Annotated in this window: 50 protein-coding genes, 1 other RNA gene and 2 pseudogenes; 8 read left to right on the forward strand and 45 right to left on the reverse strand. The window is 42.1% G+C overall.

Features of this window, described 5'->3' with window-relative positions:
• Nucleotides 1-219 (forward strand): annotated as a pseudogene (locus G7Y42_RS12830) (integrase core domain-containing protein); the annotation flags it as partial.
• A 222-nt stretch (nucleotides 220-441) separates the two neighbouring features.
• Here G7Y42_RS12830 and G7Y42_RS12835 read toward each other — a convergent pair.
• From G7Y42_RS12835 to G7Y42_RS12855, 5 genes are all read right to left on the reverse strand, one after another.
• Nucleotides 442-921, reverse strand: coding sequence for a hypothetical protein (locus tag G7Y42_RS12835; protein ID WP_165006553.1), 480 nt, complete (start codon nucleotides 919-921; stop codon nucleotides 442-444).
• Nucleotides 922-975: 54 nt separating this feature from the next.
• The gene (locus G7Y42_RS12840) at nucleotides 976-1281 is read right to left on the reverse strand and encodes a hypothetical protein (RefSeq protein ID WP_165006557.1); all 306 of its coding nucleotides are present in this window, start codon (nucleotides 1279-1281) and stop codon (nucleotides 976-978) included.
• Nucleotides 1282-1826: 545 nt separating this feature from the next.
• On the reverse strand, nucleotides 1827-2120 hold the full coding sequence (locus G7Y42_RS12845) for a type III secretion system protein PrgR (protein ID WP_165006560.1): 294 nt from the start codon (nucleotides 2118-2120) through the stop codon (nucleotides 1827-1829).
• Nucleotides 2121-2174: 54 nt separating this feature from the next.
• A complete protein-coding gene (locus G7Y42_RS12850) occupies nucleotides 2175-3656 on the reverse strand; it encodes a primase C-terminal domain-containing protein (protein ID WP_165006563.1) in 1482 nt (493 codons plus the stop codon).
• Between the two features lie 218 nt (nucleotides 3657-3874).
• A complete protein-coding gene (locus G7Y42_RS12855) occupies nucleotides 3875-4522 on the reverse strand; it encodes a hypothetical protein (RefSeq protein WP_165006694.1) in 648 nt (215 codons plus the stop codon).
• Between the two features lie 206 nt (nucleotides 4523-4728).
• On the opposite strand from G7Y42_RS12855, the gene efbA reads away from it, so the two are divergent.
• Nucleotides 4729-6432 carry a fibronectin-binding protein EfbA gene (efbA, locus tag G7Y42_RS12860; RefSeq protein WP_165006566.1) on the forward strand — a complete coding sequence of 568 codons (1704 nt, stop codon included), beginning with the start codon at nucleotides 4729-4731 and terminating at the stop codon, nucleotides 6430-6432.
• 117 nt (nucleotides 6433-6549) lie between these two features.
• Here efbA and G7Y42_RS12865 read toward each other — a convergent pair whose 3' ends face one another.
• The 18 genes and pseudogenes from G7Y42_RS12865 to G7Y42_RS12945 form a co-directional block, all read right to left on the reverse strand.
• The gene (locus G7Y42_RS12865) at nucleotides 6550-7452 is read right to left on the reverse strand and encodes a LysR family transcriptional regulator (RefSeq protein ID WP_165006569.1); all 903 of its coding nucleotides are present in this window, start codon (nucleotides 7450-7452) and stop codon (nucleotides 6550-6552) included.
• Nucleotides 7449-8153: a carbonic anhydrase family protein gene (locus G7Y42_RS12870; protein WP_165006572.1), complete on the reverse strand. Its 705-nt coding sequence runs from the start codon at nucleotides 8151-8153 to the stop codon at nucleotides 7449-7451. Before G7Y42_RS12870 ends, G7Y42_RS12865 begins: the two co-directional genes overlap by 4 nt.
• Nucleotides 8154-8182: 29 nt before the next feature.
• Nucleotides 8183-8824 (reverse strand): YfbR-like 5'-deoxynucleotidase, encoded by a 642-nt coding sequence (locus G7Y42_RS12875; RefSeq protein ID WP_165006575.1) that lies wholly within the window; start codon nucleotides 8822-8824, stop codon nucleotides 8183-8185.
• Between the two features lie 220 nt (nucleotides 8825-9044).
• Nucleotides 9045-9680 (reverse strand): orotate phosphoribosyltransferase, encoded by a 636-nt coding sequence (gene pyrE / locus G7Y42_RS15050; RefSeq protein WP_241161963.1) that lies wholly within the window; start codon nucleotides 9678-9680, stop codon nucleotides 9045-9047.
• A 6-nt stretch (nucleotides 9681-9686) separates the two neighbouring features.
• Nucleotides 9687-10391: pseudogene (pyrF, locus tag G7Y42_RS15055) on the reverse strand (orotidine-5'-phosphate decarboxylase); the annotation flags it as partial.
• Entirely contained in the window at nucleotides 10388-11314 is a 927-nt protein-coding gene (locus G7Y42_RS12885) for a dihydroorotate dehydrogenase (protein ID WP_165006581.1), read from the reverse strand. The pseudogene pyrF and the gene G7Y42_RS12885, both read right to left, overlap by 4 nt.
• Nucleotides 11314-12090, reverse strand: a complete 777-nt coding sequence (locus G7Y42_RS12890; RefSeq protein WP_165006584.1) for a dihydroorotate dehydrogenase electron transfer subunit — start codon at nucleotides 12088-12090, stop codon at nucleotides 11314-11316. Before G7Y42_RS12890 ends, G7Y42_RS12885 begins: the two co-directional genes overlap by 1 nt.
• Nucleotides 12091-12199: 109 nt before the next feature.
• Nucleotides 12200-15385 carry a carbamoyl-phosphate synthase large subunit gene (carB, locus tag G7Y42_RS12895; protein ID WP_165038295.1) on the reverse strand — a complete coding sequence of 1062 codons (3186 nt, stop codon included), beginning with the start codon at nucleotides 15383-15385 and terminating at the stop codon, nucleotides 12200-12202.
• Nucleotide 15386: 1 nt separating this feature from the next.
• A complete protein-coding gene (locus G7Y42_RS12900) occupies nucleotides 15387-16463 on the reverse strand; it encodes a carbamoyl phosphate synthase small subunit (RefSeq protein ID WP_165006590.1) in 1077 nt (358 codons plus the stop codon).
• A 4-nt stretch (nucleotides 16464-16467) separates the two neighbouring features.
• Nucleotides 16468-17748: a dihydroorotase gene (locus G7Y42_RS12905; protein WP_165006593.1), complete on the reverse strand. Its 1281-nt coding sequence runs from the start codon at nucleotides 17746-17748 to the stop codon at nucleotides 16468-16470.
• An 18-nt stretch (nucleotides 17749-17766) separates the two neighbouring features.
• The gene (locus tag G7Y42_RS12910) at nucleotides 17767-18693 is read right to left on the reverse strand and encodes an aspartate carbamoyltransferase catalytic subunit (protein ID WP_165006596.1); all 927 of its coding nucleotides are present in this window, start codon (nucleotides 18691-18693) and stop codon (nucleotides 17767-17769) included.
• 12 nt (nucleotides 18694-18705) lie between these two features.
• Complete coding sequence (locus G7Y42_RS12915; RefSeq protein WP_165006599.1) at nucleotides 18706-19989, reverse strand: solute carrier family 23 protein; 1284 nt, start codon at nucleotides 19987-19989, stop codon at nucleotides 18706-18708.
• Nucleotides 19990-20002: 13 nt separating this feature from the next.
• Nucleotides 20003-20542: a bifunctional pyr operon transcriptional regulator/uracil phosphoribosyltransferase PyrR gene (pyrR, locus tag G7Y42_RS12920; protein WP_165006602.1), complete on the reverse strand. Its 540-nt coding sequence runs from the start codon at nucleotides 20540-20542 to the stop codon at nucleotides 20003-20005.
• Between the two features lie 249 nt (nucleotides 20543-20791).
• Complete coding sequence (locus G7Y42_RS12925; protein WP_165006605.1) at nucleotides 20792-21703, reverse strand: RluA family pseudouridine synthase; 912 nt, start codon at nucleotides 21701-21703, stop codon at nucleotides 20792-20794.
• The gene (gene lspA / locus G7Y42_RS12930) at nucleotides 21700-22164 is read right to left on the reverse strand and encodes a signal peptidase II (protein WP_165006608.1); all 465 of its coding nucleotides are present in this window, start codon (nucleotides 22162-22164) and stop codon (nucleotides 21700-21702) included. The genes G7Y42_RS12925 and lspA overlap by 4 nt, the downstream gene beginning before the upstream one ends.
• A gap of 4 nt (nucleotides 22165-22168) precedes the next feature.
• The gene (locus tag G7Y42_RS12935; protein WP_165006611.1) at nucleotides 22169-22867 is read right to left on the reverse strand and encodes a CBS domain-containing protein; all 699 of its coding nucleotides are present in this window, start codon (nucleotides 22865-22867) and stop codon (nucleotides 22169-22171) included.
• Nucleotides 22854-23240 (reverse strand): hypothetical protein, encoded by a 387-nt coding sequence (locus G7Y42_RS12940; protein WP_165006614.1) that lies wholly within the window; start codon nucleotides 23238-23240, stop codon nucleotides 22854-22856. The genes G7Y42_RS12935 and G7Y42_RS12940 overlap by 14 nt, the downstream gene beginning before the upstream one ends.
• 257 nt (nucleotides 23241-23497) lie before the next feature.
• Entirely contained in the window at nucleotides 23498-25168 is a 1671-nt protein-coding gene (locus G7Y42_RS12945; protein WP_165006617.1) for a formate--tetrahydrofolate ligase, read from the reverse strand.
• Between the two features lie 173 nt (nucleotides 25169-25341).
• Between G7Y42_RS12945 and G7Y42_RS12950 the strand changes: the two genes are divergently transcribed.
• The gene (locus tag G7Y42_RS12950; RefSeq protein WP_165006620.1) at nucleotides 25342-25560 is read left to right on the forward strand and encodes a cold-shock protein; all 219 of its coding nucleotides are present in this window, start codon (nucleotides 25342-25344) and stop codon (nucleotides 25558-25560) included.
• 153 nt (nucleotides 25561-25713) lie between these two features.
• Here the strand turns inward: G7Y42_RS12950 and G7Y42_RS12955 are convergent, their stop codons facing one another.
• Nucleotides 25714-26124, reverse strand: coding sequence for an EbsA family protein (locus G7Y42_RS12955; RefSeq protein WP_165006623.1), 411 nt, complete (start codon nucleotides 26122-26124; stop codon nucleotides 25714-25716).
• 78 nt (nucleotides 26125-26202) lie between these two features.
• On the opposite strand from G7Y42_RS12955, the gene G7Y42_RS12960 reads away from it, so the two are divergent.
• Nucleotides 26203-26625, forward strand: coding sequence for a ribonuclease HI family protein (locus G7Y42_RS12960; RefSeq protein ID WP_165006626.1), 423 nt, complete (start codon nucleotides 26203-26205; stop codon nucleotides 26623-26625).
• A gap of 33 nt (nucleotides 26626-26658) precedes the next feature.
• On the opposite strand, the gene G7Y42_RS12965 is transcribed toward G7Y42_RS12960, so the two are convergent.
• From G7Y42_RS12965 to alaS, 3 genes are all read right to left on the reverse strand, one after another.
• Entirely contained in the window at nucleotides 26659-27831 is a 1173-nt protein-coding gene (locus tag G7Y42_RS12965; RefSeq protein WP_165006697.1) for a cation diffusion facilitator family transporter, read from the reverse strand.
• Nucleotides 27832-27918: 87 nt separating this feature from the next.
• Nucleotides 27919-28515, reverse strand: coding sequence for an ECF transporter S component (locus tag G7Y42_RS12970; protein ID WP_165006629.1), 597 nt, complete (start codon nucleotides 28513-28515; stop codon nucleotides 27919-27921).
• Nucleotides 28516-28692: 177 nt separating this feature from the next.
• Nucleotides 28693-31335 carry an alanine--tRNA ligase gene (gene alaS, locus G7Y42_RS12975; RefSeq protein WP_165006632.1) on the reverse strand — a complete coding sequence of 881 codons (2643 nt, stop codon included), beginning with the start codon at nucleotides 31333-31335 and terminating at the stop codon, nucleotides 28693-28695.
• A 385-nt stretch (nucleotides 31336-31720) separates the two neighbouring features.
• On the opposite strand from alaS, the gene G7Y42_RS12980 reads away from it, so the two are divergent.
• A complete protein-coding gene (locus G7Y42_RS12980; RefSeq protein ID WP_165006634.1) occupies nucleotides 31721-32152 on the forward strand; it encodes a GNAT family N-acetyltransferase in 432 nt (143 codons plus the stop codon).
• Between the two features lie 108 nt (nucleotides 32153-32260).
• Here the strand turns inward: G7Y42_RS12980 and G7Y42_RS12985 are convergent, their stop codons facing one another.
• Both G7Y42_RS12985 and G7Y42_RS12990 read right to left on the reverse strand, forming a co-directional pair.
• Complete coding sequence (locus tag G7Y42_RS12985) at nucleotides 32261-33616, reverse strand: DEAD/DEAH box helicase (protein WP_165006637.1); 1356 nt, start codon at nucleotides 33614-33616, stop codon at nucleotides 32261-32263.
• A gap of 110 nt (nucleotides 33617-33726) precedes the next feature.
• Nucleotides 33727-34866 carry a VanZ family protein gene (locus G7Y42_RS12990; protein WP_165006639.1) on the reverse strand — a complete coding sequence of 380 codons (1140 nt, stop codon included), beginning with the start codon at nucleotides 34864-34866 and terminating at the stop codon, nucleotides 33727-33729.
• A gap of 139 nt (nucleotides 34867-35005) precedes the next feature.
• On the opposite strand from G7Y42_RS12990, the gene G7Y42_RS12995 reads away from it, so the two are divergent.
• Entirely contained in the window at nucleotides 35006-35338 is a 333-nt protein-coding gene (locus G7Y42_RS12995) for a hypothetical protein (RefSeq protein WP_165006642.1), read from the forward strand.
• A 74-nt stretch (nucleotides 35339-35412) separates the two neighbouring features.
• Here G7Y42_RS12995 and G7Y42_RS13000 read toward each other — a convergent pair whose 3' ends face one another.
• The 11 genes from G7Y42_RS13000 to G7Y42_RS13050 form a co-directional block, all read right to left on the reverse strand.
• Nucleotides 35413-36768 (reverse strand): amino acid permease, encoded by a 1356-nt coding sequence (locus G7Y42_RS13000; RefSeq protein WP_165006645.1) that lies wholly within the window; start codon nucleotides 36766-36768, stop codon nucleotides 35413-35415.
• 99 nt (nucleotides 36769-36867) lie between these two features.
• The gene (locus tag G7Y42_RS13005; protein WP_165006648.1) at nucleotides 36868-37821 is read right to left on the reverse strand and encodes an L-threonine 3-dehydrogenase; all 954 of its coding nucleotides are present in this window, start codon (nucleotides 37819-37821) and stop codon (nucleotides 36868-36870) included.
• Between the two features lie 123 nt (nucleotides 37822-37944).
• The gene (locus G7Y42_RS13010) at nucleotides 37945-39135 is read right to left on the reverse strand and encodes a glycine C-acetyltransferase (protein WP_165006651.1); all 1191 of its coding nucleotides are present in this window, start codon (nucleotides 39133-39135) and stop codon (nucleotides 37945-37947) included.
• A gap of 125 nt (nucleotides 39136-39260) precedes the next feature.
• Nucleotides 39261-39413: a hypothetical protein gene (locus tag G7Y42_RS13015; protein ID WP_165006654.1), complete on the reverse strand. Its 153-nt coding sequence runs from the start codon at nucleotides 39411-39413 to the stop codon at nucleotides 39261-39263.
• A gap of 79 nt (nucleotides 39414-39492) precedes the next feature.
• Nucleotides 39493-39654 carry a hypothetical protein gene (locus G7Y42_RS13020; RefSeq protein WP_165006656.1) on the reverse strand — a complete coding sequence of 54 codons (162 nt, stop codon included), beginning with the start codon at nucleotides 39652-39654 and terminating at the stop codon, nucleotides 39493-39495.
• Entirely contained in the window at nucleotides 39655-40344 is a 690-nt protein-coding gene (locus G7Y42_RS13025; protein ID WP_165006659.1) for an HD domain-containing protein, read from the reverse strand. It lies immediately after the preceding gene.
• A gap of 87 nt (nucleotides 40345-40431) precedes the next feature.
• Nucleotides 40432-41928, reverse strand: coding sequence for a carboxypeptidase M32 (locus tag G7Y42_RS13030; protein WP_165006661.1), 1497 nt, complete (start codon nucleotides 41926-41928; stop codon nucleotides 40432-40434).
• Nucleotides 41929-41955: 27 nt separating this feature from the next.
• Nucleotides 41956-43122, reverse strand: a complete 1167-nt coding sequence (locus tag G7Y42_RS13035; protein ID WP_165006664.1) for a class I SAM-dependent RNA methyltransferase — start codon at nucleotides 43120-43122, stop codon at nucleotides 41956-41958.
• A gap of 70 nt (nucleotides 43123-43192) precedes the next feature.
• An RNA gene (gene rnpB / locus G7Y42_RS13040) (RNase P RNA component class B) lies at nucleotides 43193-43560 on the reverse strand.
• A 19-nt stretch (nucleotides 43561-43579) separates the two neighbouring features.
• Nucleotides 43580-43999 (reverse strand): cell division regulator GpsB, encoded by a 420-nt coding sequence (gene gpsB, locus G7Y42_RS13045; protein ID WP_165006667.1) that lies wholly within the window; start codon nucleotides 43997-43999, stop codon nucleotides 43580-43582.
• A gap of 89 nt (nucleotides 44000-44088) precedes the next feature.
• The gene (locus G7Y42_RS13050) at nucleotides 44089-44628 is read right to left on the reverse strand and encodes a DUF1273 domain-containing protein (RefSeq protein ID WP_165006670.1); all 540 of its coding nucleotides are present in this window, start codon (nucleotides 44626-44628) and stop codon (nucleotides 44089-44091) included.
• Between the two features lie 63 nt (nucleotides 44629-44691).
• On the opposite strand from G7Y42_RS13050, the gene recU reads away from it, so the two are divergent.
• Nucleotides 44692-45339 carry a Holliday junction resolvase RecU gene (gene recU, locus G7Y42_RS13055; protein ID WP_165006673.1) on the forward strand — a complete coding sequence of 216 codons (648 nt, stop codon included), beginning with the start codon at nucleotides 44692-44694 and terminating at the stop codon, nucleotides 45337-45339.
• A complete protein-coding gene (locus tag G7Y42_RS13060; RefSeq protein WP_165006676.1) occupies nucleotides 45329-47716 on the forward strand; it encodes a PBP1A family penicillin-binding protein in 2388 nt (795 codons plus the stop codon). The genes recU and G7Y42_RS13060 overlap by 11 nt, the downstream gene beginning before the upstream one ends.
• A 107-nt stretch (nucleotides 47717-47823) precedes the next feature.
• Here the strand turns inward: G7Y42_RS13060 and G7Y42_RS13065 are convergent, their stop codons facing one another.
• The 5 genes from G7Y42_RS13065 to G7Y42_RS13085 all read right to left on the reverse strand — a co-directional run bounded on the left by G7Y42_RS13065 (nucleotide 47824) and on the right by G7Y42_RS13085 (nucleotide 53318).
• A complete protein-coding gene (locus G7Y42_RS13065; protein WP_165006679.1) occupies nucleotides 47824-49554 on the reverse strand; it encodes a MucBP domain-containing protein in 1731 nt (576 codons plus the stop codon).
• Between the two features lie 251 nt (nucleotides 49555-49805).
• Complete coding sequence (gene nth, locus G7Y42_RS13070; RefSeq protein WP_165006682.1) at nucleotides 49806-50462, reverse strand: endonuclease III; 657 nt, start codon at nucleotides 50460-50462, stop codon at nucleotides 49806-49808.
• A 7-nt stretch (nucleotides 50463-50469) separates the two neighbouring features.
• Nucleotides 50470-51168 (reverse strand): DnaD domain protein, encoded by a 699-nt coding sequence (locus G7Y42_RS13075; RefSeq protein ID WP_165006685.1) that lies wholly within the window; start codon nucleotides 51166-51168, stop codon nucleotides 50470-50472.
• A 252-nt stretch (nucleotides 51169-51420) separates the two neighbouring features.
• Nucleotides 51421-51708, reverse strand: coding sequence for a DUF5960 family protein (locus G7Y42_RS13080; protein ID WP_165006688.1), 288 nt, complete (start codon nucleotides 51706-51708; stop codon nucleotides 51421-51423).
• A gap of 257 nt (nucleotides 51709-51965) precedes the next feature.
• Complete coding sequence (locus tag G7Y42_RS13085; RefSeq protein WP_165006691.1) at nucleotides 51966-53318, reverse strand: NADH oxidase; 1353 nt, start codon at nucleotides 53316-53318, stop codon at nucleotides 51966-51968.
• Between the last annotated feature and the right edge of the window lie 372 nt (nucleotides 53319-53690).

Here is a 53690-nt window from a genome sequence, read left to right on the forward strand (position 1 = left end):
TTCTAAACCAGGTTATCCGTGGGATAACGCTGTTACCGAAGCTTTTTTTAATATATGAAAAAAGAAGAATTAAACCGCCGTTCATTTCATTCAATCGAAGAAGTACAGTTAGCTTGTTTCACTTACATTGAAGGATTCTATAACACCAAACGTCCTCATGGAACATTAGATATGCTTACACCAAATGAAAAGGAGGCTTTTTACTTTGAAAGTCTTTAAGTATCTTCTCTTTTTGTGTCTACTTTATTGACATCTATCCACTACCTAGGAACACTTGTTCTAAAATTTTCAAATTTGCTTTCATATGTTCACCACCATATTTTTCAAGTGAATGAGATAATTTCTTCCTCAAGCTTATCAGCATCTACGTAGATTTTAATTTCGCCACCTCTGCTATCTCCCAAAATGGTTTCAATTTATAGAATTTCCGTACTTCACGACTCATGGAACGAACCATACTTTCCCACCTTCTAAAACTTTGAATGTACTTTTTCGTTCCTCTCTTAATGCTTCATTGACTTCTTCTTGACTCCAAGGAACAATCAATCGAACAGAATAGTCAACAATTAAATCAACAAATTCATAACGAAATCTGTTAATAGACACTACTTCATATGCTATCCCTTCCTTAAAAATGATAATTTCTCCTGTTTTGATTATTCGCTTATCATCTTTTGATTGGGTATAACGATCAGTTAAAACAGCTTCTTTTTTGTAATTACGATAATTACTTGGTTCTCCAACATTTTGAACTAAAACTTTTACCGTTAAACTTATAGACTTACTACCCCAAAGTTTCTTAACTTCAAGAATGCGAATAACAATATACTTAGCACCCATATATTCAATGGATTCACCAATACTTACTTTTTCATTGAATCCCTCTTTATAAAGTTCCATAATCGCTAATAAACGATCCATTTTTCCCACTCCTTTTTTACACAAAATCAAGAATTTCAATGCAAAAAAACATACTTACTCAGAATCAAGATCTTCACAACGGACATATTTCAATGCATGTTTAAAAAATGTCATATAATTCCCTGTTCGTTGATTACTTTTGTCTATTTGCTTTATCATGATATCGTACGTAGAAATAAAAGCTAAAATACCTTCTATTCGCTTGTTATCCATAGTCACAATTATTACTTTTTTATTTAAGAAAAAGTTTAATCCTGAAGGAGTTCGCTTCAGTCGTCGCTCATCCGTTTGCGTGTTTAATGGACCTTTGCTTTTCATTTTTAGTCGTTGCTCCTTGTTCGTTAACTTTTTATTTGTCATTTAGTCAATTCCTTTCTTTCCATCACGTTCCCGCTTGTAACTTCCTAGCCTTTTTTCGTTTGCTAGTTTGTCTTTTTTACTTGTGTTAACAGAAAAACAAAATGTCTGGCTTCGCAAGGTTTCTAGCGTTCGCAACCTCAAACTCGTAGAAAGAAAGAATCGCTCCCTTGAAAACGAGCGGACGATTGCTCGTCATCTTTTGTTTTCGTGCTAGCTGAGTCTTCGCAACTCTCCTTCCTAGTGTGTGCCTCACCCATCCAAACGCACCGCTTCTTCTAGCCGTACTATTTTAGGCGTTTTATCCTTCCTAAGCCCCGAATAGGCACGCTGATCAGCTTAGAAAGTTCTGTTTGTATTCAATTGTCAAGGATCTGGAAAAATTATCAAAACCAGTTTACGTGTATTGCTTCAGTTCAACTCTAGTTCAAGAGATCCCTTCCACCCACAAATAATTACTATCTGCTTCGTGTCCGTGTGCTGCTTTCAATAGCTTTTCCTTTGCTAGTTTCACTAAACTAACAAACGAAAAAAGGCTAGTTTTCGGGTCAATGAGTTTCTTTTATTCTTGCGTAATGCTCTCGTAAAATCATCAAGGGTTGTTGCGGACAACCACGATAAGCCACAATCTTTCCATTCAGAAAAATCGACTTAATTTGTGTGAAAAATAATTCTGCATCTTCATTAATTCCTAGCTCTCTTGTAACAATTACTTGCTTCTTTCCTGAATTATCCACAATAATCCGCTGAAGCTTCCGTTGAGAGACCCTCCATCGCTGGCGATTGAATAAAGTCACTTCACAACAAATTCTTTCTAAATATAAAGGCGTTAATTCCATCAAGCCCCCCCTCCTTATCATAGATATACTGTAAAAGGCAATTGGCGCATTTTACTTTTAACCTGTATCAGCTTCAAATAAGTTCAATTGTTTGCTTCTACGATACGTTGCTAAAAAAGGTACTATCGTCGCTTCTAGTTCTTCATTTGTTAACAAGAACAATTGCTTCAAACGAGAAAGATAAACCTGTTGTTTCTCACGTGTACGTTGCAAACACTGCTTCACAAATGATCGTACAGACATCAATAGAATTCCTCCTCCTTTACCACGCTTACTTCGATAAAATACCTTATTTTCTTTTTTTAAGTCTTTCAAGAGTCGATCAAGGCTACGAGTAGGGATTCCAATTTTCTCCTGTAGTTCTTTTCTTGTACTCTCTATGTATCCTTGTCCTTGAGCTTCTACTTGATTTAAGTAGTTCATGAGATCCGTTTTCCATTCTTGTTGGTGATTATATTTCCGTTGATCTCTTGACTTTTTGAATTTCCACCATCCACGACGTTGAATGAATAACTCTTTCTCTTGGATATCTGGAGCAATCCATTCCTGGCACAATTCCAAGATAAAATCTCGTCGAGCTGCTCGATAATCACCGGAATAAGCACTCTTTATAATCGTTTCAACTTCTTTTTCAGCTAATGGCTCTTTCAAGCGTTCGTTAAATTCAAACATGTTGTACTCGCAAGTTTCTTGCCCATAACCAGAAGAAAAATAGGCAAGAGAAAGGGTGAAAATCACATTGTTTCTTCCTAAGCGACCTTCTCCTCCGATAATGTCGGCTTTTCGTAGTAACAAATCAAACCATGGTTCATCCACTTGGCGATATACTTTCTTCTCAGGAAAAACAATTAATTTCGCGTTTCTTTCTGCTTCACATCTGTGGTTAGAGGCTATTTTCATCGACCAATTGATCCACTCCGAAAATGAATACTGATTCTCTGATTCGTAAAATACAATATTTCTTTTATTCGGAAATCGAGCAATACCAAAATGATTACACCCAATATCTACACCTACTAACTGTTTTGCCAGCTGTGATCGAATAGTCATAGAAATTCGCTTGGCTACTTCGATCACTTTAAAATTGCTTTTGCGTGTGACATAAGCAGGTATACTTAATACAAAATAGACCTGATATCCAAAATCTGATTCTAAAATTAACGTTGGCATATAGCCTAGTTGATCGATACACGCAAGAATGATTTCTCCTTGGTGATTTTCTTTTGAATCGATATCAACGACAAACGTATTGATTTGGCGTAAATTTTTTTCAAAATGTCCTTTAACAACTAAACGTTTCTCATCTGTGTATTCTCCATATCGATAGACATTTGGTGTCCAATGTGTAATTGTATCTGCTTGTTCTTCAATGGCTTCTATAGAAGTAATCACGACTCCTCTTGAAACAGATAAGGCTTCTTTAGAATAATAAATAAAAATCGAGCCTTTCTTTTCTTCTTCAACAAAGCCTACCGGCTTTAGTCGACTATTTTTAAACTTGTAAGTACGTAATCCATTCTTCAAAAAAAGATTAAGCATTTTTTCTCTCCTTTCTGTTTTGAAAATTTAGCAAACAAAAAAACTCTGTATAAAGTTGCTTACACAGAGTTTTTAATCATTGTTATTTAATTTTTTCGAGAGAACTACATCCATTAGAAAATTCTAATTTTAAAATTGACGCTCGGGCAAAAACTAGACACTTACTTTATTTTTTTATTCAACTGTTATCTGTAAGTCCATATATTCCTTTGTTCAGCTTAAGGCTGATTGTTATTTGCAGATTCAGTTTCCGTGTTTTGAGGCAAGCTGCTGGCTGTTTCACCCGACAACTCCGATTCGAGTTTCTTGATATTGGCTAAAGGCAGACGGTTCAGTTCTGGGATCAATTCATCCGAAAGATTTTTCACCGTTCCTTTTCCGGCGACGATCCGGTTTGCTTCTTTTCCTTTATCAAAGAAAACAAACGTTACCTGGTCTTTGGCAATCTGATATTTCTTTTCTAACCGAGAAACATCTGATACGATCGGATAATAATAGATCGGACGATTCAACTCACTCATTTTCTTCGGATCATCGAAAATCGAAAGTACTTCTTGATACGTTTCCCCTTTTGGCACACTGAACATCACGGAGATCGCTTTGCTTTCGGTAATCGTCTGATCTGCTTTGCTGTAATCGAACGGGCGGAGCCGATCGGAAGTGATCGTAGAATACACGAGACTCTCGACTTGTTCTTCTTTGATTTTTTCTGGCAGGAAAAACATCGCAGCTGCTAAGATCCCTGATAAAAAAAGAAAGAAGAATACCCGCCTGAAATATTTTTTTGGATCCGCATCAAACGCCGACAAAAACCGGTCATACGCTCCTTGAATTTTGAATTTGAATTCTTCCCAGATAGCCAACAGCCTCTTTCCTTTCTCTCTTATTTTCTCTATTATACCAAAAAACACACGCACGACGAAAAAAACTGTCATTTTATTCATTTTGATCCATTTTCTTTTCCATAAGGGTATTATAGGGTGGATACATGGACTAGATTGGCGGAGATTGGTCTTTCTGCTGTTTTTTCGTTATAATGAATATAATTATGAAAAGAAATGAGGAATGAATCATGTCCTTTGATGGTGTATTTACTCATGCAATGGTCAATGAATTGCGTGATACTCTATTATCCGGCCGAATCTCAAAAATCCACCAGCCTTATGAAAATGAAGTTGTTCTGGTGATCCGTTCTCGGGGAACGAATCATCGTTTATTACTATCCGCACATCCTAGCTATGCTCGTGTGCAAATCACACAGATCGAGTATCAAAATCCGGATAACCCGCCAAATTTCGTCATGATGCTGCGCAAGTATCTTGATGGCGCGATCTTAGAAGAAATCGAACAGATGAATAATGACCGAGTGATCCATTTTCACTTCGCCAAACGAGATGAACTAGGAGACTTGCAAAATATCATTTTGATTGTTGAGCTGATGGGACGCCATAGTACGATCGTATTAGTCAATCGCAAGACCGGAAAGATCCTAGATGCGATCAAGCATATCGGCAGTTCCCAAAATACGTATCGTTCACTGCTTCCCGGCGTCGAATATATCGAGCCGCCTAAGCAAGAACAACTCAACCCATTCAGTACAGACAAAGAAAAAGTCTTCCAGCGTTTATCACAAACAGAGCTGACACCAAAAACACTTCAGCAGCAATTCCAAGGACTTGGTTTTGATACCGCTCAAGAACTCGTTGACCGTTTAACAAAACAGCCGAATGAAAAAATGTTGGTTTGGCAAGAATTCTTCTCTGCGGTAGCGACTTCGCCAACTCCTTCATATTATGAGCTGGAAAAGAAAGAATACTTTACACCGATTCCCTATCCGTTTTTTGCACAAGAAGCTGTAGACACACAAACCTATCCAACGCTTAGCGCATTGCTCGATGCTTATTATCATGAAAAAGCAGAAAAAGACCGAGCAAAACAACAAGGCGGCGAACTGATCCGAAAAATCGAGAACGAGCTGAAGCGTAACCGAACCAAACTCGAAAAACGCGAACAAACCTTGAAAGAATCTGAAAATGCCGAGGATTACCGAAGAGACGGAGAATTACTGACTACTTTCATGACACAAGTCCCTCGTGGTGCATCAGAAGTGACATTACCGAATTATTATGAAGAAGACCGTCCGCTGACCATCAAGCTTGATCCTGCATTATCACCTAATCAAAATGCCCAGAAATATTTCCATCGCTATCAGAAACTGAAAAATGCGGTGAAACTGGTCGGAAAACAGATCCAAGAAGCAAAGGATGAGATCCAGTATCTCGAATCTGTTCTTTCTCAGCTGGAGATCGCCGGACCAATGGATATCGAAGTGATCAAGGAAGAACTGACTGCTGAGGGCTATCTGAAAAAGAAGACACAGAAAAAACAAAAGAAAAAGAAACCTTCGCAGCCCGATCAATACCTTTCTTCTGATGGTACAGTGATCTTGGTCGGAAAAAACAATCTGCAAAATGATCAGTTAACGATGAAAACAGCCAAAAAAACAGATTATTGGCTTCATGCAAAGAATATCCCTGGTTCGCATGTCATCATCAAAAGTGAACAGCCTTCAGATGAAACGATCACTGAAGCTGCAGAACTAGCGGCTTACTTTTCAAAATACCGATACTCTGCACAGGTACCAGTCGATTTGGTCCAAGTCAGACATATCCGCAAGCCAAATGGTGCAAAACCTGGTTACGTTATCTACGAAAATCAGAAAACAATCATCGTGACACCCGTAGAAGAAAAGATCCAATCAATGAAAAAAGAATGATTTTTCTTTAGTAAACAGAAAAACGGTCGTCAAGAAGTAAAAGAAACATTACTTCTGGCGATCGTTTTTTGTATTCATACAGATAAGCTGCTGGATATTTCAGTCAAACGCACATATTTACTTCATTTGTTTCATCACATGTTGCAAACTCAGGATGAATTGCTTTGCGATCTCACTCAATGGCTGTTTGGCAGAATAAATGACGTAAAGTTCATTCATCGGACCATCAGCCAAAGGAATCAATCGCAAGTATTCCTTGATTTCTCCGATAACGATCCCTGAACCAGAGGCGTAAGCATTGGTTTCCAAGACAATATTCATCAGCGTACCGCGATCACTTGTATAGATCACGGATTCTTGCTCTGGGATCTCAATCAGATCTTCATAAAAATAAGGAAAATTGCTGCCGTCTTGCGTAAAACGAACCTGCGGGAAAGCGGCGAGTTCTTCTTTTTTTATTTCTTGCCGCTGTGCGAGCGGATGGCCTTGTCTGAGAAAAATATGTGTTTTGAACGTCCCTAGAGACTGGGCAACTAATTCGCCTTGTTCTAAGTATCGCTTGATGCCTGCACGGTTATGGTCGTTCATATAGAGAATCCCCAATTCACTCTGCTGCTGCTTCACTTCTTCGATGACCGTCGCAGTTGTCGTTTCCATGATGCGGAACTGTTTGACTTCTGCTTTAAACGTTTCGATCAGCTTAGCCGTCAGCGGGCCTAAAAAATCATAGTGCTGAGAAGCGATCGAAAAGCTTTCTCGTTTCTCACTTGTGAGGTAATAGCTTTCTAAGGCATCCAGCTGCACTAAAATCCGCTCGGCACGTTTCAAAAAGGCTTGTCCTTCTTCTGTTAGATAAGCGCCCCGATTCGTGCGAGTGAATATCGTGATACCCAATTCCGTCTCCAGTTCTCTGATTCCGGCTGACAGGCTTGGCTGAGAAACATATAATTTTTTTGCGGCTTCTCTGAAACTCCCATTGTTCGCTACAGCGATCACATACTTCATTTGCTGGATATTCACTGGCTGATCCCCTCGAAATAATCGATTTTTCTTCCATTCAATGGCTGCAACGGCCGGTTGTTCGGCTGTGCATATTGTCCCTTGAACGGAAGGAGAAACTCTTTATTCAATTTCCCGACCTGATCCATCACGAACCACTGGATCGGGCCGCTTGTCGGTGGTGTCGTCAATGAACCAACATAATGGAAGTGACTCCTTTTTTTCGGAAAGAAAATCTCAGGATTCGTCCAGTGTTCGTGCTGTTCCAGGTTCCAGCTATCGCCATTGTCACGATCATACAGCCAGCCTTCATTTTCTGCCAGCTGATACATCGCCCCGACAACGAGGTTCTCTTTCTGGGCATTCATATGGACAAAATGGAACTCGATATCTTCTTGCCGGCCGTTGATAAGATGCTCAGACGGAAGATGGAAATGGATGTCCGTCAAATAGTATCGTTGATTCTTGAATTCAACATAACTTAATTGGTCAAACGGAACCAAATGGATCGTATTTTTGAATTCTTTATCTGTAAATCGCTGTTTCTGATAATGAAAAGACAATGTTTCTTTTGGATCACTAGATGGACTGCTTGATACTAAATGAATCGGCGACTGTAATGGAAACTCCGCACCTTTTGCAAACCAGTCACAAAGCTCGGCCCAGTGTTCGGGTCCTCTCTCACCAGAATAGCTCCATTCGACATCCATGTTCTTTTTCAACTATATTCCCCCTGCATCTCATGCTGAATTTATTCTTCTGTTTTTTTCACAATCGTTGAGACCGTTTCGAGAAACGCCTCTTTTCCATAAAATTCCTGATTCAATAGTTCTGGAAATATTTCCTTAAAGAAGTACTGAACAGAAGGACGATGTTCAAAACTTTTGATGGTTGTTACTGCTTCGATGAACATCTCCTTATATACTTTTTCCGGGTTATTTTTGACGATTTCGTCGAAGGATTCATAAAGAAGATCGACTTTATCAGAAATAGCTAACAGCTCCCCTTCAACCGTATCATCTTTCCCTTCAAAAAGGCGTCGGCGATAGACTTCCTGGAATTCTTCCGGGATCTCCTGATTGATAAATTCATCCGTCATTTTTTCTTCAACTGTCTGAAGCATTCCCCGCAATTCTTTGCTAGCGTATTTTACTGGCGTTTTGATATCACCGATAAAACGTTCGGTATAATCATGATTCAATGATTTTTCATAAAGGAGCTTCCAATCGATCGGCTGTCCATTCACTTCTTCGATATCACCAAGCACTTGCGCAATGGATGCAACACGATAGGAATGTGCTGCGACTGTATGCTCCGTATACTTGAAAAAGCCGGGTGCTCTCGTGATTGTCTCCAAATTATTCAGACCTAAAATAAATTCGTTCAATCCCATAAAGGTTCCCTCCCAGTGAGATTTCTTTTTCCGAATATCATATCATTAAATAAATAACTTTGACAATCGTTGTGCTTTGCTTGTTCGATGTTTCTGTTCTTTCTTCTAGATTGTTTTTCTAGGGAATGCACCAAATTTATTAAACAAAAAAGCGGGAAATCTCTACCCGCCTTCTTGTTGATATTTAAAAGGATCGCTAACGAACAGTTGACACGATTTTTTATCTTGTTAACCAGTTTTCTGGATCTTGTTTCCAACTTTTCAGCAATGACAATTCCTGCTCATCGATATAGTTATCCTGCAAGGCTGCTTCGATAAGTGTCGTATAGTTTGTCAAAGTCACTAGTGGAAGGCCCGATTTGTCAAAGTTTTCTTTTCCTTTCGGCAATTCATAAGTGAAAATGGCTGCTACACCTAATACGTCCGCACCTTCTCGTTTTGCCGCTTCAGATGCTTCCAGCACGCTTCCACCTGTCGAAATCAGGTCCTCGATGACAACCATTTTCTGTCCTTCGAAGATCCGGCCTTCGATCTGGTTTCCTTTCCCATGATCTTTTGCTTTACTGCGAATGTACACCATCGGCAAATCAAGTATTTCTGCTACCCATGCTGCATGCGGGATCCCCGCTGTTGCCGTTCCAGCGATCACCTGCACGTCTGGAAATGCCTGTCTGATTTTATTTGCCAATCCTTGTGCGATATCTTTTCGGACTTTCGGATAACTCATAGTGATCCGATTATCACAATAGATCGGGCTTTTGATTCCGCTTGCCCATGTAAAAGGCTGTGTAGGATTTAAAAATACGGCTTCTATTTCAAGTAGATCTTTTGCAATCGTCTCTTCGATCTTGTTCATTTCCTGACTCCATTCTGCTTGTATTTGCTGATACGCTTTGTAAGGTTCCACTGCTTGAGTGATCGGTCTTCCGACAACGATAAAGGTAGAGCCGATTTCCTTTGCTCGTGCTGGGGTCACTACTCGTGTCTGGTCTCCTGCTGATGTCCCTTCTGGTCGGATTCCTGGTGTCAGACAGATAAAATCATTATCTGCAGCTTTTTTGATTGCTTCGACTTCCCATGCAGAAGATACCACGCCGTCCAGCCCAGCTTTCTTCGCACATTCGGCATAATGGATCACGCTGTTTTCTAGCGGAACATCGATCAACTGATCTCGATGCATTTCTTCTTCACTGGTTGAAGTTAGCTGTGTGATTGCTAATAATAACGGACGCTTCTTACCTTCTGGCGTTCCTTCCTCTAGACCTTTCATTGCAGCTTCCATCATACGGACACCGCCTGCTGCATGAACGCAAGTGATGTCTACACCGAGTTTAGCTAGCCCACGCATGGCTTTTTCTACCGTATTCGGGATATCATGGAGTTTTAGATCCAAAAATACATCGTGCCCTGCATCCTTCAGCCAGCGAACGATCTCTGGACCTTCCTGATAAAACAATTCCATGCCGATTTTGACGAATAACTTCTCATCACTTGGAAACTTCTCTAAAAATGCTTCAACCTCCTGCCAAGCTGAAAAATCTAATGCAATAATTGGTCGTCGATTCATTGTTCACGTTCCTCTCTTACTTCTTTGATTAATTGTTCCAAAGACTCGATCCCTAATTCGCTCATGCGCTCCGGTAAAGCTTCGATCAGTTTCGGACAGATGTAAGGATCAGTGAAATTCGCTGTCCCTACTGCTACTGCACTGGCACCAGCCATAAACATCTCTAGCACGTCATCGACGGTCTGCACACCGCCCATTCCTATGATTGGCAATTTCGTGACTCCTGCAACCTGATGGATCAAACGGATAGCAACTGGCTTGATCGCAGGTCCGGATAGTCCTCCTGTTTGATTGGCTAAGATCGGTTTTTTCGTCTTCAAGTCGATTCTCATGCCAAGTAAGGTATTGATCATCGTAAATCCGTCTGCGCCGCCAGATTCGATTGCTTGAGCGATTGGAACGATGTCCGTAACGTTTGGCGATAGCTTGACATAGACTGGTACCTTTGCCACTTTCTTGACCGCTTGCGTCAACTGAAAAGCGACTTCTGGGTCAGTTCCGAATGCGATACCGCCATGCCGGACATTCGGACAGGAAATATTCAACTCGATGGCTTTGACGTTTGGTGCATCACCGATCTTTGCACAAACTTCCACATAATCCTCTTCGCAGGCACCTGCTACATTTGCAATAATCGGCAAATCCTTGTACTGTTCTAATTCCGGAAGAAGGTCTGACATCACTGTATCCAGGCCTGGATTTTGTAAACCGATAGCATTCAGCATGCCAGAGGGAGTTTCAGCGACTCGAGGCGTTGGATTGCCAAATCTGGCTTGCGGCGTAGTTGCTTTCACCATGATCGAACCTAGCTGATTCAAATCATAGTATTTTCCGTATTCTTTTCCAAAACCAAAGCAGCCACTTGCAGGCATGATCGGATTTTTTAATTGCAGTCCGGGGAGATTTACCGCTAAACGATCCATTATATAACCACCTCTCCTACTTTAAAGATAGGTCCCTCATCACAAACTTTCACACTTTTCGTCCCCGTCTCATCTTCAGGCTTATGACAGACACAAGCATAACAAGCCCCGATGCCACATGCCATTCGTGATTCTAAAGAAAGCTGTACGTTTTGATAGGTAGAAAAAAGCTGTTCAACTGTTTTCAGTAAACCATTCGACCCGCAAGCAAATACCGCAGCCGGCGTTTCTTCGGTCCCCATCAATAGATTTCCGACATTTCCATGGAGTCCATGTGTCCCGTCATCTGTTGCGACCCTTGTCTCGCCAAGGTCTCGAAATTCTTCTTCATAGTAAACGACTTCCTTTGAAGCAAAACCTAAAAAATGGGTCACTTTCACGCCAAGATGTGTCAGCTGTTTTGATAGTTCATAAAGCGGCGGGACACCGATCCCTCCGCCCACGACGAACACCTGATCACCAGCTGATAAACCGGCCAAATCGAACCCGTTGCCTAATGGTCCCATCACATCTAGATGATCGCCTGCCTCAAGTTTCGCAAATTCCTTTGTTCCGTCACCTTCGACTCGATAGATGATTCGACACGTGTTGTTATCGCGATCAAAACTGTTCAAACTGATCGGTCTTCGAAGCAGAAGATCTGCTCTTGGAACGCGGATATGAAGGAATTGTCCTGGTTTTCTCATTTCCTGTACTAAATCGCCTTCTAATGTAAGTTCAAAAATGCGGGGAGCCAATTGTTTTTGCTGAAGGATTTTCATGATCTCCTGTTTCATTGTTTCCTCTCCTTCCATCACTTTTACAGCTTTTTTCAGATACTATAAGGGAAGGAGCCGTGACCGTCTGACGGACGCTGCTCCTTCTTTTTACTTGTTACTCGAAAAATCAAATCGCCTTCGTTGAGAATGCTCTGGATTCCATCACCCGTAAGATCGCATCTGCGGTATCTAAAGAAGTGAACAATGGCGTACCATGTTCTACCGCTTCTCGTCGTATGATAAAACCGTCTTTAGAGGCATTTCCGCGATCTTTGTCGATCGTATTGACGACTACTTGCGCTTTTCCTTCCCGGATCAGTTCAACGACATTTTTTTCTGCAGCATTTTCAGAGATTTTCGCAACTGTTGTAACGACTAAGCCATGCTCCTTGAAGTAAGTGGCGGTGTTTTTCGTTCCCAGTAAGCTATAGCCGATTTCAGCAAAGCGTCTTGCTAAGGCCAAGGCTTCTTCTTTCGTCTCATCTGCAATCGTAAACAGAACTGCTCCATACTCAGGAAGACGCAGACCAGATGCTTCGAATGCTTTGTATAATGCTTTATCCAGATTGTGATCCGAACCCATGACTTCACCAGTAGATTTCATTTCAGGACCTAAGTAGGTGTCGACCTTCTGTAATTTCGTGAAAGAAAATACCGGTGCTTTGACATGGACACCTTGAGCTTCAGGATACAGGTCATTTACATAACCTAGGTCTTCCAGCTTTTCACCCAAGATTGCTTTTGTCGCAATCTGTGCCATTGGAATTCCTGTCACTTTACTTAAGAAAGGAACCGTTCGGCTAGCGCGGGGATTGACTTCGATCACATACACTTCATTTTCATGGATAACGAATTGGATATTCATCATTCCTACACAGTTCAATCCTAATGCTAACCGGATCGTGTAGTCTTCGATCGTTTTCTTGAGTTGTTCGGAAAGTGCCTGTGGAGGATAGACTGCCATCGAATCTCCGGAATGGACGCCTGCACGTTCGATATGTTCCATGATCCCAGGTATCAGTACAGTCTCTCCGTCACAGATCGCATCTACTTCGCATTCACTTCCGATCAGATAACGATCGATTAATACAGGATGTTCTGGAGATGCTTTAACTGCATTTTCCATATAATCTTCCAAATCTCGCTGGTTCTCAACGATTTCCATCGCGCGACCGCCTAAAACATAGCTTGGTCGTACAAGGACCGGATAACCGATTCTTGCAGCGATACTCACTGCCTCTTCCTTACTCGTAGCTGTATCACCTAATGGTTGAGGCACCTGCAGTTTTTGCAATGCCTGTTCGAATAAATCGCGGTTTTCCGCGCGATCCAAGTCTTCGATCGAGGTTCCCAGGATTTTTACCCCGGCTTTTGCTAATGGTTCTGCCAGATTGATCGCTGTTTGTCCGCCGAATTGCACGATCACACCGATCGGCTGCTCTAATTCGATCACATTCATGACATCTTCAAAAGTCAGCGGCTCGAAATATAATTTATCTGAGATCGAAAAATCAGTTGACACCGTTTCTGGATTGCTGTTCATGATGATTGCTTCATATCCTGCTTGTTGGATCGCTTTCACGGAGTGCACTGTCGCATAATCGAATTCCACCCCTTGTCCTATGCGGATCGGACCCGATCCTAGTACTAAAACTGAAGGCTTCTCTGAACGACTGCTTTCATTTTCGTGTTCATAGGAACTGTAATAATAAGGCGTATTGGATTCAAATTCTGCGGCACAGGTATCGACCATCTTGTATACTGGTTTGATTTTGTTCGCTTCCCTGATTTCACGGATCTTCTGCACGGTTGTATGCCACAAAGAGGCGATTTTTTGATCTGTAAAGCCGTTTTGTTTGGCTTCTTTCAACAGACCAGAATCTTGTGGGGCTTGTTTTAATGCCTGTTCTAATTCAACGATATGCAAAATCTTATCTAGGAAAAACAAATCGATCTTCGTCAATTCAGCTAATTCTTCGATCGAATAACCTCTACGGATCGCTTCTGCTAGATAAAAGAGCCGGTCATCTTGCGCTCGGACTGTTTTTTCAATCAATTCTTCGTCGCTGGCTTTTTCTAATTCCGGTAACTCGATATGGAACGTACCGATTTCTAAGGAACGAACAGCTTTCAGCAACGATTCCTCGATCGTCCGCCCGATAGCCATGACTTCTCCAGTCGCCTTCATTTGCGTTCCTAACAAGCGTTCCCCGTGTTCGAATTTATCGAATGGCCAACGCGGTATTTTAGCTACCACATAGTCCAAGGCAGGTTCGAACTCCGCAAAAGTCGTACCAGTTACCGGGTTTTTCATTTCATCAAGCGTCAAGCCCAACGCGATTTTTGCCGCTAGCTTCGCGATCGGATAGCCAGTTGCTTTGCTTGCTAATGCGGAAGAGCGGGAAACACGAGGATTTACTTCAATGACGTAATAGTTGAAACTGTGAGGATCTAATGCCAGCTGAACATTGCAGCCGCCTTCGATTTTCAAGGCGCGGATGATCGAAAGCGACGCATCTCGCAGCATTTGATATTCGTGATCTGATAATGTCTGGCTTGGTGCGAAAACGATCGAATCACCGGTATGGATACCCACTGGATCGAAATTCTCCATATTACACACAACGATTGCATTGTCTGCAGAATCTCTCATCACTTCGTATTCGATTTCTTTAAAACCTGCAATGCTTCGCTCGATCAAACATTGAGTAGCTGGTGACAAGCTCAAGCCGTTTTCTGCAACTACTCGCAGCTCTTCTTCGTTTTCACACATTCCTCCGCCGGTTCCGCCAAGTGTGAATGCGGGACGTACGATGACTGGATAGCCGATAGTATTAGCAAAGGCTACCGCTTCTTCTACTGTGTTGACGATTTCTGATTCAGGGATAGGCTGGTTCAGCTCTTCCATCAGTTTTTTAAATAGATCCCGATCTTCTGCCTGATCAATCGCTGATAGCTTGGTCCCCAGAAGTTCGATATCCAGTTCCTCTAAGATCCCTGATTCAGCGAGTTCCATTGCCATGTTCAATCCAGTTTGTCCTCCCAAAGTAGGAAGCAAGGCATCTGGGCGCTCTTTTCGTAAGATCCGGGAAACAAATTCCAGCGTGATTGGTTCGATGTAGACTTGATCTGCAATTTCTTTATCTGTCATGATCGTTGCAGGATTGGAGTTTACCAGTACGACTTCGTACCCTTCTTCTTTCAAGGCAAGACAAGCTTGTGTCCCAGCATAATCGAACTCTGCTGCTTGTCCGATAATGATCGGACCAGATCCAATCACCATGATTTTTTTGATATCTGTACGTTTTGGCATGTTACTGCTCCTTTCCTGCATCCATCATTTCCATAAATTCATCAAACAAGTGCAAGGCATCGTGCGGTCCTGGCGCAGCGTCCGGATGGAACTGAACGCTGAAAGCTGGGTAATTCCGGTGCCGGATACCTTCCACTGTTCCGTCATTGACTTCCACATGGGTGACCATCAGTTTCTCTGGATCGATCGTCTGCTCATCGACAGCGTATCCGTGATTCTGAGATGTGAAATCGATCCTTCCAGTAGCGATTTCTCGCACAGGATGGTTCAATCCGCGATGGCCGAATTTCATTTTGTACGTATCTGCGTCATTTGCCAGAGCAAACAGCTGATGACCGAGACAAATACCGAAGATCGGCACTTTCCCTTGGATCTTTCGGATCATTTCGATCGCTTCTGGAACATCTTTTGGATCGCCTGGTCCATTTGTCAGCATCACCCCATCTGGCGATAATGACAAGATCGTTTCTGCATCAGTATTATAAGGAAGTACCGTCAAACTGCAATTTCGTTTGCTCAATTCGCGTAAGATGCTGTGTTTCAGACCGAAGTCAACAACAGCGACCTTTCTTCCTGTTCCAGGACTCGGATAAGGTTTGTTGGTAGAAACTTGCTGTACTTGGTTTGTCGGCAGCACCGTCGCTTTCAATTGGTCGAATGCGTGCTCAAACGAATCACCAGCGTCGATGATGCTTGCTTTCATCGTACCGGCTTTACGAATCTTCCGAGTCAGTGCACGTGTATCGATTCCTGAGATTCCCGGTATCCCTTTTTGTTTCAAAAATGTATCAAGAGTCATCTGGTTCCGCCAATTCGAAGCCACTCTTGCGTGTTCTTTCACAACCACGCCTTTACAGGTCGGCGAGATCGATTCATAATCATCTCTGTTCACGCCGTAATTGCCGACCATCGGATAAGTAAAAGTGATGATCTGTCCATTAAAGCTTTGATCGGTGATCGTTTCTTGATATCCTGTCATACTTGTCGTAAAAACGATTTCACCAAAGACATTCGCGTCTGCGCCAAATGCTGTTCCTTCAAAGACTGTTCCGTCTTCTAAAATCAATAAGCGTTCCATCCTGTTATTCCCCTTTCTGCCAAGCAAGTGTTCCGTCGACAAAAGTCATCAAGGTTTCCCCTTTGACTTTCCATCCGACAAATGGTGTGTTCTCACCTTTTGACAAAAAGTCTTTTTTATCGATCGTACTGGTGTGTTCGATGTCAAAAACTGCAAGATCTGCCGGTGCACCAATCGTTAGCGTCCCTGCATTAAGCTCAAAGATCTCAGCCGGTTTGACTGCCATCCAATCGATCACTTGTTCCAGAGTAAATCTACCTGTCTCTACGAAATGGGTGTAGATCAACTGGAAAGCCGTTTCGCTTCCTACGATCCCGAATGGTGACTCTAAAAAGCTTTTGCTCTTTTCTTCTAGTCCGTGAGGTGCATGGTCTGTTGCGATACAGTCGATCGTCCCATCAAGTAGCCCTTCGATCAACGCTTCACGATCTTCTTTTTCTCTCAATGGCGGATTCATTTTCCAAAAACCGAAATCTTCTGGGATGTCTTCATCAATAAGGATCAGATGATGTGGAGAAACTTCTGCTGTTACGTGGATTCCTGCTTTTTTTGCGTCTCTGATCACGCGGACACTCTCTTTTGTCGATACGTGGCAGACATGATAATGTACACCAGTTGCTTCTGCTAAAAGCAGATCGCGGGCGATTTGCGAAGATTCGGTGATACTGAGGATTCCCGGCAAACCAAGTTCATCCGCTCTTTTTCCGGCGTGCATGACTCCTCCGAACAATAGGGATTCATCTTCCGTGTGCGCTACGAGCGCTTTGTTGTTTTTAGCCGCTTCTTTCATAGCCAGATACATCGTACCGGCTGTCTGGACACCAACACCGTCATTAGTGAAGGCAAACGCACCTTCTTTGATCAGTGCTTCTTGATCCACTAAAACTTCACTTCTCAGATTTTCAGTGATTGGCGCATATTGGAGAACTTTGATTGCTGCATCTTTTTGGATGATTTCATATACTTGTTTCAGTTTTTCTGCCGTGTCAGGCACGGGATTCAAGTTAGGCATTGCACATACAGTCGTAAAGCCACCGCGTGCTGCTGCTTTTGTTCCAGCCTCGATCGTCTCCTTATATGTAAATCCAGGCTCTCTCAAGTGTACGTGGACATCTACTAGTCCAGGTGTGATCAGCTGACCCTTCGCATCAAACACTTCATCAAATTCGGTCTCGATAAATCCAGTGCCGATTGCTTTGATCTTTCCTTCTTCGATCCAAATTTCTGCGGGTGCCGTTTCATTTTTTCTGATACTGATTTGACCGTTTTTAATGAGTGTTTTCATGTTTTCTTCCTCCTGTACTTACGCTTTTCCATTTAATACGGCTTCTAAAATAGCCATTCTGACGAATACCCCATTGCTCATCTGCTGAACGATCCGTGACTGCAGTCCTTCTACCAGCGAATCTGCCAATTCCACGTCTCTGTTGACAGGTGCCGGATGCATGATGATAGCATGTTTTTGCAGTTTTTTCGCACGTTCGACTGTCAAGCCGTATTCTTGGTGATAGCGCTCTTTTGAAAAACTTTCTTTACCATCGTGACGTTCATGCTGGACGCGAAGCATCATCATCACGTCTACTTGGTCTAACAATTCATCCAGTGGAACATAGTGCCCGTAAACTTCAAATTCATCATCATACCATTCACGCGGACCGGAGAAGAATACTTGAGCGCCTAGTCGCTTCAGCATCTGCATGTTGGATTTAGCTACACGCGAGTGAGTGATATCTCCAACGATGGCAACCTTCAATCCGTCAAAATGTCCGAATTCTTCATAAATAGTCATCAAATCAAGCAAACATTGTGTAGGATGCTGTCCGCTCCCGTCTCCGCCATTGATGATGGAGCATTGGATCGTTTTGCTTTGGATCAGTTCATCATAGTAGTTTTCATCTCCGTGTCGGATGACCGCCACATCCACGCCCAAAGCTGACATGGTCAAAACTGTATCATATAAAGTTTCTCCCTTTTGGACCGAGCTGGTACTTGCCTCAAATTCGATGACTTCCAATCCCAGTTTCTTTTCCGCAACATCGAAGCTTTTGTGTGTTCTCGTACTGTTTTCAAAAAACAGGTTTGTAGCAAAATACTGACGCTTTTGCGGTGTCCAGTTTGCGCCTTGCTTGAACTCTTGTCCTCTGCGGATCAACCCCATTACTTCTTGGTCTGTCAATGCTTCTACCGTCAATAAATGTTTTAAACTGATACGTTCTGATTTGATGATCATGATGATTCCTCCTTAGTTTTCTTCGCTACGTGAAGTTTCTGGTAAGATGAGATTTAAGATGATACCAAGTACAGTTGCTAATGCCATTGCAGATAATGTGAATGTCCCTACTTCGAATACAAGTCCGCCGATACCGACAACAAGGATTACTGATGCGATCAGCAGGTTTTTCTTTTTGTCAAAATCGATCTTGTTCTCGATGAGGATCTTCATCCCGCTTGCTGCAATCACTCCGAACAAGATGAAGCTGATCCCTGAGATGACCGGACCTGGGATACTTAGAATCAGTGCGCTCAATTTCCCTACAAATCCTAAGATGACTGCGAAAACTGCTGCACCACCTATCACGAATACGCTGTGTACACGAGTGATCGCCAAGACGCCGATATTTTCACCGTAGCTTGTTACAGGAGGACCTCCTACGAATGCAGCAACGATCTGAGCGAGTCCGTCCCCAGCCAGCGTCTTATGCAAGCCTGGTTCTTCAAAGAAATTTCTTTTTGTCAGCTTGTTCAGTACCATCAAATGTCCGATATGTTCTGTCATCGTAACAAACGCGATAGGAGCCATCGTTGTGATTGCACCAAGGTATAATTTCGGTTCGTATTGTACGAAAGGTATTTCGAAGTTTGGCAATGCGAACCATGCTGCGTCAACGATCGGCTTTGTATCGACGATCCCAAATAGCAGAGCGACAAGGTAGCCGCAGATGATTCCTAATAAGATCGGAATCAGACCAAGAAAGCCTTTCAGCCACATATTGAAGAAAATCGTCAGCCCTAAAGTGATCAATGCAACGGCGATATATTTGAAATCATATTCCCCTTGGTTATACATTGCATTTGTCGCAGCATTTGCAGCAAGTCCTAGCCCGATAACCATGATGACTGGACCAACAACGATTGGCGGTAAAATTTTGTCTAACCATGCTGCACCGATTTTCTTGATGATCAAAGCCACGATCAGATAAACCAAACCAGTAGTCACTGCGCCTTGTGCAATCGCAGGGTAGCCGTCTGTTTTCATCAGCATCTGCATTGCCGCGATAAAGGCGAAGCTGCTTCCTAGATAAGCAGGGATTTTTCCTTTTGTAGTGAATAAGTAAACGAGTGTACCTAAACCTGAGCTGACCAAGGCGATCCCCGGGTCGATCCCTACTAATATCGGTACAAGGACGGTAGCGCCGAACATCGTGAACAGATGCTGCAGGCTTAGTCCTACCCAATGTCCTGGTGTCGGACGGTCGTGAATATCCAACACTACACTATCGTTATGGAATTTTTTCTTTTCTGACATACTGCTCTCTCCTCTATTCTTCCTCTTTCATAATCATGATTCGATCTTGACCGTCAAGTTCTTGCATCTCGACAATGATCTCTTCTGCTTTCGATGTTGGGATGTTTTTCCCAACATAATCTGCTCGGATCGGTAACTCGCGGTGTCCTCGATCGACTAAAACGGCTAGTGAGATTTTTCGTGGCCGGCCAAAATCCATCACTGCATCCATCGCTGCTCGAATGGTTCTACCCGTGTACAGTACATCGTCGATCAGAATCACTTCTTTTCCTTCGAGAGAGACTGGAATATCTGATGAATGCCATTCCGGTTCTTCTGGAGTTTCTTTCTTGTCATCCCGATACAAAGTGATATCCAATTCTCCCACTGGAACTTCGATGTTTTCCAGCTGCTGCAGTCGTTCTGCGATTCTTGCTGCGATGTATATCCCTCTTGTTTTTATCCCGACTAGCACGATATCTTGAATGCTGTGGTTTCGCTCGATGATTTCATAAGTGATCCGAGTCAATGCCCGTTTCATCGTTACTTGATCTACAACTTCTTTTGCCTGCATGTTTTTCTCCTCCATTTTTATGCATAAAAAAACTCCTGCCCTAAGAGGACAGGAGGAATGTTTAGACTGAGAGTATACTGATACACTGGTAGCTATACTTTGTCAGAGAGCAAACGTCTTTATGGCGCACCATAGTCAGTTCTGCTCGCACCCTTCTTAGCCTCACGGGACTAAATTTAAAGGAACTTTATTTTGTTTTGATTTTGTTTTATTATGCTTTCGTTGTTATTCACTATACATTTATCTAAATTAAAATGCAATGTTTTTTCTCAATTTTTCTAAAGTTTTTTCAAAAAGCTCAGGAAGTGGTGCTTCGAATACCATTTCTTCATTTGTCACAGGGTGCTTGAAACCAAGCATCTGTGCGTGAAGAAACTGCCCATTCCCCTTCAAGGTTTTCTTTGGTCCATAAACCGGATCGCCAGCTAACGGATACCCAATATATTTCATATGGACACGGATTTGGTGTGTACGACCTGTTTCTAATTTTAACTCAACCAGAGTGAAACCATCGAAACGTTCCAAGACAGTAAAATGAGTGACAGCCGGTTTTCCGTCTTCTCTGATCGCTTGCATTTTCCGATTCACTTTCGACCGTCCGATCGGCGCATTGATGGTCCCTTTTTCGTGAGGGATTTCTCCATGGACTAATGCAACATATTTTCTCAGAGATGTTTTGTCTTTCAGCTGTTTTGCCAAAGATTCATGTGCTTCATCATTTTTTGCGACCATCAATAACCCTGATGTGTCTTTATCGATCCGATGAACGATTCCAGGACGAATCACGCCATTGATCGAGGAAAGATCCTTGATATGATACATCAGCGCGTTGACCATGGTGCCATGTGTGTGCCCTGCGGAAGGATGGACTACCATTCCTTGCGGTTTATTGATCACCGCCACAGATTCATCTTCATACACTATCTCTAGAGGAATGTCTTCTGCTATTACGTCAAGAGGCTCCGGCTCGGGAATCTCTACTAGAATCTTATCCTCAGCTTTTACTTTATAGTTTGCTTTTACGGCTTTCCCATTCACAAAAACAGCGCCTTCTTTCAGCCAAAGCTGAACTTGGGAACGGCTGTAATCGGAAAATAAGCTCGTTAACACTTTATCGATCCGTCCAGTCTCCTGATGGATTGTTGCATTCAATTCTGTCATTTCTTCACGTGTTCCTTTTCATCTAAAATAATATAAATCAATATGCAGATCACGCCGCAAACCAGCGAAATATCTGCGACATTAAAAATCGGGAAATTCATAAAGTCTGTCTGGAACATATCCACAACATACCCCAGACGGATTCGATCGATGAAATTACCGATCGCGCCTGCTAAAATCAAGCTCAAACCAATCATGAACCAACGATTCCCGTTCGTTCGGTTTCTGATCATCAAAGTGATAACCACGACTACGGCAACGATCGTCACCACAGTGAAAAACCACATTTTTCCTTCGAGCATACTCCAGGCAGCACCTGTATTTCGTATATGATTCAATGATAGTACACCCGGGATGACTGATCTCGTTTCTCCGAGAGCCAGTTGCCCAGTAATCCACCATTTCACCCATTGATCGATCCCAATCAGTATCCCGCTGAAAATCCAATAAATAATTAACAAAAAATCAATCCTTTTCTACTTGATGATAAATATCTCTAGGACGTATGATTCCCAAAAGATTGCCATTTGGATCGCCGTCTCTTGTAATCAGGACAGCTTCCAATGTTCCTTGCTCCCGAAACATCGCCTCGACCTCGTAGACATGCATAGATGCTGGAACAAACCGGTAATTGGTATATTTGCCGTTTTCGACAATCAAATCTGCTGCTTTTTTATTTTTCAAGTCGATGACCCCGTTTTGACTTTCTTTCGCTAACCAAAAACCGATCATCCGCAATGTGATCAACGCTTCGAATTTCCCTCTGCTGTATAACGGGAATTGTGAATAACGTTTTTCTGCCGCTGTTTTCAGCAAATCTAGCAATGGAAGGTCTCGTTCAAACCCAGTCACATGCTTTGCAAACCGTGGTAAAACAGTCTCGGGCCGAATCAGTTCTCGTTCAATCGTCTGGATTCTGTGGACGGCCCATTCATTCGGTTCTGCGATCACAAAATCTGCTGCGATCCGGTCATGGACGATGGCATTTCTCAACTGCGCCATCTGTAAAAGATCATCTTCATATTTCCGGACCATCAACTGCTTTTTCTGCGCTAAACGCCGTACCAGTTCTGTGAAACCCATACTGCGCACGTTGCCCATCTCATCACGCATCCATTTTTCGATTCGGTTAAAACTGCTCAAAAACACATCAGAATTTGCCATGACGTTCCTCCTTGATCGCATATGTCCGATTCTTTATGTAAAAGAAGAATCCTATCAGTAAAACGGCTGCTGCCAAACTGTAGAGCCAATTTTGCCAATAAAACATCCCGATAGCTGTCCCTAAAAACAAAAACGGATAGATCTGTAAGACAAGAAGATTCATCGTGATGACGTACGCTTCTTTCGGATCAGTCACCGTATAAACAGGACTCTTGAGCCAGTAAAAAACGATTTGCATCGTAAAAGGCGCCTGTGCTTCTATCTGTACGGATTGGTCGTGATTCAAAGAAACATGGTTTTGATCATTTATCCGAAGCTGAATCGGGCTACCCATCCCATAAAAACCTGTTTTTCTCGTGAATGTTATTTTCATCGTGCCCCTCCTATTATGCTTTAGTATAGCTTAAAATACAATAAGGAAAAAGAAATAGCCTTTCAGATGAAAAGCGATTATGAAAAAACTGCTATGCATCAATCAGGGGGGACGACCAGATAAAGACAGCTCCCCATATTTTCAATCTGATCGTGCATAGTACTGATGACCTGATCTAGCACTGGAACACTCTTTATGTAGAAAAAGAGGGTATGACAATTATCCCTTCACACCCTCTTGCTATTATTTTCCAATGGTTAAAACAAACCGATAACTTCTCCTTCGTTCGTGACGTCCATATTCAATGCAGCTGGTTTCTTTGGTAATCCCGGCATCGTCATTACATCTCCTGTGAGCGCCACTAGAAAACCAGCACCTAATTTAGGGATGAACTCACGAATCGTAATAGTGAACGCTTCAGGCGCACCAAGAAGCTGTGGGTCATCTGAAAAGGAATATTGTGTTTTTGCCATGCAGATCGGCAGCTTGTCCCACCCATTTGCAGTAAATTCATGGATCTGTTTTTGCGCTTTCTTACTGAAAGATACGCCATTTCCACCATAGATTTTCTGGACGATGGTTTCGACCTTTTCTTGGATAGAAGCATCTTGCGGATATAAAGGACGGTAATCTGCTTCTTTTCGGTCGATGAGACGTACCACAGCTTCCGCTAATTCGATTCCGCCTTCTGCACCATGCTCCCACACACTTGCCCGTTTTGCGATCACTCCTTGATTCTCACATAACTGTTCAAGTAAAGAGAGTTCTTCCTCTGTGTCTGAAACAAATTCATTGATTGCAACGATGACAGGCAGATGATAGCTCTCCATGTTCTTGATATGCCGTTTCAAGTTGCTGAATCCGGCTTTCAAAGCTTCAAGGTTTTCCGTTTGCAGCTCCTCTTTTTTCAGACCGCCATGCATTTTCAATGCTCGGATCGTTGCAACGATCACCACTGCATCTGGTGCTTTCTTCAGATTAGGCACTTTGATATCTAAGAATTTTTCGCCGCCAAGGTCTGCACCGAAACCTGCTTCAGTGACCACGTAATCCCCAAGCTTCAATGCCGTCTTCGTAGCAAGGATACTATTGCATCCATGCGCGATGTTGGCAAATGGTCCGCCATGGATAAACGCAGGAGTACCATAAATCGTCTGTACTAAGTTAGGTTTGATCGCATCCTTTAACAATAAAGCAAGTGCACCTTCTACTTTCAGGTCCCCGGCAGTCACTGGTTTCCGGTCAAAAGTATAACCGACGACGATTCGCGCTAAACGTGATTTCAGATCATTGATATCTGCCGCTAGACATAAAATAGCCATGATTTCACTCGCAACAGTGATATCAAATCCATCTTCTCTAGGAACTCCTTGAATCGGGCCGCCAAGACCTACGATGACTTGTCGAAGCTCACGGTCATTCAAATCGACTACACGTTTCCAAATCACTCGTCTGGCATCGATTTTCAGTTCATTCCCTTGATGAATGTGATTATCTAAAAGAGCTGATAACGCATTATTAGCAGTCGTTATCGCATGCATATCCCCTGTAAAATGCAAGTTGATATCTTCCATCGGCAACACTTGTGCGTATCCGCCGCCTGCTGCTCCGCCTTTGATACCCATCACAGGACCTAAAGAAGGCTCGCGCAAGGCAATAACAGCTTTTTTGTCCAACCGGTTCAGCGCATCTCCAAGTCCTACCGTTATAGTGGACTTCCCTTCCCCTGCAGGAGTAGGATTGATCGAGGTCACTAGAATCAAGTGGCCATCCTGTTTTTCTTTTAAATTTTCCAATGCAGAAAAATTGATCTTTGCTTTATACGACCCGTACAATTCCAGATCCTTTTCGCTGAGATTTATTTGCTCAGCTACTTCAACTATCGGTTTTAGCTTGGTTTCTTGTGAGATTTGCAGATCACTTTTCATCAAAACGCCCCTTTTCACGAACTTTAAACTAAAATAAACTTCTTTTCGTTAAGATATAACTATTATACTCGCTTTTATTCGAAAAAAAAACAAGTTTTTAATTTATTTGACGTACCTATAATTACTCTTTATAATATAAGCTATGATCAGACTTTAGAAAGGTCGTGAGTGATTTGACCACAGGAATTGTAAAATGGTTTGACAACAAAAAAGGGTATGGATTTATCAGTTACGATGAGACAGAAGAAATCTTTGTCCATTTTACCGCAATTGAGGAAGAAGGATTCAAGTCGTTAGAAGAAAACCAAGTGGTCGAATTTGAGATCATCGAAGGAAATCGAGGAACACAAGCGGCTCATGTAAAGAAAGTCAGCAATTCGCTGACTGAATAAAAAAGCAGTACTTAAACAATTACGCAAATTAAGAGTGCGAAGACATCAGAACTCCTGGTATCTTCGCACTCCTTCTTTTTTCAGTAAACTTCTGCCTCACACATTCTACTACTGATTTGCCGCGAGAGTTTAAAAAAATGGTTCTAATAGACGCTATTTCTTCGTATACAGACCTTTTCCCTGTTCGTTTCCCGCGATATGGTTGCAAAAAGAAAGTCGTGTACGTTTTTTCATGATATAAACGGCTGGTTCTTCTTCATCTGTCAGCTTCATCTTTACCCCCAGATCGATCGGTGTGACCGAATCGATCTTTTGATAGGAAACTTCTTTGTCTTTCCAGAATGCCGCATACCTTATCTTGATCGAATTGGCTTTCAGGACAAAGGAGCGTCGAAATCCCAGTACCACAAAAACCAGAAATATGCCTAAGACTAAATTACTTTTCCAATAAGGCCTTGTATTTTCCAGTGACAAGATCAGACTGAAAAATAAAACGATTAACGTCAATGACCAATAGATGATCGTCTGCGCCAGTTCAGGCTGCCAGCGAATAATTTTTTTCATTGTTTAACCTCGCACCTATCTAGTAATGGTATAATCATATCATAACATTATTTCAAATAAAAAGGAGATCTCCTGTATATGATAAAAGTATACATTGACGCCTCCACAAAAGGCAACCCTGGTCCTAGTGGCGGCGGCCTGCTGATTGTTTACGAAAACAGGCAGGAACAGTTGACAGTACCGCTTTCCAACGGTTCAAACCATCAGGCGGAATTCGAAGTCTTTTTAAAAACTTTAGAAATTTTAAAGAAAAAAAAGCTGACACAAGAGACGATACTCTGTTATTCAGATAGTAAAACGATGGTTTCAGTCATCGACAAAAATTTTACAAGCAATCCCTCGTTCACTGCTTATTTGGCAGAGATCCAGCAGTTGCTCTCTGAATTTTCTCTGTTGATCCTTCAATGGATACCTGAGTCCCAAAACAAAGGTGCAGATAATCTTGCCAGACAAGCCCTGCAGCAGCAAATAAAAAAAGAAAAAAAGACTTCTAAAAGATGATGCACCGATCTTTTAGAAGTCTTTTAAAAGTTTTTAATATAAAAGATAATTATGATCGAATGTGATCTCTAACTGATAAACACCGATTCTCTGTTCCACTTGGATACGTATCAAGCGCTCGATCTCTTCATCTGACAATCGGAATTTTTCAGGTACTACTACATCGAACTGCAGAACCTTCCCTTGGCGGATGATCCTCAGATCGTGAAGGTTCAAGCCTTCTCCTGCTGATTGGATGATTCCTTTCAGCTTTCGAAGGATCTCCCGGTATTTTTCGTTATTGACAGGTACGGGATCCAGATGACAGACCAGATCGACAGATAAAGACTTTTTAAAGTCTTTTTCGATCGAATCAATGATTTTATGTGCTTGGTTCAAATCCAAGCTCTCATCCACCTCAATATGGACAGATGCGAAACGTTTACTCGGACCATAAGTATGAACGAGTAAATCATGATAGCCTAAGATGTCATCACAGGAATTCAGATGCTGTTCCATTTCAGTAATTTCCTTTTGGGTAGGACGGCTTCCCAACAATTCATAGACGAAATCTCGAAGCATCATCACCCCACTATAAAGAATATAAGCCGCCAGTGCAAATCCGATATATCCATCGATCCGCCAGCCTGTCAGCCATTCGACTCCCGCTGAAACAAGGACAGCTAGTGTCGTGAATACGTCATTATAACTATCTTTCGCCGTCGCTCGCAGTGTTTCTGAATCAATGGAATGTGCAATCGTCTGATACATTTTTCCTTGTCCGAACTTCAATAAGATCGAAACGATCAATACCAGAAAAACGATCGGCGAAAGAGCGACATTTTCCGGACGGACGATTTTTTCGATCGACGACTCCAAAAACTGGAACCCTACATAGGTGATGATGATAGAAACGAACAGCCCACTGATGTATTCGAAACGCTCATGACCATAAGGATGCTCCTGGTCTGCCGGTTTGGCTGCGATTTTGAATCCGACTAAAGTCAGCACGGAAGACGCAGTATCTGATAGACTATTGATCGCATCCGCCATGATTGAGACACTTCCAGAAAAAAGTCCGATCATGAATTTAGATACAAACAAAATGATATTTGAACCTAACCCCAAAATCCCAGCCAGTATCCCTTTTTTCGTCCTTTGCTGTGCTGTTAATTGCTTTTGTTCCTTCGTCACTTTTACTACTCCTTCTGCTTTTCTCTGATCCATCTGCTGATAAAAAGCTGTGAGTGAGCAGCTTTTGCAACATGTCGACATTTTTGATTATTCTTTACCAGCGACAAATGACTTTTTTGTTTATTCTGGTTTGAGCGGTGTAACAGCAAACAATGCTTTTGCAAGTAATGGTGTGATCACTCCGGCTCCGATTGCTTCCGGGATACCATTGATAGCAGCAATCCCAGCTAATGTTTTGAATAAAAGCGAAGCGTCCACGCCGTAAGCATCAGCTGTCGCTCCAGTATAAAACAACCCCATGAAGCCTAATACCAAGACCGTATTGACTAGAGAACCTGCAACTCCTGCAATTGCTGAACTTACTACCACAGACCGATATCGTTTGTAGATCCAGTGAAATACCAGACCAGCTATTAGCCCAACTAACACTCTCGGCACAACAGAGATGATTGGATTAGTGAAGACTAATGTGTCAAACGGCGTCGTTGGCATAGCATATGCTCGAATGATCGTTGCAATCCCCCAAAACAAGCCGATGACCATCCCGTCTTTTGGTCCTAAGACAACTGCGGCAATGATCACTGTGATATGAATGATCGTTAAGCTGATGAACCCTAACGGAATAAAGCCGAGCCACGGAACCATTGCCTGTACGATGATAATAGCTAATAAAATAGAGCGAAGCACCAGCCGAAAGGTTTTGTTTCTGCTATTCATTTTTTCTCCCACCTTCTTGTTTATTCTAATAATAATAAAAAATTTCTTTCTTTTTCGTCAACTATATTCCCTTTCTGCAATTATACACGTAATTAAAAAGAAAGATAAGAGAGCAAGACTGATTCCTCCAGTCTGCTCCCTTCCCTTAATGTATAGAAATGAAAATACTTCCGTTGGTTACTGGTTTTTCAGCCAAGTTTTTGCTTCAGCTAACGCATCCGGGATACCTGCAGGATTTTTCCCTCCAGCTTGAGCCATATCTGGGCGTCCACCTCCGCCTCCGCCGACTCTCGGAGCGATCGCCTTGATCAAGTCGCCGGCTTTCAATCCAGCTTCGTTGGCTTCTTTGGTCATAGCAGCTAATAGACTGACTTTTCCTTCTTGTTCATTTGCCAGAACAAGAATATCGGAGACTGCTTTTTGTTTCCATTGATCCGCTAGTTGGCGAAGCTGATTCATATCTTTGACTTTTACTTGTGCAGTAATGATCGTCTTCCCGTTCACTTCTTCCGGATTTTTGAAAATATCTCCTGCTTGCTGGTTCGCTAGTTTGCTTGCTAATTGTTCATTTTCTTTTTGCAACTCTCTTAATTGCTGTTGAAGCTGTTCTGTTTTTGAAACAACTTCTTTTAGCTGTGGTGACTTAACGATTGCAGCAACTTCTTTCAATTGTTTTTCTTCTGCTTCAAGAAGTTCATAGGCTTCTTTGCTCGTCACAGCCTCGATCCGGCGAACACCAGCACCGATACCTGATTCGGAAACGATTTTGAAGATACCGATGTCTTCTGTGTTTGCTACGTGAGTCCCCCCACAAAGCTCGATCGACCAGCCACCTACATTGACTACTCGTACGTCATGTCCGTATTTTTCACCGAACAAGGCCATCGCACCCATATTTTTTGCTGTATCAATATCTGTTTCAATCGTTTCAACTGGAATAGCTTCCCAGATTTTTTCGTTGACGATCTGCTCCATTTTCACTAATTCATCTGCTGTGATCTGACCAAAGTGAGTGAAATCAAAACGCAGATGTCCTGGAGCGACTAAAGAGCCTGCTTGGTTCGCATGTTCTCCTAAGACTTCTTTCAGTGCTTTATGCAGTAGGTGAGTCGCTGTATGGTTCTTGATGATCCGGTTACGCATCTTTTGGTCGATCAGAAGATGGTAAGTCTGACCTTCTTTCAATGCGGTCACGACATTTGCAGTATGCAAGAATTGTCCATTCGGTGCTTTTTGAACATCAGTAACTGTCGCAACGATTTCTCCTGTCTCATTCATGATCCAGCCTTGGTCAGCGACCTGTCCGCCCATCTCAGCGTAAAACGGTGTCTGGTCAAAAATCAGTTGTGCTTCGCCTTGAGCGATTTCACTGATGATCTCTTCTTCTTTAACGATCACTAACAATTGACTATCTGCTTCCATTTCAGTGTAGCCGATAAATTTGCTTTCTACTTTGATATCTGTCAATAAAGCAGATTGCACGCCCATCGATTTTTCGGTGCTTCGAGCAGCGCGGGCACGTTCTCTTTGGGCTTCCATTTCTTGTTCGAATCCTGCATGATCCACTTTCAAGCCTTCGTCCTCAGCTACTTCTTCTGTCAGTTCAACTGGGAATCCATAAGTGTCATACAGTTTGAAGATGTCTTTTCCTGCAAGTGTCGTTCCTTGTTCTTTTTTCACTTCAAGGATCACTTGGTTCAAGATTTCCAGACCTTCATTGATCGTTTCGTTAAAGCGTTCTTCTTCTGTACGTACGACTTTTTCAATAAATTCTTTTTGTTGCAGCACTTCAGGGTAATAGCTGACCATGATTTCTCCGACAACAGGGACCAGATTGTATAAGAAAGCTTGTTCGATCCCTAACTTCTTGCCATGCATCACTGCCCGACGCAATAAGCGGCGTAAAACATAGCCACGACCTTCATTTGACGGAAGCGCGCCGTCACCGATAGCAAAAGATAACGCACGGATGTGGTCAGCAATGACTTTGTAGGAGATATCTGTGACTGGGTCTTCTCCGTATTTCACTTGCTTGCTCAATTTTTCTACGGCATGGATGATTGGCATGAACAAATCAGTTTCAAAGTTCGTTGGAGCATCCTGAACGATCGAAACCATGCGTTCCAGTCCCATACCGGTATCAATATTTTTATGAGGCAGTGGTTCAAATGTGTCATCTGGTTTGTGGTTGAATTCAGAAAATACTAAGTTCCAGATTTCTAGATAACGTTCATTTTCCCCACCAGGATAATTTTCAGGATCATCTTCGGCCAAATCGTTGTAAGCTTCTCCACGATCATAGAAAATCTCTGTGTCCGGGCCACATGGTCCTGCACCGATATCCCAGAAGTTGTCTTCTACATCGATGATATGATCCATTGGCAAGCCCACTTCTTCATGCCAGATCCGTTTTGCTTCAGTATCTTTTGGATAAACCGTCACATATAATTTTTCTGGATCGAAAGCCATCCATTCTGGGCCTGTTAAAAATTCCCATGCCCAATGGATTGCTTCTTCTTTGAAGTAGTCACCAATCGAAAAATTCCCGAGCATTTCAAACATCGTGTGGTGACGGGCGGTTTTCCCTACGTTTTCGATATCGTTTGTACGAATGGATTTTTGTGCATTGGTGATCCTTGGATTTTCTGGTACGACAGAACCATCGAAATATTTTTTCAATGTTGCAACACCAGAGTTGATCCATAGCAAAGTAGGATCATTTACAGGTACTAATGAGGCACTAGGTTCGATCGTGTGTCCTTTTGACTGGAAGAAATCCAAAAACATTTGTCGGACTTGTGCGCTACTTAATTGTTTCATTTTTTTACCTTCTTTCTCGATTTTGAACTGCAAAAAAACACCATTACAGTCAAGGACGAAAACTCGCGGTACCACCTTGATTGCAATGATGTTCGATCATTACCTCTTTGAACTCGATAACGCTGAGTGGCGTTGATATTTCTATCAAATAAAAAAGGGAGCGATTTGGTTAGTGACTATTCTTTTTTCAGCCAGGAAAGAATTTTCTGTGAGTCTTAAAAAAACAAACCATGTCCTTTTTTGTACTATATCAGTATACGTATTCTTCGGGATTCTGTCAACAAGACTTCCATGATTTTCTCTTTGCATTGTCGCTATATCCTCTTTTTGTTATGATAGAAGCAAAACCTATTACCAATTTTCTTATCCTTTAAGGAGGGCATCCATGAAAGAGATTTTTGGACATGAAGAATGGATTCGTGCTGCAAGCTGCTACCTTCGATACGATGTGTTCGTCTTGGAACAAAAGATCCCAGCTGAGATGGAGTTCGACGGCAAAGATCTGCCTGGACAAGAGTACTTTTTGATCCTTGACCAGAATAAACCAGTAGCTACCCTTCGCTATCAGAAAAAAAACACTGAATGTATCCAACCTGAACGTTTTTGTGTCGCTAAAGACTATAGAGGCCGCGGATTGGGTCGGCGACTATTGAATGCGGCGGAGAAAAAAGCAGTCGAAAACGGCTTTTCTTCCAGTTATCTAGTGGCAGAAATGACTGCTGTCCCGTTTTATATCAAGCAAGGCTACCAAAGCTGTTCTGAACCTTTTATCGAAGACGAGGTTTTATGTATAGGAATGGAGAAAGCACTGATTTAAGATGCGCCTAGCAGCAAAATTTAAAACATCCCTTTAAAATCAGTTTCGATGATTTTAAGGGGATGTTCTTTATTCTTCGATGAAACACAGTCAATACTGTTGTGATCTCTAGTTATACTTGTTCGAATTCTTTTTGTTCTTCTTTGCGGTCCTAGTCTGTTGTCTCCGCTCGATTTTACGATCTTTTTTATTTTTCTCTGCGATCGCCCAGTCGATTTTTTTCTTGTAGCCAGGTTTGATTTTCTTCTTCTTCTTTTTCACCAGTCCAATAAGTGTTGGATCCAATGTATCTTTTGATTTTTCGCGTTTTGTACGACGATTCCGATCGTAAGTCGGAACGATTTCATTATTCTTGATTTCCATTGGTTCAAAGGAAACACCGATTTTTTCGATAGCATCGATCATTTGTTCATCACTAGGCGCATACAAAGTGATTGCTATGCCTTTCAAGCCGTTTCGCCCAGTACGTCCTACTCGGTGGATAAAGAAATCCAGATCTTCTGGTATCTCTGCATTGATGACATGAGATACTCCTTCGATATCGATTCCCCGAGCAGCTAAATCAGTGGCGACCACGTATTGGAATTCCAAGTTCTGCACTTGGCGCATGACGCGCTTTCGTTCTCTTGGCGTGATGTCTCCATGGATCTTAGCTACCTTCAGCCCTTGATTTTTTAAATAGTCCGCAATTTCATCTACATGCTGTTTCGTATTTGCAAATACGATAGCCAGATAAGGATGTCCTACTGTCAGTAACTGATAGATCAGTCGATTCGTATCTTTTCCTTTTGTCGAGATCAGCCAATTCTCGATATCTTCTGAGATGACTGCTTTTGGCTTGATTTCTTCGATGATTGGGTTAGCCATATATTTGCGAAGAAACGGACGAAGTTTTTCCGGGATCGTAGCTGAGAAAACTAAAAATTGCAGTTTTTCAGGCAGACGACTCGCGATCTGATCCACTTCATTCAAAAAGCCCATGTCCAACGTCATGTCTGCTTCATCTACGACAAATGCAAATGCGGTGTGGATCTTCAACGCCTGTTCATTCATCATGTCCAAGATTCTTCCCGGTGTGCCTACGACGACATGTGGTTGCTGATGGTGCAAACGATTGAGCTGACGTTGCTTATCGGTTCCGCCGACAAAGTTCGACACACGGATCTCTGGTTTAGAAAATTTTGCGATCTGGCTTGCAGCTTCATAGATCTGCGCAGCTAATTCCCGACTAGGTGCGGTGATCACTACTTGTACTTCTTCTTTTTCTGCATTGATTTTTTCAAATAACGGCAGCAAAAACGTATGTGTTTTCCCTGTTCCCGTTTGTGACTGTCCAATAATATTTTTTCCTTTAGCAATCAACGGTATCAAACGTTCTTGAACTTCCGTAGGCTGCTGGAAACCTTTTTCAGCTAAAGCTTCATTGATAAATGGTTTAAAATGGAATTGTTCAAAATTATTCATTCGTGCACCTCTTCTCTTTAATTTCTCACGACTTTGGCATTATAACACAGACACTCACTTTTTGCTTGCTCTTTTCTTGTTCGAACCTTTTATGAGAAGGAAAAGCAGCGCTATTTTTGCTCTATCGTACTTATCGTGTGCGTATGGCTGGCTTTTTCATAGAATAAGATTCTTCTTTTGCGTATAAAAGACAAAAGAATATTCAATACAAATACTCCTTGCGCAAGCAACACGCCCAAATAGATAAATAACGCGCTCATCTGCAAGACAGTGTTATGCTGATTCATCACCTGTTGCAGGATCTGTCCGAACCAGCTCAAGCCGTAAAACAGAAAGTAAAGATACCCGTAACGAATGATCAGTGCTTTCAAAGAGATTTTTTCCCGGTCATCCTCGACTAAACGAATCCGAACGACCTTTTTCCCAAGAGTACGGCCATTTGTCAAATAAGGAACGATCATGAAATAGACCATCACTTCTAACATCATCCACCAGATATGCGCAGTGATATCCTGGAAATCGAATGTCACTCGTAGGAATATACCTACCGCAAGATTGACGACAGACAAGAAAGCCCAGTCGATCAAATAAGCAACGAGACGACGCGTCAATGAGACAGTTCGCCCCTTCTCGTAAGATAATTCATCCATTCTGGCTCGCGTAGGAAGCATAAACGTAAAGATCGGTGAACAGATGAACCCGATCGCGCCTCCTAATGTATTCGTCAGCAGATCATTGACATCGAATAACCGATAAGGTCTAGGATAAATGAAATAAAGTCCGCTCAGCTGAGTCAGTTCGAAAAACAATGAAAGGAAAAAACTTGCTATCAGCGTTTTGAGAAAAGAAAAACGGAAATAATATCGCAAGTAGATTCCAAATGGCACAAGCAATAAAACATTGAACGCTGGTTCTAAGAATACACTTTGTTTCATCGCAGGCAGATACGTGCTCGGCTCTGATAACACTAAAACCGTATTTTCTCTAAAATGATACCAGGAAGCAAATAACCTCAATTCCATTTTCGGACCCGTCATCTGTGCCACCGCCTCCTTGGACGGTAATGGTAAGATCACTAAAAAGTATGCACACAATAAATAAAAAACAAATGAATATAAAACGACCGCTCGCGCAATAATGAAAGTTCCGTATTTCCGGTATTCGTAAATAAAAAATATCGAAGAGATCGCTAGTGCTAAAAAGGGAAACACGATCAATGCAAAGCGGATAGGCTCGATATAACTTGCCATATTCTCTGTTACCTCCTTCATCCATATTTTAGGATTATATCATTTATCTTATCAGCCAGCAGTAAAAACGGGCAAGTAACGGCTTTATATTTTTCAATTCTGCGCAATTGAAGTATGATAAACAAAAGGAGGTGGCAACATGCTGAATATTTATTTTGTCTTTGGAGTTCCCCTGTTTTTGATCATTCTTTATCTGGTTTTTGCGTATGTACGCAAACATTCCAACATTCATTATTTAGGTTTTATTCTACTGATCATTTCCGGTTTCATGCTGGTTTTCACTCTTCAGACATGGCAGCAAGCATTAGCTGAAATGGATACCTATACTTCTCAGGCTGTCTCTCGACAAATCGGTTACCCTGTCTTTCTTATTTGGCTCCCCATCTCGATCTCCGGCTGTTTAGTGTTATTGAACCTTTACCGCGGTTGGCGCCGATTACAAACATTTCGAAAAAAGAATAACGCGGGATGAAGGCAATATGCTTCGTCCCGCATTTTTTTATTCTTTTAAATTCACCTCATACCTGAAGCTCAAAAACAAACTCCTTAACCATATTTGCGATTCAAATAAATATAAACAGGTATCCCCGCCAAGGTCAGCAGAATGCCCATAGAAGCAAGCATCGTTTGAGTCATCAATGTGCTTATCACAATAAAGATCCCGCCAAGTATCGCCGCTAAAGGGATGATAGGATACAGCGGCACTTTGTAAGGCCGTACGAGATTCGGCTCTTTCTTACGTAAAATGAGTACCCCAATAAATACCATCGTGTAAAAAATCCAGATGACAAACACTAGCATATCCGTCAATGTGTCGAATCCTCCAACCATCATCATTCCGATTGCCAGCACTAGTTCCAAAATACCTGCCACTAACGGTACTTTGGTTTTTTTCGTCAATTTTGCCAAACCATCACTGAAAGGGAGCTGCTTCTCCTTCGCCATGACATACGGCAGACGCATCCCTGTCAATGTATACCCATTGATAGTACCGTACACTGAGACTAATATCCCGATGGTCACCAGTCTTCCACCTACTCCGCCAAAAATCATCTTCGCTACATCACTGGCAGCATTATTATTCCCGATAATGCCATCGATTGAAGCAGTTCTTAGAAAGACCGCATTCACTAACAAATAAACGATCATGATCCCGATAATCCCGAAAGAAATCGCTCTTGGCAGATCCTTCGCAGGTTTCTTCAACTCACCCGCGATATTCCCTACATGGATCCAGCCGTCATAAGCAAACATCGTTGCTAATAACCCCGCTCCTAACGCAGAGAAAAATGAAAGATTCTCCCCAGCTTGAATAGGGAAAAGCTGAAATTCGACGCCTTCTGAGCGAAAGAGTCCAAATAAAACAATCAAAAAAAGCGGAATCAGTTTACAAACCAATGTCACTGACTGAAAGGCTCCGCCTATTTTAGATCCCAAGAAATTGATCAGCATGATAGACGTCGCAGCTACAACGGCGATCGGAAGAATCATCTCTTGCGAAAGAGCGAAGAGATTCACGAACTGCGTCCCAAAAATGATAGATAGTGCAGCGACATTGGCAGGAAAATAAATAATGACTTGCGCCCAGCCGAGCAAAAAAGCAGCTGTTTCCCCGTAAATCCGTTCTATATATTTGATCATTCCTCCTGTTTCCGGGATCGCCGCTGCTAATTCAGCCCCTGTAAGTCCAGCACACACCGAGATGACCCCACCAAGGAACCATGAGAACATATGTAAGCTGACTGAACCGGTGACCTCTGCGACACTCGCTGCTTTGAAAAATACGCCAGCTCCGATGACTGTGCCCATTACCGTAGACAAAGCTGGGAAAAAGCCCATCGTTCGTTTCAATTCACTATCAGAGCTGTGTACTTTCATTCCTAAAGCTTGATTGTTTTCCATAAATACCTCCTTTATTCAAAAGGGCAAGACATCTACCGCCTCGCCCTTCGTTTTTACCTTATGCATTAACCGCTTTGCCAAACGATCAGCCGTTAATATTCAGACTTTTTCTGTCAACTTTTCTTGAAGTTTTACCAGCATGTCTTTTGTCATGTCGTCAAGATCGTATTTAGGCGAAAATCCCCATTCTTCTTGTGCGCATGTGGTGTCTAACGAATTCGACCAGGAATTAGCGATTCCTTGGCGTACAGGATCTACCTCATAGTCCATTTCGAATTCCGGCATGACTTTTTGGATGGATTGCTTGATTTCTTCCGGATCGAATGACATTGCAGAGATATTGAAGGCATTACGGTGTACCAAACGATTGGGATCTGCATTCATCAGCTGGACGATCGCATCGATCGCATCCGGCATATACATCATGTCCATCGCAGTCCCGCGGTCGATAAAGCAAGTGTACTTGCCTTCTTTGATTGCAGAATAATAGATGTCTACGGCATAATCAGTGGTTCCTCCGCCCGGCAGCGTCGTATAAGAAATCAGCCCCGGGAAACGTACGCCACGAGTATCTACACCGTATTTAGTATGATAGTAATCACACAATAGTTCTCCAGCTACCTTTGTTACACCATACATCGTTGTGGGACGCTGAATCGTGTCTTGTGACGTGTTGTCTTTGGGTGTATCCGGTCCAAATGCCCCAATCGAACTTGGCGTGAAAAATTTCAAGTCGAACTCTCTTGCCACTTCCAATGCGTTGACTAACCCTGTCATATTCAGATTCCATGCCATCTGCGGTTTTTCTTCAGCTACTGCAGATAAAAGCGCAGCTAGATGGATCAACGTGTCTACCTGATATTTTTCTGCTAAACGACGCATCTTATCAAGATCCATGACATCCAGTATCTCGAATATCTCGTTTTCTTTCACTACTTGCGGCATGCGGATATCTGTAGCGACAACATTGCTGTTTCCTAAGTCTTTGCGCAACCGATCTACTAACTCTGATCCAATCTGTCCCAAACATCCTGTTACTAATACTCGTTTCATGTACTTCCTCCTCTACTTGCTTGTTTTGATTAATCGTGTCATGCGAATAAGCAGCTGTATAATGAACAATCAGTGAGTAAAAAGGTTCTCTTTATTTAATTACGCTGAATGGATCTTTCTGTTTTAGATAAGATCCATTTCTTTTCCGACTTTTTGGTAGACAGTAACTGCCTTATCCAGCATCTCTTTCGTATGTTCTGCTGTTGGCATGTTTCTGACACGTCCTGTCCCAAGTGGAACCGTCGGGTAAACGATTGGCTTGGCATAGATCCCATTTTCGATCAGTTTTTTCGAGAAAATCTGCGTAGTATTCTCGTCACCTAGGATCACAGGAGTAATCGGTGTTTCCGACACACCGATGTCATAACCGATACGTGACAATTCTGCTTTGAAATAATTAGCATTTTCCCAAACTTTTTCGACCAGTTCCGGATGTTGCTGCATCAAAGAAATGGAAGCCAAGGCTGCTCCTGCTGCTCCTGGTGTGAGGGAAGTCGAAAACAGGAATGGACGACTACGAGATTTCAGCCAATCAATCAGTATTTTTGATCCGGCAACATATCCGCCGACCACACCGACTGCTTTGGACAAAGTTCCCATCTGCAGATCGATTTTTTTGTTCAGTCCGAACTGTTTGACCGTTCCGGCACCTTTGCCGGTAACGCCGGAACCATGCGCATCATCAACATACGTGATAAGTCCATACTTCTCTGCAATTGGAACGATTTCCGGCAGATTTGCGATATCGCCATCCATCGAAAACACACCATCTGTGATATACATGATCTTTTTATATTTTTTGCTTTCTACCGCTTCTTTTGCTTTTTCTTCAAGATCTTTCATGTCCTGATGTTTCACTCGTATCACTTTCGCACCCGACAAACGACACCCGTCAATAATCGAGGCATGGTTCAGTTCATCCGATAAAATCGCGTCTTCTTTCGACATCACTGCTGATATGGCCCCCATGTTGCAATTGAAACCAGACTGAAAAGCAATGGCCGCTTCTGTTCCTTTGAATTCCGCAATCTTGTTCTCCAATTCCAGATGGATCCGCAACGAACCGTTGATCGTGCGTACTGCACCAGCCCCCACGCCGTATTTATCAGTCGCCTGGATACACGCTTCTTTTAATTCCGGCCTGTTAGCAAACCCTAGGTAATTGTTCGAAGCTAAATTGATCATCTTCTTTCCATCGATGTCGATCACTGCCGAATTGGCCCCTTCAAGAATATCGATCGTGTTGTATAGTCCCTTTTCCTTTAACAAAGCTAGCTCTTGCTCTAAATAATCATTTAACGCATTTGAAGACAATAAACACACCTCCGTAGTTGATTTTTATGCGGAACAGACAAACCTTTTTACTCTTATTGTGATTTCCATTCACAGATTAAGTATGACATATTATTGATAGCGCTTACACTGATTATGAGAGTTATTTAACTACATTTTTTTACCATAACATTTTCATCTCTCGATTCTTGCTTATACTCTTCTTTTTTATTTTTTAAATCATCGAATTCTCTAGTAAAAAACAAACTGTTTTTAGAAGAAGACCAATAACCACGCTCTTTCATTAAAATCCAATACATTCTGAATATTCCAACTTATTCGTCGTATAGACCAATAGAGATAGGGAATAGAAAACTAGCTTTTTTAATCATTTTCTAATCATCGTGTCTCATCGCGCATCAAAAAAGAGAGACCCGCTTGGTGTTCGGTCAAAATCAGATTTTTAGTCCAACTTTTAGTACGCATCACCTGCTCATTCTCTCTTTTTTTAGTTGCTTTTTTGTTTACATAATAAAAATATGGTTGATCGGCATCAGTCATTCAATCTCTTGTTTCATTCATCCACTGATCCGGTGTAAATCCCTGATCTGCCACTGACCATTCTTTAAAAAATTCTTCTAGAAACCCACGCATGAATTCCTCTCTGCGTTTTGCTTCTTGTTTGCCATAAGCTGTATTCATTTTTTCTGTAAGCAAGAAAAGTTTTTCGTAAAAATGATTGATCACGGTGGAGCCTTTTCGATAGTCTGCTTTATTCGTATAATTTTGAGGACGAATATCTGGATCGAAAATCGGATGGCCATGTCCTCCGCCGAAATAAGCCGTGCGCATGATTCCGATAGCGCCTAATGCATCGATGCGATCAGCATCTTGGACGATTTTTCCCTCGATTGGCAATACAGGTGTCTTTTCTGTGGAGAGCTCCTTGGAAAAAGACATATTTTCGATAATGAAAAAAATAGTTTCGATCTGCTGCTGTTCTACTCGGATTTCTTGAAGAAATTCATGTAGCTGTTTTTTGGCCGCTGCTTCATCTTTGACCACTTTGTCATCGATCGTATCATGCAGATAAGCCGCTGCCAGTGTGATCAGCGGATCGGCGTCAGGTTCCGTCGCTAGAATTTCTTCTGCTATTTTGACAGCTCTTCTCGTGTGGTCCGTCCCATGACCTGTTCGATCACTGGCTAATTGCTTCATGCTGTACTCTGCGATTGCATTTAATTTATCCATTTTTCGACTTCTTTCTCAAGATAAAAAGCTGAAAGCTGCTATATGAAAGCAGCGCTCCAGCTATTATCTTAGTTTTTTTATTGCTTTTTATTGAACTTTATATACCATAAAATACAACTCTTTCATATAGTCGATCAAATATTCAGGATTCAATGGTTCATTCGTTGCATCTTGGATCAGTTGGTTTGGTTTCCTTGATGCGCCATATTGATGGATATGTTCTTTCATCCAGTTTTTGATTGGGGAATAATCATCTGATGCTAAAATCGAATCAAGTGACTGTTCTTTTTCCATTGCGTGAAGTAGCTGTGCTGCATACATATAGCCTAACGCGTAAGAAGGGAAATAACCGAAACTTGCTCCGGACCAATGCACATCTTGCAAAATGCCTTCTAGATCATTCTCTGGACGGATGCCTAAATATTCTTCGTATTTCTGATTCCAGATTTCTGGCAGATCTGTGACTTCTACTTCTTCATTGAAGATCATTTTTTCTATCTCATAACGAATGATGATGTGTAATGGATAGGTCAGGCTATCTGCTTCGATTCGAATCAGACTGGGCTGAGTGAACTTCAGCGAACGATAAAAATCATCAAAAGCAATATCATCGAAGGTCCCTTCCGCGCATTCCTTGAAGAACGGATACTGTTTCTCCCAGAAACTGCGGTTGCTCCCAATGATGATCTCATTGAATAAAGACTGAGATTCATGGATACCCATTGATGTTCCTTGGTAAATCGGCGTGTATGCATACTTTTCATCAATGTCTTGTTCATACATACCGTGTCCTGCTTCGTGGATCACGCCAAATACAGCCATTTTGAAGTCTTTTTCGTTCCAGCGAGTCGTGATTCTTGAATCTTCTGGATTGATTCCCGTCATAAATGGATGGATGGTATCATCCAAACGTCCTCGGCTAAAGTCGAAGCCTAATTGTTCGATTACACCTGTGACGAATTTTTTCTGTTGCTCTTTTGTCATTGTTCGCGTAAGAAAATCTGTTTTCGGCGCTGTTCCTTTTTCTGCCAACGTTTGGCGTATGGAAAGGATGCCTTCTTTCAGACGATCGAATACCTTATCAAGAACATCGACGGTCATTCCCGGCTCGTACTGATTCAACAAAACATCATAATCAGTTTCTTCGTCTTTGCGCCAGTACGGGATCAGTTTCTTCGTCAATTCTATGTTTCGACGCAGCGCTTCTTGGAAATCCGTGAATCGTTCAGTTTCTCTGGCTTTTTGCCATTGTCCATGAGCAGAAGAAACTGCTGCTGTGTATTCTTTCATCAATTCTTGAGGCACTCGATGCTCAAGCTCAAAATCTTCTTTTACTTTTTGAAAAACCGCTGTTCCCGTTTCTGACAATTCATCTGGATGTTCAGAAAAATAATGGATTGCTTCTTCGATTTTCGGTCCGATTTTTTTCGAAAAATAAATACTGTGAAGATAGCTGTCTACTTCACTTCGATAATCGCTTGCTTTTTCTGGCATACCGGTTTGTGTATCCCAGTCTAGGATCCCTAAAGCTTGCTGCAGTAAATTAATTTCTTTTACTTCTTGCAAAAATTCTTTTTCGTTCATTCCTTATTCCTCCAAACATCCATCATTTTATTCTTGTGGTTTGCCGGGTTTAGGAGGGCGTGTCCCCCAATACTGGAAGAGATCCGTCCGCAAAGCCCCGTTGTACAGCTTCCGTTTCTTGGTTGCCTTTTGTCCATAGTGATCTTCAAAGGTCAAATCACTTGTTAAGATATACTTGCTCCATGTTTTTAAAGGACGGAAAACATCGCCCATTTCCTCATATAACCGACGGACGGATTCTTCTTCGCCTAGTCGTTCACCATATGGCGGGTTCGCTACGATCACGCCATAGTCCTTCTCTGTTTTGAAATCTTTGACTGCCTGCTGTTTAAATGTGATCGATGAACCTAGACCGATCTCTTCCGCATTTGCTTTAGCGATCTCGATCATCCGTCCGTTGATATCTGAGCCAGTGATGTCTAATTCTATATCGTAGTCCGCTTTTTCTTCTGCAGCTGCGCGTACAGCTTCCATGGTTTCTTTGCTGAACCAGTCCCATGACTCACAGGCAAATTCACGATTGAATCCGGGGGCGATATTATGACCGATCAGTGCAGCTTCGATACAGATCGTCCCTGAGCCGCAGACAGGATCATAAAAAGGACGGTCCTTGCGCCAGTTCGTCAGCATGACTAGTGCTGCAGCCATGTTTTCTTTCAATGGTGCACCACCTTTTTCCAGACGATAACCGCGTTTGAACAAACTTGGTCCAGTAGTATCTAGTGTCACCATCACATGGTCTTTCAAAAGTGCGACTTCTAATTGGAAGTGTGCGCCTGTTTCAGTCAGCGGAACAGAAGCAGGGCGATGATAATACGTACGTAATCGTTCGATAATCGCTTTTTTCGTGATCGCTTGACAATCTGGCGTACTGTACAATTTTGACTTGATCGATTTTCCTGCTACCGGAAATTCTGCGTCTAATGGCAGGAAATCTTCCCAAGGTAATGCTTTGACTTTTTCGAACAGTTCATCGAATGTATACGCATCAAATTCACCCACAACGATTTTGACGCGATCTGCTGTACGAAGCCACAGATTGGCTGTAGCGATCGTTTCCATCGTCCCTTCAAAGCGGGCACGACCGTTCTCGACTTGACATTCGATTCCTAAATCCCGCAGTTCTTTTCCGACAAGTGCTTCTAATCCGCTTGCGGCAGTTGCTACAAGGTTAAATTTTCTTTTATTATCCATACTATTCTCCTTAATTTATAAAAAAAACCTTCACAACAAGGTTGGAAGGTATTCCCTGATTATTGCGGTTTTCTGTAAGCCATGTTTTGTGCTCTGTTTTTCCAGGGAGAAAAAACAGAGTGGTAACCATCTATCTGCAGTTAACCTGCCCTTTTGCCTCGTTCTTATTCCCAGCAAAAAGCGCCCCTACCATTGTTTGGGTTGCTCGCTCGAGGGGTTTACCGCGTTCCACCGGATACGTTTCCCTATCCGCTTCGTCACTGTGGCACTTTCAAGGATACTTAAACATAGCCGAAGCCTTAGTTTGTTTTCCTGCCGTTACTCCTAAGAGTACCTTAGCTTATTTTTTCGCTAAGCACGAACACTACAGGCATCACAGCCTGTGCGAGCATGGACTTTCCTCAGCCTGGTCAAGCCAGACCGCGATTACCCGAAAACCGCAAAGAGTTGTCAGTCATTAAAACTGACGTGTTTTTTCATTGTCATCATCACTTGTATCTACGTTCGTATAATTGTTTGGGTTAGGCTGTGGAGTCGGATGCGCATTTGCTTGCTGATCCAGCTTCTTGCCGAATACTTCCCGTTCAAGATTTGACAAACGTTTCAAGATATCGAAATTGGTCACAGCTACGCTCTTAGGTGCTTCAGCTTGCTGCACTCGTGTTTGAGCAGCTCCTTGTGTTTTTGACAACTGAGCGACTTTTGCACTCAACTTATCGTTTTCTTCTTGTAAAGCAAGGAGTTCTTTGCTGTAAGTTTCATAATCTTTGATGATGTTGTCTAAGAATTCATCAACTTCGATGGGGTCATATCCGCGCATCTTTGTTTTGAATTCTTGCTGTAAAATGTCTTTAGGACTATAAACCAAATTCGCCATATCTACACCTCTAGTTCTCATTTACGTAATAACATTTCTACCTTTTTCATTGTATCGGAAAAACGTTGATAAATCAAACACAATCTCATTTATTCACTAAAATTTTGAAGATCGTCCATACTGATTGAACGGATCTCATAAGGATGATCCAGCTGATATTTCTGTGCATCTTGGAAGAAAAATTGTGATTTACCAGGGTATTCAGGGTCATAGATCATCAGACATCCTTCCGTATGTTCAAGTAAAAAATGCGTGTGATTTCTTAACTGTCCTGGTGAACGATAAGGCTGATGGCTCACTGACTCGACGTAGTCTGCAACCTGCTCTGCTAAGCGTTTCTTCTCCTGATTGTTTTCGTTCCAGCCGCTTCCGAAATCAGCAAAAGGATAGATGATCCCGAGCTTTAATTCTGGGTAGTCTTCCTTTAACTCTGCCGCTATCTCAGTTGTCCACGTCTCTACGCCTAAGTTGCCGCTAGTAAGTACCCATTCCAGTCCTTCTTCAGCGAATTGCTGCAACTCTTTTTTTAAGACTTTTTTAATAACTTTGATTTTAGGATCGTCGTCCTTAAAAACACCGAGCTCAAAACTGCGATATCCTGAAACATAGATTACTTTTATACTGTCCATCTCAGATTCCTTTTCTTTCTTTACGCTTTTTTGCTATAATGTGGCCTAGGAGTGTGATTAAAGATGGTATTACGCTATCCAAACGGCCAACCTTATTATAAGGATGCCTCGCCAAACAAAAAAATTCAAGGAAAAAGACAACCCTCAGTTGAATTCGGCAATCGAGGCATGTGCTTTGAAGAAGCAATCAACGAAAGCAACGAGTACTATCTTTCCCGGGGCATGGCTGTGATCCATAAAAAACCGACCCCTATCCAAATCGTGAAAGTAGACTACCCCAGACGTAGTGCAGCTGTCATAAAAGAAGCCTACTTCACTCAGGCATCCACTACCGATTACAATGGGGTTTATCAGGGTTTTTATTTAGATTTCGAGGCAAAAGAAACAAAGAACAAAACCTCTTTTCCTTTTAAGAATTTTCACGCACATCAGATTACTCACATGGAAGCTTGTCTCCAGCAAAACGGGATCTGTTTTGTTTTGCTGTGGTTTTCTACTCTGAAGCGCTGTTTTTATTTGGATAGTAAGTATTTGATCAAGTATTGGCACGCTCAAAAGGAACAAGGACGGAAATCACTCCCTCTCGCTCTGATCGAAGAGATCGGGATCGAGATCGAAACAGGTTACTCCCCTCGTATTCCTTATCTGGATGCCGTTGATCGTCACATATTAACATTATCTATTGAAGGAGAAAGAAAGAATGGCAAATGAACAAACGAGGACTTCTAGGCGCCAAACGAACCCAGCTGTTAAAAAAAGAAGCAGCAGTGGTTCTAAAAGAGGCTCTGGAAAACCATCCGGAAAGAACAAAAAAGGACTTTTCATCCGTATCTTATTGGGGATCCTTTCTTTTATTTGTATCCTGTTTCTAGCTGGTGTGGGTCTCTTCTGGTATTACGCAAAAGATGCTCCTGATTTAACGGACAAAAAGCTGGATGCAACGGTCTCATCAAAACTCTATACCCAAGATGGTGAGCTTTTTGAAGATCTCGGCGCAGAAAAAAGAGAAAAAATCTCAGCGAATGAACTTCCTCAAACGCTAGAAGATGCGATCGTATCAGTCGAAGATCGCCGTTTTTATAAACATATCGGTGTCGATCCGATCCGTATCATTGGTTCAGCTCTGTCGAATTTCACATCTGGCGGTCTGCAAGGCGGAAGTACGCTGACGCAGCAACTGATCAAACTCTCTTTCTTCTCAACAAGTACAGAGGACCAGACGCTGAAACGTAAAGCACAGGAAGCTTGGATGGCTGTCAAACTAGAGCAGCGAAAATCAAAACAAGAAATCTTGACATATTACGTGAATAAAGTCTATATGTCCAATGGGCTTTACGGAATGGAAACTGCATCAGAAACCTATTTCGGCAAAAAACTGTCAGAGTTGTCACTTCCGCAAACAGCTCTTTTAGCAGGAATGCCGCAAGCCCCTTCCGCTTATGATCCTTATGCTTATCCAGAACAAGCAAAGAAACGGCGGGATACAGTTTTGTATACGATGCTGCAAAATGAAAAGATCACCCAGTCAGATTACGATACTGCGGTGAATACACCAGTCACAGACGGGCTTCAAGAAATAAAACAAGGAGACGACAATACAAAGATCGTCGATAATTACGTCAAAGAAGTGATCAATGAAGTACAGGAAAAAACAGACAAAAATGTCTTCACTGATGGACTTGACATTTACACTAACCTTGACCTCGATGCACAAAAACAACTTTATAATATTGTCAATACAGATGAATACGTCACTTATCCTGATGATGAAATGCAAGTTGCCTCTACACTGATCGATGTCAATACAGGCGAAGTCAAAGCCCAAATCGGCGGACGGCATATCGCTGATGATGTCACACTAGGTAACAACTTGGCAGTCAACACTTCCCGAGATTTCGGGTCGACGATGAAGCCTGTCACTGATTATGGTCCAGCCTTCGAATATCTGAAATATTCTACAGGAAAAACGATTACGGACGCCCCTTACAATTATGAAGGGACTTCCACACCTGTCGGAAACTGGGACAACCAGTACATGGGGACGATCACTTTACGTCAGGCGCTCTACTTGTCACGTAACGTACCAGCTGTCAAACTCTTCAACGAAGTCGGAGCGGACAAAGCTGCTTCTTTCTTGAACGGATTAGGTATCGAATACAGTACCATCCATCAGTCAAATGCGATTTCAAGCAATACCGAGAAGCAAGACGGGACAAAATACGGTGCTTCATCCTTGAAAATGGCTGCAGCATATGCCGCGTTTGCAAATGGCGGAACGTATTACAAACCGCAGTATGTCAACCGGATCGTTTTCCAAGACGGCACCGAAGAAACCTATGAAGCAGATGGAAAAAAAGCGATGTCTCCAGAAACAGCTTATATGGTCACAGATATTCTGAAAGATACGATCTCGAGAGGTACTGGTTCAAATGCTCAGATCTCTGGTCTTTATCAAGCCGGGAAAACAGGGACATCGAATTATACAGACGATGAGTACGCAAAATTAGGTATCTCCTCCGGTGTATATCCTGATATTCTATTTGCCGGATATACGCCGAACTACTCGATCTCTGTATGGACTGGGTATAACAACAAGATGACGCCGGTCACGTCAGAATCCTCTCATGTTGCTTCTGATGTTTACCGGGAGCTGATGCAGTACGTTTCGGCAAATGTGCCAAATACCGATTGGGAAATGCCAAGCGGACTGGTTCGTTCAGGTAGAGAACTTTATTTCAAAGATCAATACAGTCGGAGAACTGCCAACTCTTACTCCTCGGTCCCAGTCACTCCATCATCTAGCTCTGCAGAAACTCCTGCAAGCTCTGAGACAGTGAACTCCGTACCGGAAAGCTCGGTCAGCGTCCCTGAATCGACCACATCGAGTTCATCTGAAAGCAGTACATCGGTAAGCAGCGAGGAACCGCCAGCTTCTTCAAGCGTTCCTTCTTCGACCGCCGAAAGCTCAGCGCCTGCTTCATCTGCACCAGCTGATTCGTCTGCTCCGCCAGCTTCTTCTGAAGAAACACCAGCAAACAACGCTGGAAGTGATGCGCCAGCAAGCAACTCAACGGCTGGCAGCAGGTAAACGTTTATTTATCAAACAACAGTTAACAACGTCAAAAAAAACGCCCAAACTACTTCTCACAAGTAGTTCGGGCATTTTTTAGTTTACCTAGTCAATAAGATTCACTTTCAACCATAGATCAATTCAACTAAAATCAATGTGATATCCTGAGAACCTTTTTTGTAAGTGCCATCGTAATCGTCTGGATAGATGATGCCCGGTCCATAAGAATCATTTCCTGTATAGTCGGATAAAAGGTACTCATTTTTGTCGAATACCGATTCGGGACGCGGAATCGGATTTTCGCCATTCCATGTATCATCTTTGTCCCAGAAAATGTAATGCCAAACAAATTCTTTGGGATCAAACCCATTGTAGCGGTCAATCAGCTGATCCAGTTCTTCGACAGGTGCGCCTTTTTCCCCAATAAAGGAAACGCCGTTTTTGATCATGTCAGTGATTTCTGCTTCCACGACTTCTGCTTCTCTCGATCCTTCCATATCCAGTCTTACTGGATAGTATCTTCCCACTGGATCAATAATCTGATAAGGTGCGGGACGCGCAGAACTTCGCCAGTCAATGATCCGTTGTTTGAAACGGATATTGACGGTTCCTAATGCTCTATACTGAAAAACGATTTCTTGAGGGGTTTCTGTGAAATAGCCGATTGAATCGCCTGTCGTTTGCTTCCATACATATTGGTCAATTTCCAGAGCATCGATCTTGAAAGACTCATTTATTTTTCCTTCTACAAGATTATCTTCTGCGACCTGCTCACCCGTATCGATATCTATATGCTTTACCAAAACTGTTCCTTTTTTATAGCGGTAGTGGTAAGTCACTATTTGGGCTGCTTCGGAGAAAGTCCCCGTGCTTTCTCCAGAGACATCTGCTAGTTCATAGTTCTCTATAACGATAGGTTCAGTCGTATACTCGCTGCCTACCGGTCCTTGGATGATGACTGATGACGCAAGTTCTTTACCTTCCTCATCTTCGTGATAGACTGTAACGTGCCCATTTTTTACTGCTATTGATTTTTTATAGAGATAAATAACTGATTGTGGCTCATTCGTGTACTTCCCTTTAGCCATCCCCTTGACTGTCACCAACTCATAGCCTTCAAACTGTTTTTCTTCGGTTTCATATGATTCGCCTAGCTTACCCGTCATCATGATCGGGTCTGACAACGGCTGTTCATTTTCATCGATGTAAGAAACATGGACTTCCCCTTTTTCTTGTACTACTGCGCCAGCTGCTTCCGATTCTTTGACTGTATGAAGATAACCTAGATACTGATAGCCTTCGATCGTTTTTGGTCGATACGTCAATCCTTCACTGATAGCCAGTACCTCTTGAACGTTTTCTGCTAAAGTGCTTATATCAGTCGCACGAGCCGTTTTTGGTAACGATGTCATTAAAACAGGAATAAGAATGATCACCGAAAAGAATGATCGATGGCGTTTATTCTTTGCCAAAACAAGAATTGAACTAATCACTAAAAGTGTCCCAAAAATATAGAATCGCGAATTCGGCACTTTCTCATTTGTCTTCGGAAGATTGCGAGGTTGTTCATCCGGATCTTTTCTTACTTCAGATGAGGGAGAAATGAAAGTGCTTTTTTCACTTTCCGCTAACATTTCTTCATAAACTAACGTATACGTATGGTCTTTCCCGTCAGCTATCCCGATCGGTGGTCCTTCGATGATTTTCGAACGATCCTCAAGTGAGAGATTCTGGACATCGACATGTTCATACGTAATAGTACTGCTTTCTTTTTCTTCTTGAGCAAAAACTGATTCAGAGCCTACAAACAACCAGCTAAATGCCATGACAGTCACTAACTGCAACGCTTTTTTCATCTTGCAACACCCTTCCTTTATTATTAAATTACATGTATTATTTTATCATAATCCGTACATCAAAATGCAATCTCATTCTAATTCTAATCAAATTATTAGAAGATTTAGCAATTCTTGATACGATTATTTTGCAAAAAACGCAAAAAACACGTAAGTGAAAAAGAGTCCTCTTCCACCTACGTGTTTACCTGCCTATTTATTTTTAGAACATTTACCGAAAAGATCCAAACGACACTATACTATTTAAACCACTACAGTACTTTCTTTTGACGCATGCGGTTTTTCCCATCTTGGCACATAGACAATAACGGACAAGCTTCACAGTTCGGATTTCTTGCTGTGCAGTGATATCTGCCGAAAAAAATCAGTGTATGATGTGTCTTTACCCAAAGAGATTCGGGAATCTTGCGCATCAATGTCTCTTCTACTTCTAGTACTGAAGCATCCAATTTACAGATCCTGAGTCTTTTCGATACCCGCTCTACGTGTGTATCGACGGCGATTGCCGGAATACCAAATGCATCCCCCAGTACGACATTTGCTGTTTTACGTCCTACTCCGGGAAGACTCATCAGTTCTTCTCTTGTTTGCGGTACCAGTCCATCGAATCGCTCGATCAGCTGATGTGCACAGGCATTGATATTTTTTGCTTTGTTCCGATATAGGCCGATCGTTTTGATTTTTGGAATGATCTCTTCGACCGAAGCGTTCGCTAATGCTTCTGGCGTAGGAAAAGCAGCAAATAACGCCGGTGTCGCTTTATTGACAGATACATCCGTTGCCTGGGCACTCAGGATCACTGCAATCAGCAGTTCAAAGGGATTGTTGTGCTGAAGCTCGCCATGTGCTTCAGGAAACATGTCATACATCGTTTCGATAGCTTCCATCGTTTTTTGTTTGCTTAACATAATACTCCTATTCTTCCAGCCAGTTTTTCAAGGAAACTTTTGGCAATTCTTCCTGCTGTGCTGGCTGGTCGATTTCTTTTTGAAGTAATTGCTGTTTTCTTCGTTTCTGGTCTTCTTCTACCTGCTGCTTGGTTTTTAAATTTTTCCGCTCCCAGGACAGCAGAATGCGATCAACATAATTGAAACTATACGCCTGGTTCAAAACTGCTTCTCGCAAAGCCAGTTTCAGAATCTCCGGCTGATAATGATCTTCTTCTAACCATTGGCCGATTCGCTGGAATTCAATCGAAGACAATGGACGTCCAAATTCCTGCTCAAACAACTGATAAACCGACTGGATTTCTTTTTCTTGGCTTTTTTCTTCTTGCTTTTGGTTTTTACTGGATAGATACTGATCCAAATGATCATAGATCGGAAACAAATCATAACGATCTGCCTTCTGTCCATTGACCGTTGTCGTTTCTATCCTGATGAAGCCGCTGCTCACTAGCCGATTCAGTATCTGATATAAATGATCTGGTTTGATCCCCATATTCATCGCGATCATCTGCAGATCAGGAAATACATCTCCTTCCAGCTGTGCCATATGCAGTTGAAGCACAAACAGAAATTCATCTGACTGTAACCCGATATGATGATAATTCTTAAGTAAAAGATTGGATATGACCGTTTGGCCGGAACGTAAATAATTTTCTAAATTCAACATCGTTTTTCCCCCGCTTCAAAATCAGTATACGTAAAATTCTGTGGGGAAGCAAGGTCAGGTTTTCTTGTAATTGTTAGCAAAAAGCTAGAATTGCGTTCACCCTATGCCTTTTCTTTGATTACTGTTTCTTTAATTTTTTTATTGGCACCTTTTCACTTTTCGGAATAAATAAACAAAAAAGCGTCAAGGTCATTTCACTGACTCTGACACTCTTTTGTCTTTATAAGTCCATCTGGCGACAAAAAATCACCTTTAGAATTCGTCCTCAGTTTCTAGGACATACGGCTGTCCTTCGTAAGTGTATTCGGTGTTCAGTGTTCCATCATTCTCATCAGAATAGATACGTCTGCTGAAAGGAAAACGATGAGCCGCTCCATCTTCTGCGACTTCTGCTGGCATCGTGTAGTAATCCTCTTGTGTTTCATTGAGCTGGGAGATCACTTGATCCGCCAACGTGTCAATATCTGGATTCGCTTCCTTTGCGACCTTTTCATAGTCTTCTAAAAACGCATCTTGTTGGACAAAGTATTCTTTATTCATCTTCTTTCTCACCTTTCATTTCGAGATCAAGCAAAACTGTCTGGTTGTTCTTTTATGTAACAGCTTTGACTTTGTACTTATTGTGACAAAAAAACGGAAGAAAAACAATTAATTGTACTTTCCACAAAAAAAGACGGAAGAGGTATGACAACAGACTTGTCACACCTCTCCTTTTTTCGAATGAATATTATTCCAGAAGCTGCGGCTTCGAAAAATAAGCTGACTACTTCTGTCCCAATCTCTTTCGTCTGTCTTTCTTATTGGGCTGTTTCGATTTCTCCTAATGCTGCTTGTGCAAGTAGGTTCAAGTAGTTCCAAGGACGGTCGAAATGCGGCTGGAAGAAGAAATCTGAAAGAGCAAGATCTTCTACAGTCATTTTATTTTGTACAGCAAGTGACAATGTATTCGCTGATTGCGTAATGTCATATTTAGACATGAATTGTGCACCAACGATACGATTCGTTCCTTTTTCATACACCAGTTCCATGATGACTTTTTCATTTGTCGGCATGAACTCAGGACGATAGTTATCAATAAATAAAGTTGCCTGGACATCCAAATCATTCAAAGGTGCACTTTCTTTTGTCACACCAGTTGATCCGATCGTCCAGCCGAATAGGTACAGACCAGACGTTCCTTGCGTGCCGCGATAGGCCATTTTGTGTTCTGTCAGATTGTTTCCGACTAAAAGCCCTTGGCGTACAGCGTTGGTTGCTAATGGGATATAATTTTGCGTACCGCTTGGATTGTAGATAACTACAGCAGAGTCTCCAGCTGCAAAAATATCAGGGTCACTTGTTTGCATATATTCGTTCACTTTGATCGCACCGTTTGGCAATGTATCTACTTTGCCTTCGATCAGTGTCGTATTTGGTCTGAATCCGACACATAAAATCACCATATCCGCGTCAAAAGTCTCTGTCGGTGTAGCGACTTGTTTGACTTTTCCATCTTCACCAGGGATAAATTCAGTCACATTTTCACCTAGAGCTAAGGTTACTCCGCGATCAGTCAATTCTTTTTCAAGGATATCTGTGAATGGTTTATCTAAATATTTGTTCAAGATCCGGTCTAATCCGTCGATCAGCGTCACTTGTTTGCCAGATTCTACAAATGCTTCGACTAATTCGATCCCAATATAACCGCCGCCAACGATCACTACTCGTTTGGCATCTTTTGCCTGAGCGATGATTTCATTTGCTTGATTGTAGTTTTTACATAGAAGCACGTTTTCTGATTCGATTCCTTTAACAGGCGGAATGATTGGCCATGAACCAGTTGTCATTACTAATTTGTCATAAGAAACAGTTTCAATGTCTCCAGATTTCAGATCTTTTGCTGTAATTGTCTTGTTTTCCGTGTCGACATTCGTCACATCATGTTCCATTTTTACAGTTGCGCCTAAGGCAGATAATTCTTCTGGATTTGAATAGAACAAGCCAGCCGGGTCTTTGACTACGCCTCCGACATATAATGCGATACCACAAGATAGGAATGAAATATTGTCATTTCTTTCGTATACGGTCACTTCCGCTTCTGGATGATTTTTTAAGATGCTTTTTACAGCTGCAGTTCCTGCATGCGTACAGCCAATTACTACTACTTTCATATGTGGATCCCTCCGATTAGCAATTTGTCTTTTGACAAGACCCACTATAACAAAAATAAAACGTATACAACAGTTTTATGCTTGTGAATTCACAAAGAACATTTTGTAAATTTTTCCTTTTTCTCAGTCAGTAATGTTGATTTAAAAGCTATTACCTTGTGAAAAAAAGCACTTTTGCGAATCATTTGTGAAAAAAAGACAAAAAAATAAAAAAAGTTAGTGATTGTTCAAGCAACTAACTTTTTTTGGCTCTATAATTTCTAGGACTGATAGAATTTTCTGTCGGTCCTAGATTTTTTTGTAAAAAAACAAACAGACATACAAAAATTCCGATAGAATAGAGTCGTCTAAAACATCAATCTGAAAGGAAGT

The sequence above is a fragment of the Enterococcus sp. ZJ1622 genome (genome assembly GCF_011038845.1).
In the GTDB taxonomy this organism is placed as follows: Bacteria; Bacillota; Bacilli; order Lactobacillales; family Enterococcaceae; genus Enterococcus_B.

Coding starts and splice junctions, on each gene's coding strand:
- G7Y42_RS12980 (WP_165006634.1), top strand. CDS start 31,721: ATGAAAGAGATTTTTGGACATGAAGAATGGATTCGTGCTGCAAGCTGC.
- G7Y42_RS12970 (WP_165006629.1), bottom strand. CDS start 28,515: ATGAATAGCAGAAACAAAACCTTTCGGCTGGTGCTTCGCTCTATTTTA.
- pyrR (WP_165006602.1), bottom strand. CDS start 20,542: ATGCAGGCAAAAGAAGTTGTAGATCAAGTAACGATGAAACGGGCATTG.
- G7Y42_RS13015 (WP_165006654.1), bottom strand. CDS start 39,413: ATGTATTGGATTTTAATGAAAGAGCGTGGTTATTGGTCTTCTTCTAAA.
- G7Y42_RS12955 (WP_165006623.1), bottom strand. CDS start 26,124: ATGAAAAAAATTATTCGCTGGCAGCCTGAACTGGCGCAGACGATCATC.
- G7Y42_RS12850 (WP_165006563.1), bottom strand. CDS start 3,656: ATGCTTAATCTTTTTTTGAAGAATGGATTACGTACTTACAAGTTTAAA.
- G7Y42_RS13075 (WP_165006685.1), bottom strand. CDS start 51,168: ATGTTGAATTTAGAAAATTATTTACGTTCCGGCCAAACGGTCATATCC.
- G7Y42_RS12960 (WP_165006626.1), top strand. CDS start 26,203: ATGATAAAAGTATACATTGACGCCTCCACAAAAGGCAACCCTGGTCCT.
- G7Y42_RS13050 (WP_165006670.1), bottom strand. CDS start 44,628: ATGGACAGTATAAAAGTAATCTATGTTTCAGGATATCGCAGTTTTGAG.
- G7Y42_RS12835 (WP_165006553.1), bottom strand. CDS start 921: ATGGATCGTTTATTAGCGATTATGGAACTTTATAAAGAGGGATTCAAT.
- G7Y42_RS12875 (WP_165006575.1), bottom strand. CDS start 8,824: ATGGGATTGAACGAATTTATTTTAGGTCTGAATAATTTGGAGACAATC.
- G7Y42_RS12910 (WP_165006596.1), bottom strand. CDS start 18,693: ATGATCATCAAATCAGAACGTATCAGTTTAAAACATTTATTGACGGTA.
- G7Y42_RS13020 (WP_165006656.1), bottom strand. CDS start 39,654: ATGACTGATGCCGATCAACCATATTTTTATTATGTAAACAAAAAAGCA.
- G7Y42_RS13035 (WP_165006664.1), bottom strand. CDS start 43,122: ATGGATAATAAAAGAAAATTTAACCTTGTAGCAACTGCCGCAAGCGGA.
- alaS (WP_165006632.1), bottom strand. CDS start 31,335: ATGAAACAATTAAGTAGCGCACAAGTCCGACAAATGTTTTTGGATTTC.
- G7Y42_RS12945 (WP_165006617.1), bottom strand. CDS start 25,168: ATGAAAAGTGATCTGCAAATCTCACAAGAAACCAAGCTAAAACCGATA.
- G7Y42_RS12990 (WP_165006639.1), bottom strand. CDS start 34,866: ATGGCAAGTTATATCGAGCCTATCCGCTTTGCATTGATCGTGTTTCCC.
- G7Y42_RS12905 (WP_165006593.1), bottom strand. CDS start 17,748: ATGAAAACACTCATTAAAAACGGTCAAATCAGTATCAGAAAAAATGAA.
- G7Y42_RS13085 (WP_165006691.1), bottom strand. CDS start 53,318: ATGAAAGTAGTAGTAATTGGCTGTACGCATGCAGGAACTGCAGCTGTA.
- G7Y42_RS12935 (WP_165006611.1), bottom strand. CDS start 22,867: ATGGCAAATTCTGATGTGTTTTTGAGCAGTTTTAACCGAATCGAAAAA.
- G7Y42_RS12985 (WP_165006637.1), bottom strand. CDS start 33,616: ATGAATAATTTTGAACAATTCCATTTTAAACCATTTATCAATGAAGCT.
- G7Y42_RS13025 (WP_165006659.1), bottom strand. CDS start 40,344: ATGGATAAATTAAATGCAATCGCAGAGTACAGCATGAAGCAATTAGCC.
- carB (WP_165038295.1), bottom strand. CDS start 15,385: ATGCCAAAACGTACAGATATCAAAAAAATCATGGTGATTGGATCTGGT.
- G7Y42_RS12840 (WP_165006557.1), bottom strand. CDS start 1,281: ATGACAAATAAAAAGTTAACGAACAAGGAGCAACGACTAAAAATGAAA.
- G7Y42_RS13005 (WP_165006648.1), bottom strand. CDS start 37,821: ATGAAACGAGTATTAGTAACAGGATGTTTGGGACAGATTGGATCAGAG.
- G7Y42_RS12995 (WP_165006642.1), top strand. CDS start 35,006: ATGCTGAATATTTATTTTGTCTTTGGAGTTCCCCTGTTTTTGATCATT.
- pyrE (WP_241161963.1), bottom strand. CDS start 9,680: ATGAACAAGATCGAAGAGACGATTGCAAAAGATCTACTTGAAATAGAA.
- efbA (WP_165006566.1), top strand. CDS start 4,729: ATGTCCTTTGATGGTGTATTTACTCATGCAATGGTCAATGAATTGCGT.
- G7Y42_RS12925 (WP_165006605.1), bottom strand. CDS start 21,703: ATGACAGAATTGAATGCAACAATCCATCAGGAGACTGGACGGATCGAT.
- gpsB (WP_165006667.1), bottom strand. CDS start 43,999: ATGGCGAATTTGGTTTATAGTCCTAAAGACATTTTACAGCAAGAATTC.
- G7Y42_RS12890 (WP_165006584.1), bottom strand. CDS start 12,090: ATGAAACAGGAGATCATGAAAATCCTTCAGCAAAAACAATTGGCTCCC.
- nth (WP_165006682.1), bottom strand. CDS start 50,462: ATGTTAAGCAAACAAAAAACGATGGAAGCTATCGAAACGATGTATGAC.
- G7Y42_RS13000 (WP_165006645.1), bottom strand. CDS start 36,768: ATGGAAAACAATCAAGCTTTAGGAATGAAAGTACACAGCTCTGATAGT.
- recU (WP_165006673.1), top strand. CDS start 44,692: ATGGTATTACGCTATCCAAACGGCCAACCTTATTATAAGGATGCCTCG.
- G7Y42_RS13030 (WP_165006661.1), bottom strand. CDS start 41,928: ATGAACGAAAAAGAATTTTTGCAAGAAGTAAAAGAAATTAATTTACTG.
- G7Y42_RS12940 (WP_165006614.1), bottom strand. CDS start 23,240: ATGAAAATAACATTCACGAGAAAAACAGGTTTTTATGGGATGGGTAGC.
- G7Y42_RS13060 (WP_165006676.1), top strand. CDS start 45,329: ATGGCAAATGAACAAACGAGGACTTCTAGGCGCCAAACGAACCCAGCT.
- G7Y42_RS12900 (WP_165006590.1), bottom strand. CDS start 16,463: ATGGAACGCTTATTGATTTTAGAAGACGGAACAGTCTTTGAAGGAACA.
- G7Y42_RS12915 (WP_165006599.1), bottom strand. CDS start 19,989: ATGTCAGAAAAGAAAAAATTCCATAACGATAGTGTAGTGTTGGATATT.
- G7Y42_RS12885 (WP_165006581.1), bottom strand. CDS start 11,314: ATGGATCGTTTAGCGGTAAATCTCCCCGGACTGCAATTAAAAAATCCG.
- G7Y42_RS13065 (WP_165006679.1), bottom strand. CDS start 49,554: ATGAAAAAAGCGTTGCAGTTAGTGACTGTCATGGCATTTAGCTGGTTG.
- G7Y42_RS12965 (WP_165006697.1), bottom strand. CDS start 27,831: ATGGATCAGAGAAAAGCAGAAGGAGTAGTAAAAGTGACGAAGGAACAA.
- G7Y42_RS13080 (WP_165006688.1), bottom strand. CDS start 51,708: ATGAATAAAGAATACTTTGTCCAACAAGATGCGTTTTTAGAAGACTAT.